Below are 57671 nucleotides of genomic sequence, written 5' to 3'. Positions count from 1 at the left end.
AAAACTTCCAAATAATAATTGAACAGGACTAGATAGCTCGGAATAGTTATAAGAAAAATTATCTCCGTATATTTTTGGCTGAACAGTATGTGTAAATAAATCACTTTGTCCTACAGAAATAAAGGTTAAAGGTTTTGGTTGTAATGCCGCCACTTTTGGATATCTATAACCTACATTCATTGGGTTGTTAGGTAAAAGATTGTTACTCATATTTACCTCTAAACCTTTCTCTAAAGAATCTAATACATGCAACATAACAGCATCTCTTTCTTCTGTTTGAGCAGTAATTTTACTAAAATCCTCTATTCGTTTATTTACTTTTTGTTTTCCGTTATAACCTGCAAAAAGCATTACAATCAGCAAGATTGTAGACAGTAAAAAAAGCCACTTACTACGTAGTAACGATTTTAATTCGTATTTAAAATTATATAGAAACATATTAGTAGTTTTTGTTAGTTAAAAATAATAAGCCACCAGTTACAGAAAACCATAGAAAAAGTATTACAAAATTAGAGGTATTTTCATTTAGTTTTTCTGATAAAGATGCAGGTGTATATTCAAATCTCGGTAGGTCTTTCCAAGTGTCTGCAGAAGCTACATAGCGTTCTCCTATTTTAGAGTTTTTTTCTGTATTACCATTAAGGAAAGCTTGCGTTTTAATTCTATAATCTTCTGCAGCATCAGAAAAATTAATATGAGATTGATAGTCTGTGTTTGCAATAGACATTGACAAAAAACGCGCAGGTAAAAACGGAGAAATCACAGCCAATGTTTTATAAATACTAGACTGTTTTTTAAACTGATTCTTTAGCTTTTTATAATGTTTTGCATAGATTTCTGCTTGATATTCTTCACTTTTTTGCATTCTATATGCACTATAATTAAAAGGTAAGTCGTTAACAGAGTTTACATTATGTTCTTTTAAAACTTTTTCTTCTAGTTCTTTAGATTTTTGATTCCAAGGATTATGTCCATCTAAACCTTCACTTTTTTCTTTAGCAATATTTTCGGAAAATTCTTGTTGCGTTGGATATGGATATTTAGAATCTGCAATATTACTAGCTATTTTAGGAGCAATAAAACAAGCTAAAACCCAAAATGTTAAGCTAGAAACTAATGCAATTCCAGATTTTTTAGAGATTGATGAAATCAATAAAATTACATTGGTAAAAATGAAATAGTAAATTAAATATATAAGATATAAAATACCAAAAGAACTCCAACTAAAAACACCAAAACCTTTAATGTTAGAAAGAATTATACCTGCAATTAAAAATAATAAAGTGGTTATAATTAAAGTTGGTATTAAAGCTGCAATCCATTTTCCGATGACTAGTTTCCAACCATCAACACCTTGACTTTTTATGATGTAAAAAGTTCTTCCTTCTATCTCTTTGGTAAAAGAATTATAACCAACCAAGATGATAATTAACGGAATGATAAAAAACAAAATAAAGTCTGGAGTTAATTCTCCAAAACGAGACAATGCTGTTTGGTCTGTAGCTGTGCTGTATTGTGCTTGGTTTCTGTTATGCGCTTCTAAAAAAATAGAAATTCCGGTATATTTATCTACTCCTTGGTCTAAAAGAGATAAAGGCAATTTAGGTTTAAAAACATAATTACCAAAATGTGCTGCAGAATGCGGGTTTTTTGCTCCTTGAGACTCCCAAACTGTGCGTTCATTTTTTTCTGCACTATCGTATTGTTCATTAATGCTGCTATATTGTTTAGAGGTGATAAAAACAGAAGCAACAAGAAGAAAAAGTACAATAAAAAAAGAAATTTTAAAACGACCATCTCGTAAAATTTCTTGTACTTCTTTTTTTATTATTTGAAAAATCATAATTATACTTCGTTTAAATTCATAGTTTCTAAATACAATTTTTCTAAATCTTGTAAAGATATTTGATCAGTAGCAAAACTGTGTTTTAGTTCACCTTGTTTCATAATACCTATGTGTGTACCAATTTCTTTAGCTCTAAAAATATCATGAGTAGCCATTAATATGGCAACATTATTTTTACGCATTTTTTTTAATAATTCACCAAATTCATTACTAGATTTTGGGTCTAAACCAGAAGTTGGTTCATCTAATAATAGCACTTTTGCATCTTTTGCAATAGCCAAAGCAATTCCTACTTTTTGACGCATACCTTTAGAGAAAAATTGAATTCTTTTATGATGAGCTTCTTTCTGTAAACCTGCCTCTTCTAAAAAAGCTTCTAGTTCTGGTTTGTAAAATTTACCGCCACCAATACCTAAAAAATAATCTAAGTTTTCTACAGCAGAAAGCGTAGGATAGAGCATCAAATTTTCTGGTATGTATGTTAAAAAAGACTTTGTTTTTTTAGCATTTTTTACCACATCTGTATCGTTTATAAATGCTTGTCCAGAAGTTGGTGCAATAAAGTTTAAAAGTAAGTTTATTGTAGTAGATTTTCCGGCTCCGTTTGCTCCAAGAAGACAGAAAATTTCACCTTGTTTTATTTCTAAATTTAAATTTTTTAGCGCAATAAAATCGCCATATTTTTTGGTTAAGTTAGTTGTTTTTATCATTTGTTAGAATATTTTAAAATTATAGGAATGTACTCTTCTAATATCATTATAAATAAAATGAGTTTTTATAACTCTTTGTATTTGATGATATTAAAAGGTTTAGTTTAATGAAATAATGAACAGTAATTAATTACTGTATTTTAAGAAAGATATAAAGGCGGAGCTCTTAATTGTTTACTGCTAAAAACAAAAAAAGAAATAATAAAAGAATATTCTTTAACTATTTTTTCTTTGTTAATTGTAGCGGTACAAAAATCACTTGTTTGAAAAAATAAATGATTAAAAGGTGTAGTTGAAATGGAGCAAATTTCACAAAAATCTACAACATTTTTATCTATGTGTACATTGTTGTCTAAATGCGATGAATAAGGTTTATGATTTTTGTGATGATGTGCTACTTTTATGATAGTAGGAAGCAGTACAAGCAATGCGAAAAACACTACTAAAATACTTTTTACTATAGACTTCTTTTTTATCATAAAAAAACAAAACGTATAGTCCGCTAATCTAAATACTTTATAATTTTTGAAGTTTGTTTTTTTGTTAATATTTTACTAAAAAAACAATAAAAGGTTAATATTTGTTCTTGTAAATCAACTTTTTAAAAATAAAATATTTTTAGTTAATTGTCTGTATTAGGTTTGTAGTCTAAAGGTAAATATGTCGCAATTTTTTCGTAGTAAGACCAATAATTTTCAAACAAAACATCTAGAGGATATATTAATAAACCATTTTTATCAACAATAATTCCTTCTTTTAATGGAATTAAATTTGAAGTTTGTGGCAAAGGTTCTCTCAGTTTTTGAAATGCATTTCTAGTTAAATAACCCATTTCTTCTTTTTCTTTTGTGTAAACAATGCTTAAATTATCATCAAATGTAAGATAAGCTATTCTATTTTTTATAGTGATGATATCTTTTTGAGATAATTTAGATTTGTACAAATAATCGTTAAATTTTTCTAATCGCGATTTTTTTATAGTTACCAAAGCAGAATCAATAGCATTTTTGGGTTCATCTATTTCTTTACTGAAATTGATATTTAAACCACGACTGAGTTTTATAATTTCTCTTGCTTTTTTAATTTCAGAGTCAGAAGGTCTTTCTGGATTTAGAACTCTTTTAAACTGGTTTACAATAAAACCTTCTTCTGTAAATGTGTTGTTTAATAATGATTTAAAAAAGTGAATTGTAGAGCCATTGTAAGCTTTTTCTCTATTCTCGTTCCAATGTTTTTGTTTTCTTTTTCCTCCTTTCAATTGTTCGTATCTAGAATAACCTAAATAACTGACATAATTTTTGTTGCGTTCAAAATTTTCTAGCTCATAAGTAATTAAATACCCTAAGCCTTTGTGTTTTAATCGCAGTGGTTTTCTTGCTAAAGCTGTTAAAATATTTTCTTTGGCATTGTAATTAAAATGCAAAACTTCAGGGTTTAAAAGCTCGCAATCTTTTGCCAATTCTGTAATACCTATAAAATCTCTTTTAAAAGCAGCTAAATTGTATTTCCATTCATCATTGTAAACCGTTTTTTTAATAATAATTTCATCTAAAATATTTTCATCTTCTTGTAACTTAAAGATTAAAGGCTGTAAGTAAGATGAGGTGTTTAAAGAATAATTAATTTTTTTAAACCCTAAATAAGAAACAATTAACTCATATTTACCTTCTTCTACAGATAAAGAAAATTTACCATTAGCATTTGTAGTTGTACCAAGCATTGTGTTGTTTAAATAAATGGCAACATTTTCTATAGGCGTATTGTTTTCATAAACAGTTCCTTCTATCGTTTTTTGAGAGAAAATAGAATATGAAATAAAAAGAACTAAAAGTAAAAATCGGTTTTTCATGTGATAAAAATAATCATTGAAAAACCGATTTAAATATAATTTCTGTTAATTAGTGTTAACTCTAAAGTAAACCTGCTCTTTTTAGCAAAGCGTCTGGTTTTGGTTCTTTGCCTCTAAAACGTTTGTACAATTCCATTGGTTTTTCTGTTCCTCCTTTAGACAATACATTCTCTTTAAATTTTGTAGCAACTTCTTTGTTAAAAATACCTTCTTCTAAGAAATACTCAAAAGCATCTGCATCTAAAACTTCTGCCCATTTGTAAGAATAATATCCAGCAGAATATCCTCCTTGAAAAATATGAGAAAAAGCAGTACTCATAGCATTTTCTGCAACATCAGGATATAATTTTGTTTCTGCAAAAGCATCGTTTTCAAATTCTTTTATTGATGTAATTTTAGATGGATCTTCGCTATGCCATTTCATATCTAAAAGACCAAAACTTAACTGACGTAAAGTTTGCATTCCTTCATGAAAACTAGCCGATTCTTTAATTTTTTCTACATATTTCATTGGTATAACTTCTCCAGTTTCATAATGTTTGGCAAACAACTCTAAAGCTTCTTTTTCGAAACACCAGTTTTCTAAAACCTGACTTGGTAATTCTACAAAATCCCAAGAAACCGAAGTACCAGATAAACTATTGTAAGTTGTGTTTGCTAACATTCCGTGTAAGGCATGTCCAAACTCATGAAACAAGGTCGTAACTTCATTAAAAGTTAATAAAGAAGGTTTTGTAGCCGTAGGTTTTGTAAAATTACAAACAATAGAAACGTGTGGTCTTTCGTTAATGCCGTCTTTTATTTGTTGCGATTTGTATGATGTCATCCAAGCACCATTTCTTTTTCCTTTTCTAGGATGAAAATCTGCATAAAAAACAGCAATAAAGTTACCTTCTGTATCGGTTACGTTGTAGGTTTTTACATCTTCATGATATTTATCGATGTTAAAAACTTCTTCAAATTTTAAATCATATAATCTGTTTGCAATTTCAAAAACCCCATCAATTACGTTTTCTAATTTAAAATAAGGTTTTAAAGCTTCTTGGTCTAAATCGAATAATTCTTTTTTTAATTTTTCTGAATAATAAGCACCATCCCATTTTTGAAGCTTTTCTATTCCGTCTAATTTTTTTGCAAAATTTTCTAAGTTTTCAAATTCTTTTAAAGCAGCAGGTTTGGCTTTTTTTAATAAATTGTTAGAAAATTCGATTACTTTTTCTGGCGTTTCTGCCATTCTTTCTTCTAAAACAAAATGAGCATGTGTTTTGTAACCTAATAAATTGGCTCTTTTTTGACGAAGATTAACAATTTCTAAAACAATTTCCTCATTATTAAATTCGTTATCCTGAAAAGCTTTTTTACCAGCAGCAATAGCCATTTTTTTACGTAATTCTCTGTTGTCTGCGTAGGTTAAAAAAGGAATATAACTAGGGTAATCTAAAGTAAAAATATAACCTTCTTTATTTTTAGATTTTGCTATTTCTTTTGCAGCTTCTTTTGCGCTTTCTGGTAAACCAGCAACATCTTCTTCATTGGTTAAATGCAGTTCAAAAGCATTGGTTTCTGCCAAAACATTTTCGCCAAATTTTAAAGATAATTTAGAGAGTTGTGCATCTATTTCTCTAAGTTTTGTTTTGTCTTCTTCTTTTAAATTAGCTCCATTTCTCGCAAAACCTTTGTATTGTTTGTCTAGCAACATGGCTTGTTCTTTAGTTAAATTTAAAGAATCTTTAGTGTCGTAAACAGTTTTTACTTTTGCAAACAAAGCTTCATTTAAAGTAATATCATTACTAAACTCACTTAACCAAGGAGAAACTTCTTGTGCAATTTTCTGAATTTCATCATTTGTTTCTGCAGAATTTAAGTTGAAAAAAATGCTTGTAATTCTACCTAATTTACTTCCTGTAAAATCTAAAGCAACCGTTGTGTTTTCAAATGTTGGTGTATCTGTATTGTCAACAATTTCTTGAATTTCTGCTTTGGCAATTTCTATTCCTTTTTTAATAGCAGGAATGTAATCATCATTAGAAATTTTAGAAAAAGGAGCAGTATTAAAATCTTGTAAAAGTGGATTCATGTAAAAATGTGTAATTGTTTAATTGTGTCAGGTCGAGTGCAGTCGAGACCTAAAATAAACCTCTTTCTTGACTGAGCTCGGAGAGACATTTTTTATTGTCTAACTCTTGCAGAAGCTTTTTCAACTTTAAGTTTCAATTCTTCTTTATAAGCGATAATTTTATTTAAAACAAGTTCATCTGAAGCACCAATTATTTGCGCTGCTAAAATACCTGCATTTTTTGCGCCATCTAAAGCAACCGTTGCAACAGGTACGCCACCAGGCATTTGTAGGATAGATAAAACAGAATCCCAACCATCTATAGAGTTTCTGCTTTTTACAGGAACACCAATTACAGGTAAAGGACTCATACTTGCTACCATTCCTGGTAAATGTGCAGCACCACCAGCACCCGCAATAATTACTTGTATACCTCTGTTGTGTGCATTTTTAGAATAATCTACTAATTTTTCTGGAGTTCTGTGAGCAGAAACAATGTCTACTTCTATTTTAATATCAAAACTTGTTAAAATATCTATTGCTTCTTGCATTATTGGAAGATCAGAATCGCTTCCCATTATTATTCCTACCATAGTTTTATTTTTAAAAGCCGAATAAAATTCAGCTGAATACCTAATTATTTTGCAATTACTCTAATTGTTTCTTTTACTTTTTGTGCTATTTCTCTCGCTTTATCAATATCAGGATTTACAATAGTAACATGTCCCATTTTTCTAAAAGGACGAGTTTCTTTTTTTCCGTAAATGTGAGGTGTAACCCCATCAATTTTTAAAATGTCTTCTATATTTTCGTAAATAACATTGCCAGAAAAACCTTCTTCACCAACAAGGTTTACCATAATGCCGGCAACTTTACTTTCGGTATTTCCTAACGGAAGGTTTAAAATAGAACGTAAATGTTGTTCAAATTGATTGGTATAACTTGCTTCTATAGAATAATGACCAGAGTTGTGTGGTCTTGGTGCAACTTCATTTACCAAGATTTTATCATCTACTGTTTGAAACATCTCTACAGCTAATAAACCAACAAAATCTAAATTACTAACTACTTGCAAGGCAACTTCTCTTGCTTTTTCTGCAACTTTAAAATTGATTCTTGCAGGACAAATAACATATTCTACTTGGTTAGCTTCTGGATGAAATTCCATTTCTACAACCGGGTATGTTTTTACTTTTCCATCTGCATTTCTAGCAACAATTACAGCTAATTCGTTTTTAAACGGAATTAATTTTTCTGTAATACACTCAACATTTGGTAAGCTTTCTAAATCGGCAATATTTCTAACAATTTTTACACCATTACCATCGTAACCAAAACGAGCAGCTTTCCAAACAAAAGGGAAACTTATAATATCATTTTCTACAGAATGTTTTAATTCTTCTAGATAAGCGTAATGAGAAAAATCTGCAGTAGGTATTTTATGGTCTACATAAAAGTTTTTCTGTCTTGCTTTGCTTTGTATAATGCGTAAATCTTTTGGCTTAGGATAAATTGGTAAACCTTCTGCTTCTAGTTTATCTAAAGCATCTAAGTTTACATTTTCAATTTCTATTGTTAATAAATCTACTGTTTTACCAAAATTGTAAACAGCATCAAAATCTAATAAATTACCAAGTACAAAAGTGTTACAAATTTCTGCACAAGGTGCATTTTTATTACTGTCTAAAATAGAGGTATGTATGTCTAATTTTTGAGTTTCTGCTAAAAGCATTCTACCCAATTGTCCGCCACCAAGAACGCCTAGTTTAAAATCTGAAGAAAAATAGTTTTTCACGTTAAATATTGTTGTGTTTTGGCAAAAATAAGCAACTTATATAAAGTACCCTATTAAAAATTTGTGATTCGAATTGCTGTACCTATTTTGGTAACATTATACTCTATTGCAGGACAAATAAAACCCTCTGTTTGTGGTGCGCCTCCAATTCCTTTTCCAACTCCATATTCACTTCCATCACATTGACATTTTAAAAGGATTCCATTTTCAAATGTCATGGGAGAATCACAATCTCCTGCAGGGCATAATTTATCATAAGCAACAAAATCATTTCCGTTTACGTTAACTAAAAGAATGCCTTTAGAGCCTCCAGAAAGTTCTACATAACCACCAGGAACATTCACATTTATTAATTCTGGATTGTTTAAATCTGTAGCTATATTTAGAGGTAAAGATTGTATGCATCCATCCAAATTATCATTAACAGAACAATTTAAAAAAGTTAAAATAGACAAAAGTATAAGTGTTTTTTTTATCATGATATTTCTTCGTTTCTATTAAAACGATAGCAAGTTACAAATATTTTGTACATTTGTAATACAATCTCATTCCTGTTAGGGTAATGGGATTTTTAAATTTAAGAAACTATTTAAGAAACTATGAGCAAGATATCTTATTATTCAGAAGAAGGATTAAAGAAATTGAAAGATGAATTGGTACAATTAGAACAAGTTGAGAGACCAAGAGTAACACAAGAAATTGCAGATGCAAGAGATAAAGGAGATTTAAGTGAAAATGCAGAATATCATGCAGCAAAAGAAGAACAATCTCATTTAGAAACCAAAATAGCAAAGCTTAAAAACGTTATAGCAAATGCACGTATTTTAGATGAATCTCAATTAGATACTTCTAAGGTTCTTATTCATTCTATCGTAAAAATTAAGAACTCTGCAAATGGCATGGAGTTTTCTTACACATTGGTTGCAGACTCTGAAACTGATGTAAGAAATGGAAAATTATCTGTAAACTCACCAATAGGTAAAGGTTTATTAGGTAAAAAAGTAGGTGATGTGGCAGAAATTAAAGTACCAAATGGTATTATGAAATTTGAAATAGTAGAAATTTCTAGATAATTTTATTATTAGAAGCTATTTCCTGCTTTCCACTATATCTTTTTTTCGTTCCTCAAAAAAGGATGCCGTTTCAATCAGGGCTAGTCTAGTTGGTAAGCTAATTGTAATTAGTTATTAAATAAGAGAATTCTAAAAATATAAATTCGGGTTTTGGCAATGCTAAAACCCGAATTCTTTTTTATATTTACTACTATAAAATAACTTTTAAGATGAGCATTTTTACAAAAATAATAGAAGGAGAAATACCTTGTTATAAAGTAGCAGAAGATGAAAACTATATAGCTTTTTTAGATATAAACCCTAATGCAAAAGGACATACTTTAGTTGTGCCTAAAAAAGAAGAAGACAAACTTTTTGATTTATCTAAAGAAGAGTATTTAAACTTAATGGATTTTTCTTACAAAATAGCAAAAGCATTAGAAAAGGCAGTTTCTTGTAAAAGGGTTTGCATGAGTGTTATTGGATTAGAGGTGCCACATATACATGTGCATTTGGTACCAACAAACCAAATGACAGATATGCAATTTACACAAAAAGTAAAATTAACAAATGAAGAATTTGTAGATTTAGCAAAACAAATTGCAGCAGAAGTATAGAAAAAAACCTACTATTTAAATAGTAGGTTTTTTTTTAATGTTTATTTTAGATAGAGTTACTCTATAACTATTTTTTTAGAAATTCGTCCTTCTTTAGTTTCTATATTAACAATGTAGATTTTTTCAGTAAGGTTTTTAACTTTTAAACGATTTATACTTGTATCCGTGTCAAAATCATTCCATATACTTACTTGTTGCCCTAATATGTTAAATAGCTTTACATTTTTTAAATCTATGTTACTATTATTATTTATTACAAGTTCTTTATTATTTTGATCTACATATATAGAAATATTTTTTTCTGATATAATAGCATCTGAAACATCTAAAGTACTATTTTCTTCTGTACTTATATCTTTAAAACCAAGAACAAACCTTTCTGAATATACACCTTCTACTAAAGTTAAAGATATTTTTGAGTTATTTAATAAGTAAGAAGTTTCAGTCAATTTATCTGTTAAATATACATTTCTATTAATTTCATTCCATTCATCTATACCTATTGAAATAGTTCCTGTTTTTGCTAAAATAACTTCTAGAGGAACTTCTAAATTATCGGTAATATTTTCTACACCTGTAATAGCAAGTTTGTCGTCTGCATTTGGCATTTTCCAATAAATGTCAGTAGACCCTATGTCTAAGATTTCTGCATCATAACCTGTTTCTAATCCAAATGTATTGCCTTCTTTAAAAGATACACCTATTTGCCTATGTAAGTTTACATCATCAGTATTGTAATCCATACCTAGTTTAATTATAGGTAATAAGTTTTTAGTAGTATTATCAGATTTAGATTTTTCACTACTAGTCTTAAAGAAAACAGATTCTGTACCTTCTGTTACAAACTCTCTTTGACTATTATTAAAATTAATATTACCTCCATTAGAGTTTCCAACAATAAAGAATCCTTGTCCGATAGGAATAAATGCCCCAGGAACTTTATAATCTCCATCACCGAGAGATGGAGAAGAATCATCAACACCATCTCCTTTTAAATTAATATAATCTATTTTTAAATTTAAATTAGATGTTTCATCAACATAAATTAATTCAATTTCATCAGATACATTAATGTTGTCTGTAATAGTAATACTTGTATAAGTATTAGCAGATTTATTTAGTAAAGTAGAATTATCTACTCCATTTATTTTGATATTTAGTAATAAAGCTTCATCTGATTGATAATTAATAATTAAAGAGTCTGCATTAACATTACTAGTAAAAATAACCTTTTGATTTAAATTATTTAGTAATACACCACTTGTACTATTGGTAGAAGATGCTTCTGAAGAATTAATATTATTATCTGTATAAACTTGAGCTCCGTTTAATAATGTACCTGTTTCTGCTTCTATAATACTATTTGTTTCAGAGTATCCATTGTTAGTAGAAACTTGATTAGCAGCAAGACCCATAGAACTATTTCTAATTGCATAACCACCAATATAACCAGCGTAATTATGCCCAGAAGTTTCAGTATCTGTGTTTTCTTCTCCATTATGTTCCCAAAAATATAAATTACCAGTTATGGAGTTTTGGTTGTCTTCTATAAACTTTTTGACGCTTATTGCAGACGCATAAGGGTTTCCTACTAAGTAAGTTTCTTCTGCACCAATATTTGTTTCTAAATTGCCGTCTTTAGGCGTACCTACAAATGTGTAATTTTGTGCAACACCAGGTCCTTTAATAATAAAACCGTCAGTTTGATTAATGTTTCCATTTTTATATTTGTGAGACCAATTAGATAAACCGTTAGTTGAAGGTGAGTATGTGTAAATCCAGTAGTCTGCTATAGAAATTGGAGATGTTGCACTACCATCATAGCCCGATACAAAATTTATATCTCTAATAAGTGAAGTAATAGAAGTTGGTGTTGTTCCATCTTTTAAAACGTCTTCTATTGCATATGTATCTGCGCCAATTGTATTTACAGGAGAACTCATGTAATTATATCTGTATATACTTGATATTTCAGAGTTTTGGTCTATTACAATTTTACCAAAACCAGAAACTTGTTTTGTCTGGTTATGAGTTTGTATTAATTGAGCTTTATTGGTATTATCAGAACTAATTAATCTAATTGCATCTGCAGATGTTGTTATAGTAATGTTATTAGTTACTACTAACAAATTATCTATTATACTAAAAACACTTCCGTTTCTAACTTCTAGTTTTCTGGCGCTTAATTTTTCTGAAAAAGAAAAGCTTTCAGAAATTTTTACATTTCTAGATCTATCAGGATATCCGTTAGACCAATTAGAATTAGTTCTATCTGTAAACTCAAGGTTATGTAAGCCTGGTTTTATGTTTGCATTATTGTTAGCAGTCGTAATTTCTGAAATTAAAGGGTCATGTGCATGACGTTCTGTTGTATCATCATTTACTAGATCAGAAAAAGTAATAATATTGTCATCAATAAAAGCAACCCACTCTGTTTCGTCAAAAGTAGTGTTAGGTGATAAAGTTTCGTCTATACGAACATAACTGGTATTATTACTAATAGAGTTTATAACGTCAATTCTTGCTTCCCAAGCACTATTATTAGTTGCTCTTGTTAGGGTTATAACATCATCAGCATCAGTAAAGTCGGTAACTTCTGTATTTACTATTTCTGAAGCAGAAGATAGTTTATTTGTAACGGAACCAGCAGATATTAATATAGATTGACCAGGGTTTATAACATTAGTATTAGATGCATATGCAGTTGGTGTAACACCTGTTTGGTCTCCAGTGGTATTTTTAAATAGAGCAATTATTGTTGCATTTGGTGCAATTATATTGGTGTTGTTTATGTTGGTAACTTCTATCCATCTCTCTGTTTCTGTTTGATATACTTGTGTTATCATTGGAGTTCCACATACATTAATTGTATTGTCTAATGCATATGTGTTGTATGTAGAGGTGTAATTTGTGGTGGCTGTAGAACTATCATCTCCGTTTTCTAAACTAGCTGCCAAACCATTACTACCAACAGGATTGTTTGAGATATTTATTATAGAGTTTGCAATACTTTTAGTTAATATAATATCACTATTATTAGTACTACTGTTGGTTACTTCTGCACTTTCTAATAGTGTTGGTACACGAGCTTCTATAGTATCTGGGCATCCATCTCCATCAGAATCTAAATCTAATAAATTTGGTATACCATCACTATCTGTATCTTCATTTCCTTCTTCAGTATCTAAAATACCATCATTGTCATCGTCAATATCATATTTATCTGCTACTAAATCGCCATCATAGTCTCTAAGTATATCAAAATCTACGGAAGGAGAATCTTCTGTAATATTTGTGTCTACTTGATCTTGACTGTTTATAGCTGTATTTGTTAGTGATGTAACTGCGTCAATTCCGGTCATATCATCTACAATTGTTTCTATAGTAATTGTTTCTGTTTGCCCACTTGTAATTGTACCAATAGACCAATCTGGTGATGACCATGTACCTGTACTTTCTTCTACATTAACAATTGATAAACCTTCTGGAATTATATCTGTAATAACAAGATTTGTTATAGGATCTAAACTTTTACTTTCTACAGTAATATTAAAAGTAATGGTTTCTCCTTCCATAACCTCTGTTTTATCTGCAGTTTTATTTATAATAATATCTGGGTTACAATAATATGCAGAAATAGATTGAGAATCATAAGTACAACCACCTTTAGAAACACGAACAAAATAATCTCCAGATTCTGAAGGAGAATAGTAAGGGGTGTTTGCACCAGGTACTAAAACACCATTGTCATACCATTGGTATGTTTCAAAGTCTTTATTAACAACCTCTAAAGAGCCATCAGGTAAACATCCACCTCCAGTAATTATAATGTCTGTAACAGGTACAGTATCAAAACCAGAAAAATAACCAGCTACACCAATATGTACGCTAAATCCTGTAAAACCAACGGCTATAGGTCCAGAAGACTCTACAGAAACATCGCCAGAAAGATCAGAAATATAAAAAGTTTTCCAATCAGAATTACCAACAACAGTTTCTTCTGCTGGTAAACTTACAGTACCGGAATTGTCGCTTACTATAATATCTGAATTATTTGTAGAACTAGAAGCTATAATAAAAACACCACCAGAAATATTAGCACCAGCAAGATCTTTTATATCATAAATAAAATCCATAGTGTCTGGAAGTAGACAGTTAACAGGGGCAACAAAGTTTAAACTAACTGTTTTTGTATGAGAACTACCAGAAAGAACTTGATAAGCATAAACATCTTTTGTTGTTGTTACATTCATGTTTTTACCTACTGTACCACCTGAATATTTTGAAGCAGGAATTTCTACATATTCTCCATTTCCAATTGTTGCGAACGGACTCGTTTCGTCATTTACATAAACTTCGGTATTTTCTTGTGTACCAATTATAATAATAAATTCATTAGTAGATCCTCCATGACCTCTAACAAAAACATATTCTTTACCTAATTTATTTTCAGGAACAGGTTGGTCTGCTCCAGCATCTCTAGATGCGCTACTTGTACTTACACCAAAATTTAACATTCCGTTACTAATAGCAATATCTTTATTGGAATCAATAGATGCACCAATCCAACCATTAATATTAGCTGTAGTAGCATTTTTTGCAGCTTCTAGTACATAAGATTCTCCTTTATTAAGGGTTATATTAATAGAATTAGATGTAATACCATCTATATCTCCTGCTAATCTAAACTCACAATTAGGATTGTAATCACTTATTGTTACCGTGGTATTATCTTCTGTAGCCATAATACCTAATGTTGCATTTATATTAGCATTATTTGCTTCTATAGGAGCACCACCCCATTTAAATTTTTGACCTAAAGCAGCTCTACCTTTAGAGGTAATTGAGGCTCCTTGGGCACTTGATCTACCCCTATAGTTAACATAAAATTCTTCACCTCCAGAAGATTCGAATCGTAATCCGCTGTTTTGTAGAACTATCCCCGTATTTGCATTGGTAACTAATGTTATATTGTTATCTCCATCTGCTAAATTATAGGTTTTTGGTGTAGATTTAGATAAAGATAGAGAAGCAATAGGAGTTGCATTGTTACCTCTATAAATATTTACGTTAAAGCTAGACGTTTCTGGAGTTGATAAATAAACAGTCTGTTGCCTGATAGATTGATTGTTTGCATATTGTTTTAACGGCGGTAAGTAATGTAAATCACTTAATTGACTATATCCTTTTTCAGCTATAGACAATATGATAAATAAAATAAATATTCGTGTAATTTTTTTTCTCATTTTACTAAGCTTATAATGAATATATGGTTAAAACTTATTTGTTCTACAAGTAGAACAAATTTAAGAATGGCTTAAGTAATAATGAGTTACTTTTATTTGAATGCTTTTTTTCTTTGTATGAAATGAGTCTTTCTATCTATAAATGGTATTTTTTGAGATTAAAATACCGTTCGTCGATACAAAGAAGATTTAGGATAGATTTAGAAAAATATATTGCTATTAGATATGTTAAACTCTATCTAAAAGAATCTCAAAAGTAGTGCCTTTGTTTATTTCTGATTCTTTTACAAAAATTTTACCATTATGGTAGTCTGTTACAATTCTTTTAGAAAGAGATAGGCCTAGTCCCCAACCACGTTTTTTAGTGGTAAAACCAGGTTTAAAAATTTGCTTATAAAGTTTTTTAGGGATTCCTTTACCTGTGTCGGAAATATTGATTTTTACTTTTTTAGATGTACTTTCTATAATTAAATTTAGTTCACCTTTGCCAAGCATAGCATCAATTGCATTTTTAATAAGGTTTTCTATAACCCAACCAAATAATTCTGTATTTAAGTTGGTGTAAATTTCTTGATTATCGGCTGTAAAAGAAAAAGTAATTTGTTCAGAACTTCTAGATTCTAAATAATCAAAAGCTTGTTTTGTAATGGTAACAATATTTTCTTTTTTTAACTCTGGTGTAGAACCAATTTTAGAAAAACGATTTGCTATAGTATTTAACCTATGTACATCTTTTTCAATCTCTTCTACATAGTTGTTGTCAATTTTTTCCATCTTTAAAATAGCAATCCAACCAAGTAAAGAAGATAAAGGTGTGCCAATTTGATGTGCAGTTTCCTTTGCCATACCTGTCCATAATTTATTAGTTTCAGAAGCTTTATTTGAGTTGAAAAACATATAAACAACAGATAAAAATAACACTAAGATTAAAATTAAAGCTAAAGGATAGTAAGTAAGTTTATTTAATAAATCTGAATTGCTGTAATAAATATATTGTTTGTTTTCACCGGAAAAACTTACTTCTATAGGTGAGTTTTCAGATTTCATTTTATCAAGTACTTTTTCTATATATTTTGGATTTAAAGCCTTCTTAGAGTTAAGGTTTTGATAGTTAATAACGGCACCTTTATCGTCTACCAAAATCATAGGAATGTTATTATTGTTTTCTATGATTTTTAGAGGTAAGGTTACACTTGCATCTAAATCTGTGCTTGCTGCAATTTCTTTTTGAGCAGCAGCTAAAATTTCCATTTTAGCTCGTTCTTCTTGTTTAAACTTTTGAAAGAAAATATAAGTATTCCATAAAATTAAAGAAACAATAATTAAAGAAATAATAATTGTAATTCTTCTAAATAAAATACTGTTCGAAAAAATAATCATTAAACAAATATAAAGGTTTCATCAATATAACTCCTTCTAATAAAAGTTAGTATTTTTTAGTGTAAATATTTAAGTTTAATAAAATAAAACTTTATACTTTAATGGTGGTAAAACATCAGTTTCTGTTTTAAATTAGGCGTAGTGTTAATAACTTTGATGTAGAAGATTTTTAATTTATTGAACTAAAACCCTTAAAAAAACATACATTTGCCTAAGATTATTTAAAAAAGAATGAAGTAGATAGTACTTGGTAAAGTACTTTTATTAAATTAGAAATTATGGAAGTTATTGGTAAAATTAAATTAATAGGAGAAGTTCAAACATTTGGTTCTAACGGTTTTAGAAAAAGAGAATTAGTTGTTACTACAGATGAACAATACCCACAAATGATAATGATTGAGTTTGTACAAGACAAAACAGATTTGTTAAATAGCTACAAAGTTGGTCAAGATGTTAAGGTATCTATCAATTTAAGAGGAAGAGAGTGGATTAATCCACAAGGTGAAGCTAAATACTTTAACTCTGTGCAAGGATGGAGAATTGAGAATTTATCATCTCAAGCAAGTGCGCCAAGTAATTTGCCTCCAGTAGACCAATTTGAGCCAACATCTAGTGTTTCTGATGAAGAACCAGATGATTTACCTTTCTAGATTATATAATTAATCAACATAAAAAAAGAGAATTTACATTGTAAATTCTCTTTTTTTATGTTGATTAATTATAATTTTTTAAAATAAATTTATTTTTTTTCTCCTTTTTTAGGCATTGGTCCTCTTAAGTGAATTATCAATCCGTTTAAGAAGTTACGTAAAATTTGATCTCCGCATTCTACATATTTAGGATGATCTTCACTTCTAAATAATGCTCCTAATTCTCCTTTTGTAACTTTAAAATCTACTAAAGCACAAATATCTACAATATCTGTATCTCTTAGTTTATGAGCTACTCGTAATTTTTTTAAAATATCGTTATTTGTTAATCCCATAAAGCAAATATAATTATTTTAAACCGAGTTTAGTGTACTACTTTAAAAATAGCCCAAGCGTAAATTGCAAATCTAGCAAAACGGAATAAACCAAAAAATACTACTTTTTTAAAAGGATATTTTATCATTCCGGCAGCAAGGCAAGCAATAGAAAAAGGTAGTGGTAATAATGCACCAACTAATATTAAAATTCCACCCCATTTACGAGTGTTTTTTAAATTTTCAGCCATTTTTACTTCCAGATAATCTTTAACAGACTTAATTTTTAATGCTGTTTTTCCTATAAAATAAGAAATTAAACCACCCGAATAAGATAAAACGGCAAGCATTATTAAATTTAAAATAGGCTGATCTGTCTTTTTTGTCCAAGCAATAAAAATTTCTGGAGGTATTAATCCTAATAAAGTTTCAGAAATAAAGAAAGTTATTAAAATGGTAATTCTAGAAAACGTTTCTGTAAAATGATGCAAACCATCATTTATGTTATAAACGTATTTGTTAAACAAAAATATACCTATAACAACACCAACAATAGGCCAGAAAGCTTTTTTTAAACTTTCCCAAATAAACATATAAAAACCAGTTCTAGAATAGTAGAAATGTGTCAGTTTTGCTCTATGTGTTTTTGTTTTCTTTCTTTTTTTCTTTGCCATTTTAGATGATGAGCTTGTCTTTTTAAATAGTTTACAAAAATAAGGACTTAATTTTTATAAATAGAACAATAATTTGTTTTCATTTATTTTTTATGATTTAAGTAATTTAGCAATAAATAAGATAATATGATTTGGCTTACAGAAAAAATTGAATTTCCTTCTTATGAATATACAACAGATGATGGCATTATTGCTTTGGGAGGAGATTTGTCTGAAGAAAGGTTAATTTTTGCATATAAAAATGGCATTTTTCCTTGGTTTTCAGAAGGAGAACCAATTGTATGGTATTGCCCTTATAAAAGGATGGTTTTATTGCCAAGTGATATAAAAGTTTCTAAATCGATGCGAAAAATCATCAACAAACAAGAATTTACAATAACAGAAAATAAGGCTTTTAAAGAAGTTATTTTTAATTGTAAAAATATTGAAAGAAACGATGGTTTTGGTACTTGGATTACAGATGATATGAAGCAAGCCTATATTAACTTACATAAAATTGGTGTTGCAAAATCTATAGAAGTGTGGAAAGATGGAGTGTTGGTTGGTGGTTTATATGGAGTAGAGGTTAATAATGTTTTTTGTGGAGAAAGTATGTTTAGCAAAGTATCAAATGCATCTAAACTTGCTTTTATTTATTTAGCAAAAAATAAAAAATACAAATTAATAGATTGTCAAATTTATAACGAACATTTAGCAAGTTTGGGTGCAAAAGAAATAGATAGAAAATGGTTTCTTAAAACTTTAAAAGAGTAGTTTTTTTATCTTTTAATATACATTACAGCAGAGTCTTCTATATATTTATTTGGCTTAAACTGTAGTATAAAATTTTCTTTTACTTGTTTTAAATCTGTACCTAAGTCTTGTGCTTTAGTAACAAATTCTGAAGAAAATTTATTTGGATCTGTATATTTAGAAAATAGTTTTTCATATTTTTCTATATTGTCTAACATTCTACCAGTTAATTGGCCAAATCTAATTCTTATAGATTGTACCTGGTGCATATAGGTTTCTACTTTACCCATCCAATTTTGGTTATTACCATTGTCTAAAAATTGTAATTTTTTCAATACTTTTTCTCTGCTGTAAACTTTAAATTTACTAATATCAGAATCTAAAGTGGCAGATAAAAATAGATTATATTTAGCTTTATCTATATCATAAAAAGTAATTTGTTCATCAACAAGAGTTTTATATTCAGATTGTAATTCTTTTAACTCACCATCTATCGTTTTCCATTCATTATCTAATATTGATTTTTCTGATTCAAATTGCCCAATAGAATTTAATAAAGTTAGTACTTGTGGAGTTTTACTCATTAAGTTTTCATCTCTACTTTTTAAATTTGATAAAATTAATGTAATACCAGAAGTTACTGTTTGAGAGATAGAGCCAAAAAGAGGTATTTCATTAGAAGAATCTGTTATTAAAGCAATAGTTTTATCAATATAATCAAAAGTGGTGTTTTTGCCTTTCTTTTTTTGATACCAACTATCATATTCTTTTTTCCAAGATGTAAATTCAGAATAGTTTTGAAGATTATCAAACTTTCCTAATTTAGTGTAAAAACCATTAGAAGCTAAATATAATTTAGCAGGCTGAATATCTTTTTGGATTTTTATCAATTCAGCAAAAGCAAGTTGACCGTTAGATTTAATTTTTACTTTTGGGCTTTCTTCTAAAATTTTAATTCTATTGTCTAGCTCTCTTTGAATTTGTTCTTGTAATTCTATTTTTTGACCATATTCTTTTTTACTTAATAAAGAGAGTTGTTCTGTTAAATTGGTTATTTTAATTTTATTATTAACTAAATCGTTTTGTAGGCTATTCAATTCAATATCTCTTTCTGTTTTTATTTGTTCTGATATTGTATTGTCTTGTGCATTAGAGATTAAAATAATACTAAAAATCAATAAAAAAGATAAATAAAGTCTCATAATCTATTTAGGATGTTTCTAAAATTATAGTCATAATTATGCGAATATAATATAGTTTTAAGAATTTATATTCTTAATTAACCAAGTTGTTTATTGTGTTTTGTAGGATACAAAAAAAATCCTGAGTAAAAACTCAGGATTTTATTAAATAAACTTTAATAAAAGTTTTATTATTTTTTAGCTAATAAATCTCTAATTTCAGCTAATAAATCTTCTTGACTTGGTCCTGCAGGAGCTGGCTCTGGTGCTGGTTCTTCTTTTTTCTTAGTAGCATTAACACCTTTTACAATCATAAACATTACAAAAGCAACAATTATAAAATCGATTACGTTAGTAATAAAATCACCATATAAAACGGCAACTTCACCAACAACTTTACCTGTTTCATCTGCAACACCATCTTTAACAATCCATTTTAAGTCTTTAAAGTCAGCATTAAATATTAATCCGATTAATGGAGAAACAATTCCTCCTGTAAAAGAAGTAACAACTTGTTTAAAAGCTGCACCCATAACAAAACCTACTGCAATATCAATAAGGTTTCCCTTCATTGCAAAGTCTTTAAATTCTTTAAGCATTCCCATCTTTCTTATTTTTTAATAATTATGTTAGACCACAAAAGTAGTAAAAAAAAGTCTATTTTAACGTTTTTTTAACACGTTGAGAAATTGAAGTCAAAGTTTCATAAGGAATTGTTTCTGCAACATCAGCAATATGTTGTATCATTTCTTGATTGTTAAAGACAATAACTTTATCACCTTCTTTACAATCAATTTTAGTTACATCAACCATAATCATATCCATACAAACATTACCAATTATTGGTGCTTTTTTATTATTGATGATAACATATCCTTTTTTATTACCTAATCTTCTAGATAAACCATCTGCATGACCAACTGGTATTGTTGCAGATTTAATAGAACCCGCAGCTACAAACGCTCTATTATAACCAACTGTTTCTCCTGGGTTTATTAAATGGATTTGAGAAATTATAGATGTTAAATTATGTGTGTTTTTAAGTTGATTTGTTTCTTCTTTATTATTGCCAAAACCATATAAACCAATACCAATTCTAACCATATTATATTGTGCTTTTGCATAATTAATAACACCAGAAGTGTTTAAAATATGTAATATTGGTTTGTAATCTAGATGATTATAGAATTGCTGTGCTATATATGTAAAATTATTTATTTGGTTTATTGTAAACTCTTGCTCCTCTAAATCTTCGCTAGCAGCTAAGTGAGAAAATATAGATTGAACTTTTACGTGTTTGGTTTCTTTTAAACAGCTTAAAATTTTAGGAATATCTGTATGCCAAAACCCTAATCTATTTAAACCTGTATTAAACTTTAAATGAATAGGATAATTCATTAACAAAGTTTTATCTGCCAGTTCTAAAAAAGCTTCAAAAATTTTAAAACTATATAAATTAGGTTCTAGCCTATAATCTATAAGTGTTTGTAAATTTTGTATCTGCGGATGTAAAACTAAAATAGGTGTTTTAATGCCAGCGTCTCTTAAAGCAATACCTTCGGTTGTGTAAGCTACAGCAAAATAATCTACTTTGTTTTCTAAAAACTTAGCAATTAGTACACTATCACTACCGTAAGCAAATGCTTTTACAACAGCTAATATTTTAGTTTCTTGTTTTAGTTTTTGTTTAAAGTAATTAAGATTATGTTCTAGTGCTTTTGTATCAATTTCTAATACAGTTACATGATGATTATTCATCGTTAGAGTTTTCTTTTTTAGAAGTATCTTTCTCTTGTTTGTTTTTAACAGCTTTATAATATGCCGCTCTACTTAAGGGCTCATATTCTTGGGTTTCCCCTAACATAACTAAATCATCATTTTTAGCTTTTCTAAAACTATAATGAGCTAAGTTTCCTGTATGTGTACAAACAGCATGTACTTTTGTAACATATTCTGCAGTAGCCATTAAGGCAGGCATTGGCCCAAAAGGATTTCCTTTAAAATCCATATCTAAACCAGCAACAATAACTCTAATACCTCTGTTTGCTAAATCATTACAGACAGCAACAATTTCATCGTCAAAAAATTGAGCTTCATCAATACCAACAACATCAACATTATTAGCTAATAATCTAATATTAGAAGAAGCAGGTACAGGTGTAGATCTAATTCTAGTATCGTTATGAGAAACAACTTCTTCTTCATCATAACGTATGTCTACCGCAGGTTTAAAAATTTCTACACGTTGTTTTGCAAATTGGGCACGTTTTAAACGTCTAATAAGTTCTTCTGTTTTACCAGAAAACATAGAACCACAAATTACTTCTATCCAACCAAATTGTTCTGTGTGATTTACTGTATTTTCAAGAAACATTTTGTAATTTTAGCGTTAATTGTTTTTGTAAATTGTCACTTTTAAAGCGACTACAAATTTAGCAATATTTACGAGTAAAAAATAACTTCAATAAACAACTTATGCACAAAAAATTAGAAGCAGACTTAATGAGTTTGGCACACAGTATTTTAAAAATGAAAAATAAAGAAGATGTGTTTGCTTTAAAAGAAAAATCTAAAGAGGTTTATGAAAAATTGTCTTTGTTAGCATTTGTAGAAGAGTATGTAAATACAACACCTAATGAGAAAAAAACAAAAGAAGAGTTAGTTTCTGTAATAGAAAATGCTATAGAGATTAAAGAAAACACTACAAGTGTAGAGAATGAAGAGGAAGAAAAAGTTGTTTATCAATTAGAAGAAGAACCACAAGAATTTGTTTGGAAGGTAGAAAAAGAAGAAGAAATAGAACAACCTTTTGATGAATTGATAGACATTATGCATTCTGAAAAAGAAGAGGTTTTAGAAGAAGATTTAATAATAGAAGAGGAGCTAACTGTTGATTCTGTTGAGCCTATAGAAGAAGAATTAGAGGAAGAAATTAATAATGAACCCATAAATAAGATAGTAGAAGAAGAGGTTATAAATGATGTTATTAAAGTTGAAGAAAATAAAATAAAAACTTTAGAAGAAGAATTACAAGATACAATTTCTGTTGATGAGATTGCTACATTATTTGATATACCTGTTTCTACACAAAAATCTTTAAACGATCGTTTTGCAAAAAACATACAAATTGGTTTAAATGATAGAATTGCTTTTGTAAAGAATTTGTTTGAAGGTAGCCAAGAAGACTTTAATAGAGTAGTATCTCAATTAAATACTTACGGATCAGAAACAGAAGCCAAAAGTTTTATAAATAAGATGGTAAAACCAGATTACGATTGGTCTAAACAAGAAGAATTAGAAGCTCGTTTTTTAAGTATTATAGAACGTAAATTTTCTTAAATAATACTTTGTACTTTTTCTATAATTGAGTTTGGTAAAATACTAGAAGCTGCGTTTTCATAACCTTCTGGATATTTATTTCCATAAATAGAAGTTGGCACTAAAGGATATTTTTTAGTGTCAGCTAATAAAGCATAATCTTTTGGTTGATTAAAAGGTGCAAAACCTGCAAAAGGATGCGTAACTCCCCAAATTGTAATTACTTTTTTGCCTAACATTGCTGCTAAATGAGCGTTACCAGAATCCATAGAAAGCATACAATCTAAGTTAGAAATAGTTGCCAATTCTTCTGTAAAATTTAATTTACCAGCAATAAGAAGAATGTTTTGGTTTGTTTGCAATGTTTTTAAAAACTCCACATCACTTTTACCACCAAATAATAAGATTGTATTATTTTTAGAAAGCTGTTTAACAACAATTTTCATTTTATCTAAAGGATACATTTTACTTTTATGAGCCGCAAAAGGTGCAATTCCTATTAATTTATTAGAAGTAGTATTTTTTAATAAATTGGCAACAGAAGCCGGAATTTCTTTTTTATCAGGAAAAACAGGGTTTGATAAATTAATTGTAAAACCCATTTTTCTAAAAACATCTGCATAACGCTCATGAGAAGTTTTTAGCTGAACAAAGTTTTCTTTAGATATCAGTTTCTTTTTTTCTTCTCTTCCTTTATCAATTTGATAAAAGTTTTTACCAAGAAAAAAAAGTTTTAAAACATTGCTACGTAAAACATTATGTATGTCTGCAATAGCAGTAAAGTTTTGTTTTTTTAACTCTTTATAAAGTTTAAATAAACCTAAAAAACCTTTATGTTTTCCTTTAGTATCTACGGGGTAAACAGTAACGTTTTTTAAATGGCTAAAAAAAGGTGTGTAAAATTTTTGTGTTAAAACAGTAATTTTAATATTACTGTTTTGTCTTAAAAGTGCGTCTAAAACCGGTACCATAATAGCTACATCTCCCATTGCAGAAAGACGAATTATTAAGATATTTTGGGTTTGTTTAGACAAAAAAATATTATTTAGAAGCTCTTAAAACAGGATTTAATTCAGCATCATTATACATTTTCATTTGCTTGTAAACTTTCATGTACTTATCACCATTTTCAATATCTAAAATTAAATCGTCAATTGCGGTAGATAAATCTGTACGTTGTTCTAAAAGAATGGCCAATTTTTTAGAACATTTTTCTTTATGTTCTTCTGTAGCATCTTCTCGCACAGTTTCTAAGTGCATATGGTAAATTTTTAATGCCAAAATAGACAAACGATCTATTGCCCAAGCCGGACTTTCAGAATTTATTTTTGCGTCTTTAGAAACAACAATATCTTTATATTTATCTAAAAAATAACTGTCTATAAACTCAACATTATCCGTTCTTACTTGGTTAGAAGCATCAATTTTTCTTTTTAAAACAAGCGCATCTTCTGCATTAATATTAGGATCTCTAATAATATCTTCATAAGCCCATTGTGTAGCATCTACCCAACATTTTTCAAACAATAAAAAATCAATTAAATCTGTATTTTTATCAAAAGGATTTGTGCAAACCTGTTCTACTTCTGGGTTACTTTTATAGGTTTTAATACAATTATCAAAGATTTCGTTTGCTTTTTTAGAAAACATATATTTTTAATTTAGAGCGCAAAATTACAAAATAAAACTTAGGTTATTGGTGTTACTATTTCTTAAAATTAAGCGAAATGTCTATCAATAAAAAAAATCATTTGTAACAAAGTTATAATAAGGTCGTCTTCATTTTAAAACCAAGTATTATGAAAACATTTACAACCTTTTTTTTCGCACTTTTTATTACAACAATTTCGGCACAAGATGCTGCATTTAAAAAATTCTATAATGTAAATAAAGACAAATCTACTTTTTCAATTAATTTATCTGCGTCTTTAGCAGGTTCTTTTTTAGATGAAGATACAGATGATGATTTATTAAATGTAATTAGAAAATCTAGCGATTTTAAGTTGATGATTTTTAACAACGATGACAATGTTGTTTCTAAAGATTTTAGAAAATTTAGTAGAAAAAATAATTTAAAAACTTTAGTAAGAATAAAAGAAGATAATAGTAATGCAGAGTTGTTTTTTATAGAAAAAGGCAATTACATTAGAGAAATTATTATTAGAGCCAATGGTGATTCTGATAAACTAGTGTTATTTGGTGTAAAAACAAAAATTACGCAAGATGAGTTGGCAGCAATGCTTTCTTCATCAAATTTAAAAGTAGCTTCTAATTAAAATTTTTTAAAAAAAGAGAAGATTATTAACCAATCTTCTCTTTTAAACTTTCAATTACTTTTTTACTGTTTCCAATAAAAATTTCTTCATCAACAATAAAAACAGGGCGCTTTAAAAAAGTGTATTCATCTAACAAAAATTGTCTATAATCACTCTCAGACAACGTTTGGTTTTTTAAATCCATAGATTTATACAACTTAGCACGTTTGTTAAAAAGCGCTTCGTAACTACCAGAAAGAGCATACATTTCGTCTAATTGCTCAATAGTAATATTATTTGCTTTTATTTCTTGTTTTTCAAAACCATCAATATTTACTTCTTTTAAAATTCTACGGCAAGTATCACAAGTTTGTAAAAAATATACTTTCTTCATTTTATTAAATTATATTTACATTATCAAAATTACACATAAAAATGAACATACAATTTGATGTATTTAAAAAATATCGCCAACTTATTTTAAAAGAAATAGAAGGTTTAACATTAGAGCAATTACACGTAATTCCAGACGGATTTAACAACAATATTGCTTGGAATGTGGCACATTTAGTAGTTACACAACAACTTTTAAATTACAAATTATCTGGTTTAAACTGTTTATGCCCAGACGATTTAATAGAAAATTTTAAAAAGGGAACTGTGCCAACAGTAACTTTTACAGAAGAAGAGTTTGAAGAAGTATTAGAATTGTTTACAGGTTTGCCAGACACTTTTATAGAAGATTACAGTGCCGGAATTTTCGAAAACTTTACAACATATAGTACAAGTGCCGGTTTAGATTTAAATTCTATAGAAGACGCAATTACCTTCAATAATTTTCACGAAGGCTTGCATTATGCAACAATAAAATGTCTTAAAAAGTCTTTATAGAAGCTATTTCCAGCTTTCACTACTCGCTTTTTTTCGTAAACTCAAAAAGAGCTCAAACACGCGTTCAATCTGGGCTAAACTCGTTTGCCAACTTATAGAATAAAAAGAAAATGAAATTTAATACCAAAACAATTCACGGAGGACAAAAACCAGAAGAAACCACAGGAGCCGTAATGCCACCAGTTTTTTTAACATCAACATTTGCAAAAACCAGTCCAACAGAACACAAAGGTTTTGAGTATTCTAGAGGCGCAAACCCAACAAGAACAGCGTTAGAAAAAAGTGTAGCATCTTTAGAAAACGGTACACATGGTTTTGCATTTGCATCTGGTTTAGCTGCAGTAGATTGCGTTTTACGCTTATTAAAACCAGGAGACGAAATTATTGCAGGAGACGATTTGTATGGCGGAAGTTATAGAATGTTTACCAAATTATTTCAAAAATATGGTTTAGAGTTTTCTTTTGTAAACATGGATGATGTTGCAAACATTACCAATGCAATAACAGAAAACACAAAACTAGTTTGGATAGAAACACCTACAAACCCGTTAATGAAAATTGCAGACATTAAAGCAATTACAACAGCAGTAAAAGCAATTAATTCAGAAATTTTAATAGGAGTAGACAACACATTTGCCACACCATATTTACAACAACCGTTAGATTTAGGAACCGATATTGTAATGCATTCTGCAACAAAATATTTAGGCGGTCATAGCGATTTAATAATGGGTGTTTTAGTTGTAAAAGAAGAATCTTTAGCAAAAGAGATTCATTTTATACAATATGCAGCAGGTGCAATTTCTGGTCCTATGGATTCTTTTTTAGCATTAAGAGGTATAAAAACATTACATCTTAGAATGCAACGTCATTGCGAAAACGGAATAAAAGTAGCTCAATTTTTAGAAAATCATTCAAAAGTTAGTCAAGTTTATTATCCGGGTTTAGAAAATCACCCAAATTATCAATTGGCAAAAAAACAAATGAAAGGTTTTGGTGGAATGGTTTCTTTTCGATTAAAAGACGAATCTAAAGAAGCAGCGTACGCTTTTTTACAAAGTACTAAAATATTTACGTTGGCAGAATCTTTGGGCGGAGTAGAGAGTTTGTCTAATCATCCTATAAGTATGTCTCACGGTTCAATCCCAGCAGAAGAAAAACAAAAAATGGGTATTACAAACTCTTTAATACGTTTAAGTGTTGGTGTAGAAGATATAGAAGATATTTTAGCAGATTTAGAACAAGCTTTAAAATAAAAAAAGGATGATGTCTTAGACATCCTTTTTTTATTTGGTTTTAAAAGTATTTTAATTATAAAGCTTAATTAAAGTTAAGATGATATATTAAACCTAATTGAAAGTTTAACATTATTTCGTTGCTTTGATTTTCTTCAACTTGGGCGTCTAAACCATCAATTTTATCAGAAAAGAAATATTGAGAACTAATCTGTAAGGCTAAATCGGTTTTATTTGTTAACTTATATCTTGCTCCTCCATAAAAATTAACAGCAAAACCGCTACCAGAACCAACTGCTAATGCATCTCCTGAAAATTTTTCTGGTAAAACAGAAAAATCATTTCTCCAATCACCAAGGGTAGAAGTTAAATCATTATTATAAAAGAAATAATTTACACCAACTCCCACAAAAGGATTAAAAGAAACATCTGCATATGGGTTAAAAAAGTTGGTTAAAGACTTAAGATGATATTCTGCATTAATACCTGTATTTAAAATATTTACAGTAGATTCCATTCCTCTTAATTTTGCTCCGTTTTCAGAGTTACTATTAGAGTAAATATCATTATGTGTAAATGTGTTATTTATATATTGTAACTCTGTTTTAATCATTAAATGATCATGAATTCCGTATTTACGGTTCCATCTTTGAGTTAAATTAAAAAAATGTGTATAATGTGCAATTGAAAGAGATTGTCCATTTTTTTTAAAATAGCTAGAAAACTCATCAGGTTGTCCGTAGTCTGTTTGCATATTATTAAAGCCTACAAAACCACCAACTTCGTAAGTATTATTTTGGGCAGTTGATTTTAGGCTATAAAAAGTTATAAAAATAATTGTTACGAATGTTTTCAAAACTTTGGGGTATCAAGTTATACTCAAATCTAGTTTAAATTTAGCATAAAAGCAAAATTTTGCTAATTATTCTTTTTTAATGGTAAAAATATTACCGTCATAATAAGAATTTGCTCGTACTTTTAATTCTTGAGGAAAATAGATGATTTTTTCTGGTTGTCTTTTTAAAAGATAATTACCAGTATCCCATTTATTATTCTTATTAACATCAACAATTGCTCTAATATAGTAGGTTTTAGGTTCTAAAAGATCGTAAACAATTTGTTCTGAATTTGTAACAAATTTTCTATTAATAAGGTTGTTTTTGTCTTTACCTTCTAGTAGTTCTATAATTAAGTTTTCTCCCATTTTGTTGTTTATGTCAATTGTAATTCTACCATAATCTTCAATTTCTGATGTTGAAAATTTAAAGTTTAAAGTATCATTTTTATAATTATAAATATCAGAAATACTTTCTGGTAATATTTTTAAATGATATTTGTTTTTTTGCTTTTTATCAAAAATAAAACCTATTTTATTTTCTTTTTTAGAAAGAAAGCTAGAAAAAGGAACTGCTAGTGTATCTTTATCTATTAATGAAATTTTAGAAGTATCAATTTTTACAATAGGGTTACTTGCATTGATGAAAAAAGTGTCTCTAAAATGTAAAGTGCTAGATATTGTTGGTTTTAGAATTAATGTATCTATTTTTTTCTTACGTAATTTTACAGTTATTGTATCTATAAATTCTTTGTTGGTTACTATAAAGTTTAAAGAATCTGCTTCAAAAGGTGTATACCAATAATTAAGGGAATCTTTATCAATTTCAAATTTAGAAATGCTTTTAAAATCTTTAGGTGTATTAGAAGTTATTTCAACTTTTAAGTCTTTAGGTTGTTCTCCTTCATAACCAAAGGCAATTTTTCCTTTAGAAATTTCGTAAGCACGTTTAAATTTATAAGGTGTTGTTTCTTTAAAGATAGTAATGGGGTTTTTTATAATACTATCTTTTGGTAATGAAATTGTATCTGGATAAAAACCTATTTTATCTTCTTTTGGATTAAAAAGATAATCGCTATTTGTTTCTTTTAAGGCAATCATCAAATATTTACCTTGCTTTAAATTAGTTAAGTTAAAAATAGTGGTGTCTAATGTGTTTGTTACGTAATTAGGTTTGTTTTTGAAAACGATAGAATCATTAAAAGAACTGTCTATTTTATATAATAATACACTAGTATTTTTAGGTTTTTCATCTAAATAAGCATCTTTAACACTACCAGTAGACTTTAAAGAATCTATATAGCTACCAGTAGAAAAAACATATTTAAAGCTTTCTAATTTATTTCCTTCATTGTTGTCTTCTATAGCATTACCAAAATTTATAATATAGGTAGTGTTTTCTTGTAAAGTATCTAAAATACTTAGTTTTAAAAATTTACTAGCAGTACTTTGTGGTGTTACTACTAAAGGTGTTTTTAAAGGAGGAGAAACAATAAGTTGCTTTGTTAAATCTTTAAGTTTTATGTATTCATCAAAGTTTAATCTTATTTCTTTTTCGTCAAAATTGGTGTTTTCATAAGGCGGATCTGCTGTTACAAATATAGGTGCATCTTCGTCTTTTGGGCCTCCTTCTGGGTTTCCTGTTTTTGCACAGTTAAATAAAAGTAAAATGGATGTACTTAAAAAAATAAATCTAAAAATAAGTTTCACAAGTGTAAATTTTATACAAATTAACAATATATTTTTCATTTAAAAATCATAAAATTTATTCTGTGTATGCCATTGTTAAAATGCTTATTTTAATATTCTTAGTTTTTAGTAATTCTTTAGCACAAGATTCTAAAGTTGCACCAGTAGTTATTACATCATCAATTAATAAAATGTGTTTATTAGTAAAGGTTGATGTATTTTTTAACTGAAATTTAGAGTCGATATTATTAAAACGATCAAAACGAGCTTTAAAAGTTTGTGTTTTTGCAGTAGATGTTCTTTGTAGAATATTTTCTACAAACGGTATTTTTAAATGAAAACTTAAACTTTCTCCAAATTTTGTTACCTGATTATAACCTCTTTGTTTTAGTTTTTTAGGATGTAAAGGAACGGGTATAATATAATCTATAGTAGAAAATTGGTTGTTTTCTTTTAAAATTTCACCTAACCAATTACCAAAAAAAGCACCAATATCTTCATTCCCTTTATATTTTAGTTCGTGAATCAGTTTTTTAGTAATTCCTGTTTTTCTATAAAATAATAAAGCATATGCTTTTTCAATATCTATTCTTCCGTAAAAAGTCTTAACTATTTTGTTTTCTGTATAATTTGTAAATGCAGTTAAAGGCAAATCGTGTCTGCAAAAAGTACAAATAACATTTTCGTTTTTAATTAAGTGATTATCACAATTGGCACATAAATCTGGATAAAATATATTAAGTAAATCTTTTAAAATTTTCATAGGCATCAAAGCAATTCATTTTAAAGATAGTTAAAAATATCAATATTAAATAGTTGAATCTCAAACAAAAAAAGTTGAAAGATTTTTTATTGAAAAAATTTTGTAAACGTGTATATTTGCGCTCATTATGGCAAAACAAGAAGATCAATTTAAAAAAGTTTTATCGCACGCAAAAGAATATGGTTATGTTTTTCAGTCTTCTGAAATTTATGATGGATTAAGTGCGGTTTACGATTATGCTCAAAATGGAGTTGAGCTAAAGAAAAATATTAGAGATTATTGGTGGAAAGCAATGGTGCAAATGCACGAAAACATTGTGGGTATAGATGCTGCAATTTTAATGCATCCAACAACTTGGAAAGCGTCTGGCCACGTAGATGCTTTTAATGATCCTTTAATTGATAATAAAGATTCTAAAAAACGTTACAGAGCAGACGTTTTAATAGAAGATTATTGTGCAAAAATAGAAGGCAAAATAAATAAAGAAGTTGTTAAAGCAGAAAAACGTTTTGGTGATGCTTTTAATAAAGAAGAGTTTTTAGCAACCAACGGACGTGTTATTGGTTATCAAGAAAAAATAACTTCAATTTTAACAAGAATGGGTAAATCTTTAGAAAATGAAGATTTAGCAGACGTTAAGTTATTAATTGAAGAATTAGGGATTGCAGATCCATTAACAGGTTCTAAAAACTGGACAGATGTTAAGCAGTTTAACTTAATGTTTGGTACAAAATTAGGTGCTTCTGCAGAAACTGCAATGGATTTATATTTAAGACCAGAAACTGCACAAGGTATTTTTGTAAACTTTTTAAACGTACAAAAAACAGGTAGAATGAAAATTCCTTTCGGAATTGCACAAACCGGTAAAGCGTTTAGAAATGAAATTGTTGCAAGACAGTTTATTTTTAGAATGCGTGAGTTTGAACAAATGGAAATGCAATTTTTTGTAAAGCCAGGAACTCAAAAAGAATGGTATGAGCAATGGAAAGAAACGCGTTTAAAATGGCATTTATCTTTAGGGATGGGAGCAGAGAACTACCGTTTTCATGACCACGATAAATTAGCGCATTATGCAGATGCAGCAGCAGATATTGAATTTAATTTTCCTTTTGGGTTTAAAGAATTAGAAGGAATCCATTCTAGAACAGATTTTGATTTAAAAGCACACGAAGAGTATTCTGGTAAAAAATTACAATATTTTGATCATGAAGAAAATAAAAGTTACGTGCCTTATGTTGTAGAAACTTCTATTGGTTTAGATAGAATGTTTTTAGCTGTTTTTTCTAATTCTTTACAAGAAGAAGCTTTAGAAAACGGAACAACAAGAACTGTTTTAAAATTACCAGCAGTTTTAGCACCTTTTAAAGCGGCAGTTTTACCATTAGTTAAAAAAGATGGTTTACCAGAAGTAGCGCGTAAAATTATGGACGATTTAAAATGGGATTTCAACGTTTTTTATGATGAAAAAGACGCGGTTGGTAAACGTTATAGAAGACAAGATGCAGCCGGAACGCCATTTTGTATTACTGTAGATCATGATACTTTAGAAGATAATTGTGTTACCATTAGACATAGAGATACTATGGATCAAAAACGTGTTGCTATTGCAGAATTAAAAGATATAATTAAGGCAGAAGTAGATGTAAAAACTTGGTTACAAAAAATGTAATTAAATTATATAAGCATAAAAAAACCTCATCAAATTTGATGAGGTTTTTTTTTATTGTAAACTTTTTTTAAAATCGGTAACCAATGTTTAAACCAAGTCTTGGTACGATTGTAGGAGAATCTGTACCAAACAAATTTCTACCAATACCACCGTATAAATCTAAAGTTAAACCACCAGAAGCAATGTACTTTGTACCAACAGCAACACCTAAAGCTCCGTCTGTATATTTTAAGTCAAAATCTCCAGAATCTTCAACAGATTCTTTTTTCCCAGAATTTATACCAAGAAAACCTTCACCAAAAAAATTCCATTGTTGATTTGTTGTAAAATAATGACGATAATATGGTGTTATCATTGTGTTTTCATTATACCTAAAGTTAGAATCTTGTTTAGCTAAGTTAAAAAATATAGAAACACCAGCAGAAGATTCTTCAGAAATATAACTTTCATAAGAAAATTCTAAACTTTTCATTACTACAGCATCTGCAAAGTCTAATTTAATTTCTTGTTGAGAATAGGTTAAAGAACTTATTAACAAGCCTAAAACTAAAATTATTTTTTTCATTTTATTTGTAATTTTTATTAGCTACAAATTTACAAAATTTTATAGTCTTTAGAATCTATAACCTAAAGATATTCCGCCTCTACCAACAGCTTCTATAGAATTGTCATCTCCACCTAAATTTCTTCCCAATCCTAAATAGATTTCTGTTGTAAATCCGCTTTTAGAAATAAATTTACCTCCAATAGAAAAACCTAAAGCAAATTCTGTTTTGGTTACACTGTTATAATTTTCATAATAATTACCAAAATCATCAAAATAGTAATCATAATTATTGTTATCATAACTATGCAACATACCAAAACCTTCTATAAAAAAACCTCTTGCAAATTTGTTAGAAAAATACCTTCTGTAGAAAGGTGTTATAGAAAATTTCCTATACTCATCTAGGTCAGAATTTTTATCAAAACCAGCTAAAATACCTATACCAAAAGAAGATTCTTCGTTTATTAATTGTTCATAAGAAACATCTACCCACTCAAAAGCCAAAAGACCTAGCGCATTTATTTTTACTTCGTGTTTTTTATTGATGTCTTGCGGGTAATTTTCTTGAGCTACTAAAAATGTAGTTGCAAATAAAAATGCAATTAGTATAATTTTTTTCATGGTTGATTTTGATTGTCTTAAGATTGTAAAAATATAGAAAAGATAATTAAAAAATAGCTTTTAGTTGTATGCTTCCGGTATGTATTGTTTTAGAGTTCTCACTTTTTCTACCCAAATAACTTAAATTAAGATTTAAGAAATTATTTAATTTTTGATTGAATAAAAGATTCCATGTGTAGTTTTTTCCAGATTGTAAACCTTCTAACATTTGGTAAGCCACAGGTGTATTAGTATCGCCAGTAAAATTGTTTAAAAATATATTTACATCTGCAGAAATTTGATTTTTTTTACTGTTGATGTATAAATACTCTAAACCAATTTTTTGTTGTTTAAGTTGCTCAAAATCCTCTAAAATGTTTTCTTTTTTCTTAAAGTGATAAAATGCAGTAAATCTATTATTTACATTGTATAAGAAACTTATTTTTGGCTGAATTTCATTTGCTTTTACAATGTAGTTTCTATTATTAAAATTTTCTGTTTGTAATTGATTTTCTGTGTTTTTGCCCATCAACTCAAACAACCAAAAAGTTTTAAATTTATGAGCAAAATCTAATTGATGTATTTTTATATTATTTTCTTGATTACCAATAATATATTGTTGTTTGCTTTTGTTTTTACCAAACGTATAAGTAACGCTGTGTTTTTGTAGGTTTTTATTATAATAAATGCTATTTCTTACACTGTAATTTAAACCTACTAATTTGTTTTCATCAAAATTAAAAGGATTAAAATTGAACGAATTGCCAATTCTTTCTTGCTCGTTTTCTACACTTAAAAAACTTTGATTATAAAATTTAGAAAGTGTTTTTTTAAATCCAGATTTAAAAGACCAAACACGCGGATTTAAAATAAGAGATTGTGTAAAGTTAGCACTTTGGGTTGCTGTATATTGTAAGTTGGCTTTTGTTAAACGTAAATATTCTGCTTGGTCTTGAAATTCTGCAACTTCAAATTCATCAAAATCTTTAATACCATCAGAGTTGTAATCAATCCAAGTGTAATAACCTAAACCGGGTTCTGTTTTTATATAATAGTATTCTTGTCTGGCAACATTACCAGAAAAGGTTTCGTAATTTGTGCTTAGATTAATAAAGTCTTTAAATAATTTTTGACTAAAAACAACTTTAGAATTTAATGATTTTTCATCTTCCGAAAAGTTGTTTTCGGTAAATCTATAATTAGCAAAAATGCTTAAATTAGTTTGCTTGTTTTGTATTAATTTACTGTTTGCATAAAATGTTTTTCTATTATTAATCTGGGTAAATTTATTAAGTTTTATACTGTCATTATCTCTATAATTAAAACCCACTTTAGCAAAAACAGTTGCAGTATCTCCAATACCAAAATAGGTTTCTAATTCTTTAAATTGATGACTTGTATTAATATACTCTTGTGTAGAAATATCTTTTCTGCTGTTAGTTTCTAAATTGATAAATACACCTAACCATTTTTTATTTAAATCTTTTTCTACTTTTGCTTTTGCTGTAAAAAAGTAATTGTCTTCTGTTGTAGAGGTGTTTTCTAAAAAACTTCCGTTTGTGTAAAATACGGTGTTTTTTAACTTTACTTTGGCTTGTAGTTCATGTTTATTACCAGAAAAGATATCTTTATAGGTTAGGTTATTAAATCGATATAAAACAAAATCGTTTTTTTTATTATTAAGTTTAAATTCTGATTGAAATAAGCTTTTTGTGCCGTTATTGGTTAAGATATTCCAATCTCTGTTAAATTCAACAGTTTCCCATCTAAACTCGGTATCAAAGTTTTTCTGAACAAATTCGTGACTAATATTACTTTTTAACTGCCATTTTTTATCAATTAAAGTTTGTTGCCAATCTAGTTTAGAAGCAAAACCTTTATTAAGAGAATTATCTATTGTAGAAAACAAGTTTGCATCATTATTACTTAAAGCAATTTCTGCATTAATTAAAGTTTTTTTAGAAGGATTGTAGTTAGATTGTAATATAAAAACTTGTGATTTTGTAGGTGGAATTAATAGTGTTATAGGGTTATAATCACCTAAATTTTTACCAACATATAAGTAAATATTACCTGTTGCTGTACTTTGGTCTAAAATATAATCACCTAAATTAGTACCAACATTTGTAAAGGTTACGTTGTACAATTCATCTGCAGAAGTACTAGAGTACTCAAAGATTTCTTCACTTCCGGTGATTACTTTTTTGTAGAGGATCTTGTTTTCATCAAAAGTGTCTAAATATGCACTTTCAGAAACCATTAAGTCTACATTGTTACCTGCGTTTGCTAAAATCTGTTTTTGGCTGTCTGTTAGATTTTGTTGTATAGGTTGATTTTTAGCATCATTTTCTGAATAAAAATAACCAGCAATACTAAATTTTTCACTTTCATAAGAAGCTTCATCATAGGTTATAAATCTGGTATAATTTCTTTCGGAATATTGATAATCTACCCAAATTCTCATGTCATTTGTAATTGGGTAAGTGGTATTAAAAGTAATTTCGCCTAAATTATAATCTATTGTATAATCCTTCTCTTTGCCACGTTCAATTTTACTTCCATTAATATAAACTTGTTCGCTACCTTCTATAATTATAATTGAGTTTTCGTTATTTATGCCCAATATTTTATAAGGCCCTTGGTTGCCTTCTATTGCAGTTATATTAAAAGTATTAAACCTACCTCTAACAATTGCACCAGAAGCTGCTACTTTAAAATTGTTGGTAATATTAGCTTCTACTAACAACCCGGAAACTTGTTTTGTAAAAGGTAAAAAGTAACTTTTTGTGTTTTTTAAAGAAATATCTCCGGCACTAATTTGCCAATTGTCTGTAAACATTTCTATAAAAATACGATCAAAATCTGTGATGTTTTGTGAATATCCACTTTCTTGAATGGGTATATTTGTGTCAAAAATATTTGCTCTTAAAGTTACATTTTTAGATAGTTTACCCGAAATTTTTAAGTCTAAAGCAGAGTTTGTAACAGCGTTTTGATTGTTACCAGAAGTAACGCCTCTTGTTATAAAACCTTCGGTTTGTAAGCCATCAAAAAGTGTTGTGTTAGATTTTTTTTTATTAGTAGTTAAGCTATATAATACACCGTTATTTGTGCTTTTAGAAATTATTAAATTATCATCAAACGGAGTGTATGTTTTTGTGATAAAATCTGGAAGCCTAAAATACTCAACATTAATTTCTGAATGTTTTTTAGAGTTGATGATTAATATGGCTTTATTAAAATCTATTTTATATTCTGATGTGTCTAAGGCTTTTAAGGAGTGGTTTAAGACTTTAAATTCTTGAGGATTTAAAGCAACAGAATCTAATTGAATAGTGTCTTTTTTAACCAATATTTTTCTAGCTCTAAAATCTGTTGAAAAGGATTGGCTTTGGACGGAAAACCCAATAAAAAGCAACAATAAAATTAGAATTTTTTGAATCATAAAAAACGATACAATTGAAACGTAAAAATATGTTTTTTAATATTCTAAAAGTAAAAATTTAAAATAATGATTGTTGTTTTAAAGGATTTTCGTGTGCTAATAACCATTTTTTACGCCAAATGCCGCCAGCATAACCTGTTAAAGAACCATCAGAACCAATAACTCTATGGCAAGGAATAATAATCCAAATGGGGTTTTTACCATTTGCAGAAGCAACTGCTCTTATGGCTTTTACGTCTCCTAAAGCTTTACTTTGTTCTAAATAGGTTCTAGTTTTATTATATGGAATATTTAATAACTCTGTCCATACTTTTTTCTGAAATTCAGTTCCTTGCGGATTTAGTTTTAAATCGAAATTGATTCTTTTACCAGAAAAATATTCGTCTAGCTGAGTAACACAATCTTGCAAACATTTAGGAGTGTCAGAATTTGTCACTTCGAGTGCAGTAGAGAAGTCTTCATCTAAAACTGAAACAGACTGAATTCCGTTTTCGTCACCTACAATTTTCGCAGTTCCTAATGGCGTTTTATAATATGTAGTTTGTATACTCAATGGATGTTGTATTTTTCTCTTAACTCTTTAGCCTCTTTATCAGAAGAATAATTCATCATTAATAACCCTTCTACAGCTTTTATTTTTCTATTTTTAATCTGCTTTGCAATGTAATTTCTAGCTTCTTCAGTTTTTTTAAATTGATCACTAAAAATAGTAATTAATTGTTTTGGTTTTACTTTTATAAATTTGTTTTTTACAATTTGAGCAGCTATAAAATCAGAAATTAAATGAGTTTCTCTTAGATTACACACCTGAATTTGTTTTTCTATTTTCTTATCAACTGTATAAATCATCACAAAATTTTCTACACCTTTACTATACATTGGTTCTGTGTTAGAGTGTGTGTTTTTTAACCTGCCTTTATAATCATCAACAGATAATTTAATAGAAATAATATCTGTAAAACTTATTTTTTCTTTATCGATAATAAATTCATCTTCAGTTATTTTTAGTTTTCCTGTATAAGTTATATCAATATCTTCTTTAGAAAACATTGTGATAAACTGAGATATAGAGAAAACAATAAAAGAAACAATAGCTATTGGAAAAAAAACAGTTTCTAAAAAGTCAAATCCTAAATATTCTTTATTAATTAAAATAATCAAAAAAGAAAACATTGCAATACCTATACTCAAATAGGTGTAAGTTTTTGGGTGTTCAAAATTAAAGAATCTTTCTTCCGTTGTAACTGTATCAAATACCATTAAATACCAAAAACATCTTTAGAATTTTGAGTCGTAATTTCTGCAATTTCTTGATAAGAAATTCCGTAAATATCTACTAATTTATCAACTACATTGGTTAAATAAGCACTTTCGTTTCTTTTGCCTCTATAAGGAGTTGGTGCTAAATAAGGAGCATCGGTTTCTAAAACAATGTGTTTTAAATCAATTTCATTTAAAAATTTATCAATTTTACCATTTTTAAAAGTTGCAACACCACCAATTCCTAATTTCATGTTATAAGAAATAGCTTGCTTTGCTTGGTCTAAAGTTCCTGTAAAACAATGAAAAATTCCTCTTAAATCATCACTTTTTTCAGATTCTAAAACTTCAAAAACTTCATTAAAAGCATCTCTACAATGTATATTTATAGGCATTTTCTTTTCTTTTGCCCATTGTATTTGTGTTTTAAAAGCTTCTTGTTGTTGTGTTAAAAAAGATTTATCCCAATATAAATCCATGCCAATTTCTCCGATGGCATAAAATTTTCTTTGGTCGATTAAGGCTTTCACTTTTGCCAATTCTTCTAAATAATTTTCTTTAACAGAAGTAGGGTGTAAGCCCATCATTAAAAACACATCATTAGGAAACTCTTTTTCTAATGCAAACATTTTTTCTGTGTAAGTAGAATCTATAGCAGGAATAAAAAATCTTGAAATACCAGCATCTTTTGCTCTTTGAACCATTGCTGTTCTATCTTCATTAAATTGCTCTGAATATAAATGTGTGTGTGTGTCTGTAATCATTATTTTTAATAAATTTCGAGTGTAAAATTACTAAATAATCCACACGTAAACAGTTGTTGTAACTCATTTTATAAAACGTACCTTTGCAGAAAATTAAAAGAGATGACTTTTAAAGAATTAGACTTATCAAATCAACTACAATATGCTATTGACGACTTAGGATTCGAGAATCCAACGCCAATTCAAGAACAAGCATTTTCGGTAGTTAGATCTGGTAAAGATGTTGTTGGAATTGCACAAACAGGAACCGGAAAAACATTTGCTTACATGTTGCCTATTTTACGAGATTTAAAATTCTCTAAGCAACAGCATCCAAGAATTTTGGTTTTAGTACCAACGCGTGAGTTGGTTTTACAAGTAGTAGAAGAGATAGAAAAACTATCAAAATATATTAATACACGTGTTTTAGGTGTGTATGGTGGTACAAACATCAACACACAAAAACAAGCTATTTTACAAGGGCAAGATATTATTGTTGCCACACCAGGACGTTTGTACGATTTGGCATTAAGTAATGCTTTAAAGTTAAAATCGATTCAGAAATTGGTGATTGATGAGGTAGATGTAATGTTAGATTTAGGTTTCCGTTTTCAGTTGATGAATATTTTTGATGTGATTCCAGAAAAAAGACAAAACGTTTTGTTTTCTGCAACAATGACAGAAGATGTAGATGCTTTAATTTATGACTTTTTTAAAAATCCGACAAAGATTTCTGTTGCAGTAAGTGGAACTCCGTTAGATAATATTGAACAAGTTTCTTACAACATACCTAACTTTTTTACAAAAGTTAATTTGCTAAATAGTCTTTTAAAAGATAAAGAAACCTTTAATAAAGTATTAATTTTTGTTGGTTTTAAAAGAACGGCAGATTTGTTATTTAAACATTTAGAAGAAGTGTTTAATGATGAAATGTGTGTAATACACTCTAATAAAACACAGAATTATAGAATACGTTCTATCCGTCAGTTTGATGAAGGGAAAAATAGAATTTTGTTAGCCACAGATGTAATGGCGCGTGGTTTAGATTTTGATAATGTGTCTCATGTTATCAATTTTGATACTCCAGAATTTCCAGAAAATTACATGCACAGAATTGGTAGAACAGGACGTGCAGAAAAAGCAGGGAAAACAATTTTATTTTCTACAGAAAAAGAGCAAGAAGCAAAAACAGCTATAGAAACTTTAATGGATTATAAGATTCCTGTTTTAGAATTGCCGGAAGAAATAGAGATATCTAAACTATTAACCGAAGATGAACGTCCGAGAGAAGATCAAGGAATTTCTAAAAACAGAACAGGTTTAGAGTATGTTCCAGGGCCTGCTTTTCATGAAAAAAGCGAGAAAAATAGTAAAGTAAATTTAGGAGGTTCTTATAGAAGAGAAATTGCTAAAAAATATAAGAAACCTAAAACAAGAGGAGATAAAAATTACAATAAACGTAATAAGAAAAAATAAGAATGGAGATTTTAACCGAACAAGAGTTGCATAATTTAGCAATGAATATTGTAGGTGAAAAGCTTACAAAAATGGGCTATGAATTTCAGGCAATTAATAGTCAATTAAAAAGACATCCACAGTTTGTTTTATATAAAAAAGGAGAGCCTACTATTTTTGTATTGGTAAAAGCAACTAATAACATTCAAAATCCAAATGAATATGATGTACTTTGGATGGAAACTTTTAAAAATCATGCTAAAAAGCAAAATGCTAAAGTGTGGTTTGCTGGAGTAGGAATTGCAAATGCAGAAAGTGTAGAAAGTCCTGTTTTTAAAAATCAACCTTATTATGAGGCTTTTGATGACTTTGTTAAAATTTTAGAGTAATAATTGATTCAATAAAATAAAAAAGGGATTTATGTATTACATAAATCCCTTTTTATTTTTTCTATTTTAAAACTATACAGCTTTTACAGGGCAACCTATTGCCTTTGTAAAATTAGGGCTTGGTTTTTCACCTTTTTCTAAAGCCTTAATTGCATTTTCTAGATATTTAACTTTTACATCTTTAGCAGATCTTGCATTATCATCAATAGTACCAATATATTGTACTTTTTTATCTGCATCTAATAGAAACACATGCGGTGTTCTTACAGCTCCGTATTGTGGAAATATTTTTTGACCATCGTCTGCTAAATAAACAAAAGGGAATTCTTTTTCTTTAGCTCTCTCTTGCATTGCTATAAAACCTTCTTTACCTTCTTCTCCACTATAGTTAGGGTTAATTGCAATAACAGAATATCCTTTAGCAGCATATTCATTATGTATTGCTATTAAACGGTCTTCGTACATTTTAGCAAAAGGACATTCGTTACAAGTAAATACAACTATATAACCTTTGGCATTTTTTATATTTGATAAAGAAAATTGTGTTCCATCTACATTTTTAAGATTAAAATCTGTAGCAACATCACCAATTTTATAACCTCCAATTTCTTCTAATGTTTTTGTTTGCTCTGGACTATGAGCACCACCCGGAGGAGGTCCTTTTCTGTCACCATGTTCTCCTGGAGGAGGTCCTGCAGGTCTTCCGTTGTGATCTCCGTTAGGTGGACCTTGGTGTTTTTCTATATTTTCAGTTTTTTGATCTTTAGTATTATCTTTTTTACAAGATATAAAAATACTTGTTGTTAAAAAGATTACGGCAATTAATAGACTTGTTTTTTTCATTTATTGTTGTTTAAAATTTTTATAAATTTCATTTTCTAAATCAGCTAAACTCTCAAAAGAACGTTCGTAAAATAAACGTTTATCTTCATTAAAAATTATAGTAAAAGGGATTGCTCCAGACCAGTTTGGATCTATTTTGTCTATCCAAGTATTTGCATCAGGATCATCTAATAAAATTACATCTGCAGATATGTTTTTCTTTTTTAAAAAAGGTTTTAATTTTGTTTCTATATCTTTAGGGAAATCCATGCTAATAAACTTTAATTCTACATCTGTGTTTTTATTAGCAAATTCTTGTAAATAAGGCATTTCTTTAACACAAGGAGCGCACCACATTGCCCAAAAATTAATAATAACAATTTTGTTACTTTGTTTATATAAAATAGGCTCTAGTTGATTGAAATTATAAACAGGTATATTGGTAGTAATTTCTTCTTTTACTTCTTTGTTAGATTTTTTATTTATCTTTTTGTTGTTACAACTAGTACTAACTAAAAGTATTGTTATAAATATAGAAAGATATTTTATTGATTTTCTCATGAATAATTAGGATGATATTAATTAGACAGTATTAATATGAAAAAGTTTAATTGCTTAAAAAATTTTATAAATAAAAAAACCATCTGAAATTCAGATGGTTTTTAAAACTATATTTCAACTAATTATTAGTTAGCATCTTGCTCTAATAAATCAAAAAATTGATCTAATTTAGGCATAATGATGATTTTTGTTCTTCTGTTAATAGCTTTGTTTAAAGCATTATCATTTGGTGCTAAAGGAATGTATTGACTTCTACCAGCAGCAATTAATCTTTCTGGTTGTACACCGTATTTATATTGTAATATTCTAGTTACAGATGTTGCTCTTAAAGCAGATAAATCCCAGTTGTCTTGAATAATGTTTCTTTTAATAGGAGTAGTATCTGTATGACCTTCAATCATTACTTCCATTTCTGGTTGGTCGTTAATTACTTTAGCTATTTTTTCTAAAACACTGTAAGCTTTGTCAGTTACATTATAGCTACCACTTTTAAATAATAATTTATCAGAAATAGAAATAAATACAACAGTTTTTTCAACATTTACTTGAATGTCTTCATCTTGTATTCCTTCAGATAAGTTTTTAGTTAAGTGATATTTTACAGCAAGATTTATTGAATCTTTTTGAGTCATTGCTGTTCTAATACCGTTTATAAATTTATCTTTTTCACTCAATTGAGTAATAACGTTTTTAATATTATCAGAAGAAGATTGAGTTAAAACAGTTAAGTTTTCTACTTGTTTTATTGCTGTTTTTTTGTCTTCTTTTAATGAGTTTACTTGTTCTGTTAGTGAAGCAACTTTAGATGTTCCTTTTTCGTTTTCTAGTAAACTTTTTTGCAATTCTGCTTTAACATCTACTAGTTCTGATTGTAATTCTGTATAAACTTTTTTAGATACACAAGAAGTTGCAATTACAGTAATTAATAGTAGTATCGATATTTTTTTCATCTTTATTCTCTTTAATTAAAATTCACTCACAAATTTAACAAAATCAATTAACAATAATTGGATTTTTACAGATTTTATGAAAATTTTATATGTTATTTTTGTTACAAAATCTATAAACTAATGAAACTTATAAAAATAGCTGTATTATTTACAATTTTTACATTTTTATTTGCTTGTAATAAAGAAAATATTAAAAAAGATCACATTTTAAAAGGTCATGTCTTTGGTACAACATATAGTATTACATATTTAAATAGTAAACATAATTTTCAAGAATCTTTAGATAGTTTATTTTTTTTAATAAATAAATCTACATCAACATACATTCCAACATCAGATATTTCTAAAATTAATAAAGGCGATTCTACAGTAGTTGTAGATGCAATTTTTAAAGAAGTTTTTAGTAAATCTAAAAGGATTTATAAAGAAACAGAAGGGTATTTTGACCCTACGGTAGGTAATCTTGTGAATGCTTATGGTTTTGGGCCGAATAAAGAAAAAATTAACTTAACAGATGAGCAGATTAAAAACTACATGCAATATGTGGGTTTAGATAAAATTAATATAAAAAATGAAGTTGTTGTAAAAGAAGACCCAAAAATATATTTAGATTTTAATTCAATAGCAAAAGGTTTTGCGATTGATGTTGTTGCTCGTTTTTTTGATAGTAAAAAAATAGAAAATTATCTTATTGAAATAGGAGGAGAGATTCGTGCAAAAGGATTAAAAAAGAATAAACAGCCTTGGTTAATAAAATTAGTTAATCCATTAAAATCTGAAGACAATTCTGGTTTTATAAATATCAATCTTTCAGATAAATCTATGGCAACTTCTGGTAATTATAGAAAATTTAGAATAGATGAAAACGGAAAAAAATATGTACATACAATAAATCCTAAAACAGGTTATGCAACAGAAAGTAATTTATTAAGTGCATCTGTTATTGCTGGCATAGATTGTGCAGATGTAGATGCTTACGCAACAGCATTTATGGCAATGGGATTAGAAAAAACAAAACTGTTTTTAAAAGAGAATAATAAAATTAAAGTAATTCTTTTGTATTCTGATGAAAATGGTGAAATAGAGGAATATAGAACTTACAGCTACGAGTAAGAATTTATAATTTGCTGTCTAAATGATATTTATATTATATTGCAAAAAAAATAAAAATTATTATTTAAATGATGAAAAAGACAATTCTACAACTATTATGCTTGTTTTTTTTTACAGTATCTATGGCGCAATCTAATAAAGATATAGCTAATGTTTACATAAAAAGAGCTTGGGAAAAATTTAATAATCAAGAAACAAAAAAAGAATCTTTAATAGATTTTAACAAAGCAATTAGTTATTTAGATACTATAGAAGATTTAGATGTAGCAAAATTAGGAGCTTATATACATTTTGAAGTAGGAGATTTTAATGAATCTAAAAAATATGCAGAACAATATTTTTTAATTAATGGAGAAAACAAAACAGAAGAATATGTAGAGTTTGTAGAGTTGTTTGTAAATATAAATGAAGAATTAGAGGCAATAGAAGCTGCAAGAATTGCAGAAGAAAAAAGGCTTGAAGAAGAACGTTTACGAAAAGAAGAAGAGATAAGAAGAATAGAATATTTAACAAAAACATGGAATGATAAGTCTAACGCATTATCATTAAAATTAGATAGTATTTATAGCTTTAATAGAAACAAAGTTGCAGTTTATTCTAAAGATGGAAATTTTGGTATTTTAAATGATAAAGGAGTTATAATTGTAAAAGCAGACAGCTATAAAGACTTTATTAGCTATGATGGTTACATTATACTAAAAGATAAAGTTAAAGAACCAACTAAAGTATATTGTTTTAATTCTAAAAATAAGAAAGGATTTTTACTGCCAAACATATCAGATTTTAACAGATTATCTACAAATTATGGTAAAATAATGTTGCCGAGAGGTAACGGTATGCTTGTAGCTTATCCTAATAATTCTTCTAAACCGTTGGTTTACGATTTAAAATCTAAAGAATTTAAAAATTTAACTAATGATTTAGAGTTTTTAAAAGAATTAAAAAAGAGTGATATTTTAGATAAATTTAACAAAGACGGCGAGGTTAAAATAAATAAAGAATGGTATAGTTTAGGATCTTTTTTAGGAGGTGGTGTTTTTACTTTAAGTTTTGATAAAAATTTAAAAGTACATTCTTATTTATGTACTGTTGATGGTAAAGTGTTGTCTGCAAATGATTATCAATTTATTGGTCCTTATTATAAGGATAAATTTCAAGCGATTAAAGATGGTGAAATTTCTTGGATAGATTTATACGGAGTTGAAGTTGATGCTCCTAAAAATGAATTTTTAAACTACGAAGGAATTTCTAAAGTAGTAAAATTATCAGACGGAGTTTATCAGATTATGCAAAATGGAATAATAATTCTAGGAGAAGAAAAGTTAGAAAAACTACCAGATTATTTAGAGAAATTTAATGATTAATTATTTATAACATACAGGAAGAATTTCATTCTTCATCAAACAAAATCGTTCTAGTTTTTCTGGAGCGATTTTTTTTGTGTAATCTATTTCTTCAACCTTAAAACCAATAGATCTAAGTTTGTTAAAGTAATCTCTACCATAAACTCTAACATGATCATATTGTCCAAAAATCTTAGCACGTTCTTTTTTGTCAGTAATAGAATTGTCTTCAAACGTAGTTTCTCTAGATAAATCTTGTGGTATTTGAAAAATACCAAAACCACCTTTTTTCATTACTCTAAACAATTCTTGCATCGCTTTTGTATCATTTGTAATATGTTCTAATACATGATTACAAAAAATTACATCAAAAGTATTGTCATCAAAAGGTAAATTACAAATATCTGCTTTTACATCAGCAATAGGAGATTCTAAATCAGAAGTAATATAATCTAGGTTTTTTTGTTTTCTAAACAAATCTAAAAAACATTGTTCAGGTGCAATATGTAGTGTTTTAAGTTTTTTTGTTGATGTAAAAAAGTTGGTTTCATCTTTTAGAAATAGCCACATTAATCTGTGTCTTTCTAGAGATAAGGTAGATGGAGAAAGTGCATTTTCTCTTTGTTTTCCATATCCGTATGGTAAAAATTTTCGAAAACTTTTACCATCAATCGGATCTGTAAATTTATTACCTTTTAAAGTTAATGCAATAATAGGTCTAACTAAATAGCTAACTTTTATTAACCAAGGTCTTGGTACTGTATTAAGTATAGATTTAAATATAGACACAATTAGCTTGCTCTAAATTCATCTTCTTCATTAGTTTCTATACCTAACGCTTCATGAACGTATTTAAAAGTAGAAAGTAACTCTGGTTTACCATTTACAATTGCTACATCGTGTTCAAAATGTGCAGATGGTTTGTTGTCTAAAGTAGTAATAGTCCAACCATCAGAATGTTGTCTTATTTGGTGAGTTCCCATATTTGTCATAGGTTCAATGGCAACAACCATTCCTTCAACAAATTTCTTTCCTCTACCTCTTTTTCCGTAGTTAGGCATATTTGGGTCTTCATGCATTTTTCTACCTAAACCATGTCCTACCAATTCTCTTACAACTCCATAACCATGATCTTCTGTAAATTTTTGAATTGCATAACCAACATCACCAACTCTATTGCCAGCTTTAAATTCTTTAATACCAACGTATAAGCTTTTTCTAGTAATGTCTAAAAGTTTTTTAGTTTCTTCTGCAATTTCACCTACGGCAAAAGTATATGCATGATCACCATAAAAACCATTTTTTAGAGCGCCACAATCTATAGATATAATATCGCCTTCTACTAACGGGTTTTTATTAGGAATACCGTGTACAACTTGGTCATTAGGACTCATGCATAATGTGTTCGGAAAATCATACAAACCTAAAAAACCAGGTATTGCACCTTCGGCTCTAATAAAATCTTCAGCAAGTTTGTCTAAATATAAAGTAGAAACACCAGGTTTTATTTCTTTGGCAAGCATCCCTAATGTCTTAGAAACTATTAATGCACTTTCGCGCATAATTTCTATTTCTTCTCTTGTTTTTACTTTAATCATGTTAAAAAAATTGAACCGCAAAGTTACTACATTTTAGATTATTAAAAAGTATGTTTTCTTATTTGAAAAATGAGAAAAATCCTTTTTTCTTCTTTACTGGCGGCTCGTAATTAAAAATAGCTTTATGTATTGCTGTCCAACCTAAAAAACCACCAACATTTCTGTCGTCTATAAATAAATCTGCATGAATTTTGCGACTATATTTTTCATCGTATTCTTCTTCTGGAAAGTTTTTATTTATAGCGTAAAATTCTATGCCATTTTCTTTACAAAAATCTACGGCTTCTTGTAGTTTTTTTCCACTTCTGTATGTCCAAAGAATTAATCTATGTCCTTGTGATTGTAACCTTTTTAGGGTATCAAAAGCAAAAATCATTTCGTTACCAATTTTTGGATAGGCATCTTCTACAATTGTACCATCAAAATCTACAGCAATAATAAGTGGGTTTTTGGGAAGCATTAATTATCGTAAGAGTGTTTATATGTTTCTCCTGAAACAATTTTTAATATATCTTTTTCTAAAGATTCTCTAGCATATTCTACATATCTACCAATTTCTTTATCATTTTTATAAAAAATAAAAGTTGGTACTCTTATAATATTAAAACCTTCTTGTAAATTATCTGGTGTTTTTTTACTTCTATTTACGGTTACTAATTCTAGATTATTTAAATTATAGTCCGTTTGGTCTAAAATTTTGTAAAAATGTGGTACTTCTCTTTTACTATCTCCGCACCAAGTACCCATAAAAGCTTTAATTTTTATCCCTTTTAATTCTTTTTTAAGAGCATCAATTGTGGCTTTATCTGGGTTGTATTCGTTAAACTTTGGATTAAACCAAGAGTTATAAGGTGCCTGATTAAAAGATTCTTTATTAGCTAAACCAACTAAGTTGCCTTTTTTATTTTTAATTGCAGTTATCTCTTTAGCCTTAACTGTTTTTTGTTGTGCAGAACAAGAGGCTAAGATGATTATACAGCTTAATAAAAAAAGTTTTTTCATTTTTGTAAAATTATTATAATAGAGAATTTTGAGTCATTTCTTCTGGTTGCTCTACACCAATTAATTCTAAAATTGTTGGAGCAATATCTCCTAAAATTCCACTTTTTATAGATGTAATTTTATCGTCTATTAGAATAAAAGGAACAGGGTTTGTTGTGTGTGCTGTATGAGGAGATCCATCAGGATTCATCATCGTTTCACAATTTCCATGATCTGCAATTAAAAGAGTAGAGTACCCGTTAGCTAAACCAGTTTCTATTACTTCTTTGGCGCAAGCATCTACAGCTTCACAAGCTTTAATTGCAGCTTCCATTACACCTGTATGGCCAACCATATCTCCATTTGCAAAATTTAAACAAACAAAATCAGCTTCTCCTTTCTTTAAATCTTCACAAAGAGCGTCTTTTAATTCATAAGCAGACATTTCTGGTTTTAAATCGTAAGTTGCAACTTTTGGCGAATTTCTTAGTATTCTAGATTCGCCTTCAAAAGGCTCTTCTTGTCCACCAGAAAAGAAAAATGTAACATGAGGGTATTTTTCTGTTTCTGCAATTCTAATTTGTTTTTTACCCGCTTTAGATAAAACTTCTCCTAGAGTATTTTTAATATTATCGTTATTATAAATTACATTTATTCCTTTAAAAGAAGAATCATACATTGTAATTGTAGTATAATATAAATCTAATTTTTTCATTCCAAATTCTGGAAAATCATTTTGAGATAAAACATTAGTTAACTCTCTACCTCTGTCTGTTCTGTAATTAAAAAATATTACAGCATCTCCTTCTTTTATTTTTGCAATAGGTGTTCCGTCTTCTTTAGTTGCAATAATAGGTTTATGAAACTCATCTGTAATGCCATCTTCATAATTCTGGTTCATTGTGGCTATTATATCTGTAGTTTTAATACCTATACTGTTTACAACACCATCATAAGCTTCTTTTACACGTTCCCATCTATTATCTCTATCCATTGCGTAATAACGACCGGTAATAGTTGCTACTTCACCACCGTTTTTATTCATGTATTCTTGAATATCATTAATAAAATAGGTTCCAGATTTTGGGTCGCAATCTCTACCGTCTGTAAAAGCATGTAAATAAACGTTGTTAACTTCATTTTCTTTAGCAACATCAATTAACCCTTTTAAATGATCTATATGTGCATGGATACCTCCATTAGAAACTAAGCCTAAAAGGTGTACGTCTTTGTTGTTTTCTTTGGCATATTTAAAAGTGTCTAATAAAACTTTTTCTTTGCCTAAAGTTTTTTCTTTTACAGCTTTATTAATTCTAGCTAAATTTTGATACACAATTCTACCAGCACCTAAATTCATATGACCAACTTCAGAATTACCCATTTGTCCTTCTGGTAAGCCAACATGTTCTCCATCAGTTCTTAATTCTGCATTAGGATATTTATCGTATAAAGAGTTAATAAAAGGTGTTTTTGCGTTGTAAATGGCTGATACTTTTGGGTCTTGTGTAATTCCCCAACCATCTAAAATCATAAGTATAACTTTCTTGTTCATTGTCTTAGAATTGAGTAGTAAAATTAAGAAATATTTTACCGTTTTTATTCATTTTATAGAATTTTTACGAAACCGATAACGTAAAAGAATAAGTAAAAAATAAAAGCAGATTTATTCTAAGTGTAAAATTTAATTTAACTGGTTTAATTAATATTTAACAAAATACATATAAGTTGTATTTTAACAATGTATAAATACATTTTTATTATTTAAATGTTTAATTTTGATAGAATAATTCAATAATTATTTTTGATGAGTTTACATTTTGAACTGAACGAAGTAACAAAAAAACTACCTAAACATTTACATAAATTTATTGTTAAACAGCCTTACGATGAATATACAGCACAAAACCAAGCTGTTTGGCGATTTGTAATGAGAATAAACGTAGATTATTTAAGTAAAGTTGCTCATAAGTCATATTTATCAGGATTGGAAAAAACAGGAATTTCTCTTGAAAGGATTCCAAGAATGGAAGGGATGAATAGGATTTTAAAAGAAATTGGTTGGGCTGCTGTTTCTGTAGATGGTTTTATTCCGCCAAATGCTTTTATGGAATTTCAAGCATATAATGTTTTGGTAATTGCTTCAGATATGAGAACCATAGATCATATAGAATATACACCTGCACCAGATATTATTCATGAAGCTGCTGGCCATGCACCTATTATTGCAAATCCAGAATATGCAGAATACTTAAGAAGATTTGGTGAAATTGGTAGTAAAGCTATTTCGTCTGCAAAAGATTATGAAATGTATGAGGCAATTAGACTTTTATCGATACTAAAAGAAGACCCAAACTCATCAGAAAAAGAAATTGAAAAAGCACAAGAAAAAGTAGAGTATCTTCAAGATAATATGGGGGAACTTTCTGAAATGGCTCAAATAAGAAACTTACATTGGTGGACAGTAGAATATGGGTTAATTGGCACTTTAGATAATCCTAAAATATACGGAGCAGGTTTGTTGTCTTCTATTGGAGAAAGTGCTTGGTGTATGAAAGATGAAGTAAAAAAAGAGGTATATTCTATAAAGGCCGCAACTCAAAATTTTGATATTACAAAGCCACAACCTCAATTATTTGTAACTCCAGATTTTGCTTATTTAAGTTTGGTTTTAGATGAGTTTGCAAATACTATGGCTTTAAGAACTGGTGGTTTAAAAGGGATTAAAAAATTGATAGATTCTAAAAATTTAGGAACTATAGAATTAACAACTGGCATTCAAATTTCAGGAGTTTTTACAAAAGTTATAAAGTGTAACAATGATAAAGTTGCCTATTTTCAAACAACTGGTCCTACAGCTTTATCAAATAGAGATAAAGAATTAATAGGTCACGGAATTAAGACTCATGCAAGTGGTTTTGGTTCTCCAATAGGTAAGTTAAAAGGAATTAATTTACCAATAGAAGATATGAGCCCTAGAGACTTAAAGGCTTACGGAATTTATGAAGGAGAATTTATGACTTTAGAGTTTGAAAGCGGTATAATTGTAAAAGGAAAAGCAATTACGGGTACTAGAGATTTAAGGGGTAAAATTTTAATTATTTCTTTAAGCGATTGTACAGTAACTTATAAAGACCAAATTTTATTTAAACCAGAATGGGGAATTTATGATATGGCAATTGGTAAAGAAGTAATTTCTGCCTATGCTGGTGCTGCAGATGTAGATTCTTTTACAGATACTAGTAAAGTTTCTGAGGTTAAAACACATAAAATTACTTATTCTAATATAGAGAAAGAATTGTACGCTTTATACAACCAGGTTAGAGAAATGCGTGAAAACAATTTAGTGACGGAGCAAAAAATAACAGAAATATTTAATCGGTTAAATACTAAATTTTCTAATGATTGGTTATTGCTTTTAGAAATCTATGAACTAGCTTTGCAAAATAACTATACTATAAAGTCTAAAATTTTAAAAAGATTAGAAGAGCTAAAGTGTAACAAAAGCTACACAAAATTAATTGAAAACGGATTATTTTTGTGCAAAAAATAATAAGATAGTATGGGATTGTTTAACTTTTTTAAAAGAAAAAATATGAGTGTAGAAATTAAAGAATATTTAGAAAAAGGAGCCGTTGTTTTAGATGTTAGAACACAAGAAGAATGGAATGAAGGACATTCTGAAGGAGCAAAACATATTGTTTTACAAACAATTCCTGATCATGTGGATGAAATAAAATCTTGGGATAAACCAGTAATTGCTGTTTGTAGAAGTGGAGCAAGAAGTGGACAGGCTACTCAGTTTTTAACAAATAATGGAGTAGATGTAATTAATGGAGGTCCTTGGGGAAATGTTGATCAATATTTATAAAAGATCGTTTATTAATACATTAAAAAATAAAAAAAGAGTTGTAACTATATAGTTGCAACTCTTTTTTATATACAAAATAGTGAGGTTAATTATTAAAACCTTTTTCTTGATAAATATGTAATTTATTATATGCTTTTACAGAATGCTTAATTTTTTTAATAATTGTAAATACACCACCTAAAATAGCACCTACAAAAGCACCCATATTTAAAGGGTCGTAATGATGACCAGTAATAAAATATTTTAGATAAAATACCGCAATTCCGATGAGAATTGAAACTATAAAAGTTTGTAGTTTAGAATTGTTTAAATGAGCATAAATACCGCAAAAAACACCAGTAATTATAGAGGTAGCAGTAATTTTTGTTAAAAATAATTCAATTAAAACAGTATCTTTAGGAACAAACATTGTTGTAATAGACATTCCTGTTATAATTCCTAAAATTATACCAATTAATATTTTTGAAATCATATTTTAAGGGGGTTATGATTTTATAAAGGTACAAATAAATAAATATGCTTCTCAATAATTTATAATGTTTTAGCTTTTTTTTATAATTTATATATTAAAAAAATAGCATCATAATTATTAGTACTTACTAATTATAATGCTATTGGTTGTTTTTTTACTTTTTCATAAAATTTCCCCCTAATTTTTTGGAGCACTAAATACACCTTCTGTAATAACTTTAGAAGCATAATCATCGTTGATTCCTGTAAAATAAAATGTACCAGAAACTGTAGATGAGGTTTCTTCTGTAATTTCTATTGTTCCAGAACCAGATGTAAATGTAGAAATCCATGCAACAATTGGGTTTACAGTTCCGTATTGTATTGTATTAACGTTTGTAATAGCATCACCAGTTTTGTAAACACCAGGACCACTATAATTTAAAATACTAAACCTAATGTAATCTCCATTAGAATTAGAACCTTGTACGTTTACAACATTGTTAGATACAACAGCAACAACAGCTACTTTTAATGAAGAAAAATCTTCTCCATCAACTTTTGCAGTAAGAATTCCTTCTCCTGTAGTTCCTAAATCCTCATCAGAAGCATCGCTACAAGCTAATAAAGTAGCAACAAAAATAAGTAGTGTAATAATTTTTAAATTTTTCATAATTTATTTTATTTTTTATTTACACAAATATTGTTGCTTTTTTTAAATTTTAAAATAGGGTGTTTACCGTATTTTTGTATGATTTTTAAGTGGGTAGGTGTTTTAACTGCTTCTTTTAAAAAGTGTTATAGTAGTTTTTAAGTTTTTCTTGATTGTGGTAAGTAAGAAAATAAGTGTTGAAAATAAAGGTAATATTATCTTCTAATAGAAGAACATCTTTTATAATGAGGTAAACCTTTTTGGTTTAATAATAGGAGGTTTTATTAAACTGAATTTTAAATTAAGTTGAGGATTTTTTAAAATTCAATAAAAGGAAATTGTTGTATAATTTTCTCCTTTTTTGTTTCTAAATTTTTTAAAAATTGTTGATGTTGTGCAGATTGTTCATTAAAAGGTCTGTGTAAAGTTCCTTTTTGTATTACATCAATTTCCTTCATAGTTAGAGCGGTTTCGTTAGAAAACCAAGTGTCTACAAAGCGTTGCCAAATATAGTTAATAGCTGTTTTGTTTGGGTGAATCATATCTTCTGCATAAAAACGATAATCACGTAATTCATCCATCATAATTTCATAAGAAGGAAAATAATAAATTCTTTTTCTAGCATCAACAATATTATGAATTGAAGCAATTAAATGACTTTTACTTTGTGTGTTTTCTATAAATCCGTCTTTTAAATGACGAACAGGAGATACTGTAAAAAGTATGTTTACATTTGGGTTTTCTGATTGTAAAAGAGCAATTATAGCTTGTAAAGAAGCGGTAATTTCATCAACAGATAACAGTTCTTTTAAGAATTTTTTTTGTGGAATTTTATGGCAATTTGCTACAATTTTGTCTTCTTCTATAAAACGATAAACCCAAGAAGTACCTAGGGTAATTATTACATGAGAAGCTTCTTTTATCTTCTTTTTTGTAGTTGATATAGCTTTATTTAAGTTGTTTAAAATGATGTTTCTATCAAGAGAACTTAAGCTAGAATGCGCATCAAAAGAATGCCAAATTTCATTTTGATAAATAAGATCAGCATCAGAATATTCTTTTAGATTAATTGCATTTGTAATTAAGTTTTCTATTGCCTGCGGATGAAAAAGAATTCCGAAAGGATTTTGTGTAGATTGAAATTTAAAATAACTTAATTTTTCTCCAATATTTTCAGAAAAGCAAGAACCTAACATCAAAATTTTAGATTGATAATCTATACAATTTTTAGTTTCTTGCTTTATCGTAATTTTAGTTTGAAGTTTCATTTTGTTGTAACATTTTTAATTACAGGCGTCTAATCTTTTAAATAAGATATTAAATCATGAAAAAAGAGAACACAAAACCTCAATCATTAAAAAGTAAATTAGTAAAGTTTTATAAATGCGAATTAAAAAATTTCAATAAACTTTTAGGTATTAAATAGTTTTATTTTAAATAATCTTTTGCTTTTTCTAAAACTTTAGGAATTCCTCCTGGATTTTTTCCTCCGGCAGTTGCAAAGAAATTTTGTCCACCACCACCACCGTGTATTAGTTTTCCTAATTCTCTTACAACAGTTCCTGCATTGTAACTACGTTCGTTGGCTAATTCTTTAGAAATATAACAAGTTAACATTGCTTTGTCTTTAGAAGGTGCAGTAGCAAATAATAAAAATAAATTTTGATATTCTTTACCTAAGGCAAAAGCAAGATTTTTAATTCCGTTTGCATCTAAATCAACTTTAGTTGCTAAAAACTGAACACCATTAATTTCTTGCAATTGATTTTTAATCTCTGCAGATAAGTTTTTTGCTTTATCTTTTAATAATTGTTCTATCTGTTTCTGTAAAGCAGCATTTTCATCTTGTAATTTTTGTACTGCTTTTACAGGGTCTTTAGTGTTGTTTAATAAATCTTTTACTTCAAACAAAGTTCTGTTATTATCAAAATAAAAATCTTTAACAGCATCATTAGTTATAGCCTCTATTCTACGAATTCCTGCAGCAACAGCACTTTCAGATTTAATTTTAAAATGCCAAATATCACTAGTGTTTTTTACGTGTGTCCCTCCGCAAAGTTCTACAGATTTACCAAACTTAATAGCTCTAACGGTATCGCCATATTTTTCACCAAATAAAGCCATTGCACCTTCGTCAATTGCTTGTTGCATTGGTATGTTTCTTTTTTCTTCTAAAGGTAGTTTTCCTTCAATTCTTCTATTTACAAAATTTTCTACTTCACGTAATTCATCAACAGTTAATTTAGAAAAGTGAGAAAAATCGAAACGCAAATATTTAGAGTGTACGGCAGAACCTTTTTGTTCTACATGTGTGCCTAAAACTTCTCTTAAAGCTTGATGTAAAAGGTGAGTAGCTGTATGGTTACATTCTGTTCTATAACGTTGTTTAGTGTCTACAGAAGCCTTAAAAGTATCATTTAAGTTATTAGGTAAGTTTTTAGTAAAATGAATAATTACATTGTTTTCTTTTTTTGTATCAACAATATAAATAATATCTCCTTGAGGTGATTCTAAATATCCTTTGTCACCAACTTGTCCACCACCTTCTGGATAAAAAGGAGTTAAGTTAAAAACAATTTGATACATTTCTCCATCCTTTTTAGAAGTTACTTTTCTGTATCGTGTAATTTTTACATTAGATTCTAAAGTGTCATAACCTATAAATTCTTCAACAGCATCTTCTTTTAAAATTGTCCAATCATCGGTAGACATTTCACTTGCAGCTCTAGATCTATTTTTTTGTTTTTGTAGTTCAGCTTCAAAACCTTTTTCATCTAAAGTATATCCTTTTTCTGATAAGATTAGTGCAGTTAAATCTATTGGAAAACCAAAAGTGTCATATAACTCAAAAATTTTATCACCAGAAATTTCTTTGCTTTTAGATGATGCAATAATACCGTCTAATAAAATTAAACCTTGGTCTAAGGTTCTTAAAAAAGAAGTTTCTTCTTCTTTAATTACGTTTTCTATTAATTGTTTTTGTGCTTTTAATTCTGGGAAAGCTTCTCCCATTTTATTGCTTAACACATCTACCAATCTGTAAATAAAAGGTTCTTTTTTATCTAGAAAAGTAAAACCATATCTTACAGCTCTTCTAAGAATTCTTCTAATTACGTAACCTGCACCTGTATTACTTGGTAATTGACCATCGGCAATAGAAAAAGCAACTGCTCTAACATGGTCTGAAATTACACGGGTAGCAATATCTTGTTTTTCATTAGAACCATACTTTGTGTTTGTAATGGTTTCTATTTCTCTAATAATTGGTGTAAAAACATCTGTATCGTAATTAGATTGTACGTTTTGTAAAACCATACACAAACGTTCAAAACCCATTCCGGTATCAATGTGTTTGTTTGGTAAGTTTTCTAAAGATCCATCTGCTTTTCTATTGTATTGCATAAAAACTAGGTTCCAAATTTCTACAACTTGCGGATGATCTTCATTAATTAAAGTTTTACCATCAATTTTAGCTTTTTCTTCTGCAGATCTAATATCAACATGAATTTCAGAACAAGGTCCACAAGGTCCTTGATCTCCCATTTCCCAAAAATTATCTTTTTTATTACCTTTTAAAATACGGTCTTCATCAATATATTGTTTCCAAATATCATAAGCTTCTGTATCCATTTTTAAATTATCAGTATCGTCAGAACCTTCAAAAACAGTAACGTATAAAATGTCTTTATCAATTTTATAAACTTCGGTTAACAACTCCCAAGCCCAAGCAATTGCTTCTTTTTTAAAATAATCCCCAAAAGACCAGTTACCTAACATTTCGAATAAAGTATGATGATACGTGTCGTAACCAACCTCTTCTAAATCGTTATGTTTACCAGAAACACGTAAGCATTTTTGCGAATCTGCAATTCTATTCTTTTTTGGTTTTCCGTTACCTAAAAAATATTCTTTAAAAGGTGCCATTCCAGAATTTACAAACATTAAAGTTGGGTCATCTTTAGTAACCATAGGAGCAGAAGGGACAATTAAATGCGATTTTTCTTGGTAAAATTTTAAAAACGTAGAGCGAATATCTTGTGATTTCATAAAAAAGAAGTTTCCAAATACTTTGGATTATGTTAATATATTTTAAAAAATGTTGCTTAAAAAAAGCAATTGTAAAACATTTTGTAAATT

The 57671-nt window shown here is 28.4% G+C and carries 56 protein-coding genes (1 of these 56 only partly in view); 15 read left to right on the top strand and 41 right to left on the bottom strand.

Annotation, left to right across the window (positions count from 1 at the left end; translation table 11 throughout):
* From KI686_RS14330 to KI686_RS14290, 9 genes are all read right to left on the bottom strand, one after another.
* Positions 1-438, bottom strand: partial view of a DUF3526 domain-containing protein gene (locus KI686_RS14330; protein WP_237590014.1) — the 5' portion only. It extends 993 nt beyond the left edge of the window; only the first 438 of its 1431 coding nucleotides appear in the window; the start codon lies at positions 436-438; its stop codon lies off the left edge, out of view.
* Position 439: 1 nt separating this feature from the next.
* Positions 440-1843 (bottom strand): DUF3526 domain-containing protein, encoded by a 1404-nt coding sequence (locus tag KI686_RS14325; RefSeq protein ID WP_237590013.1) that lies wholly within the window; start codon positions 1841-1843, stop codon positions 440-442.
* Positions 1844-1845: 2 nt separating this feature from the next.
* The gene (locus tag KI686_RS14320; protein ID WP_237590012.1) at positions 1846-2556 is read right to left on the bottom strand and encodes an ABC transporter ATP-binding protein; all 711 of its coding nucleotides are present in this window, start codon (positions 2554-2556) and stop codon (positions 1846-1848) included.
* A gap of 140 nt (positions 2557-2696) precedes the next feature.
* Positions 2697-3035 (bottom strand): hypothetical protein, encoded by a 339-nt coding sequence (locus tag KI686_RS14315; protein WP_237590011.1) that lies wholly within the window; start codon positions 3033-3035, stop codon positions 2697-2699.
* A 143-nt stretch (positions 3036-3178) separates the two neighbouring features.
* Positions 3179-4405 carry a carboxypeptidase-like regulatory domain-containing protein gene (locus tag KI686_RS14310; protein ID WP_237590010.1) on the bottom strand — a complete coding sequence of 409 codons (1227 nt, stop codon included), beginning with the start codon at positions 4403-4405 and terminating at the stop codon, positions 3179-3181.
* Positions 4406-4466: 61 nt separating this feature from the next.
* On the bottom strand, positions 4467-6482 hold the full coding sequence (locus KI686_RS14305; protein ID WP_237590009.1) for a M3 family metallopeptidase: 2016 nt from the start codon (positions 6480-6482) through the stop codon (positions 4467-4469).
* A 92-nt stretch (positions 6483-6574) separates the two neighbouring features.
* Positions 6575-7054, bottom strand: coding sequence for a 5-(carboxyamino)imidazole ribonucleotide mutase (gene purE / locus KI686_RS14300; RefSeq protein WP_237590008.1), 480 nt, complete (start codon positions 7052-7054; stop codon positions 6575-6577).
* Positions 7055-7098: 44 nt separating this feature from the next.
* Positions 7099-8256: a 5-(carboxyamino)imidazole ribonucleotide synthase gene (locus tag KI686_RS14295; protein ID WP_237590007.1), complete on the bottom strand. Its 1158-nt coding sequence runs from the start codon at positions 8254-8256 to the stop codon at positions 7099-7101.
* Positions 8257-8309: 53 nt separating this feature from the next.
* Positions 8310-8735 (bottom strand): Rieske (2Fe-2S) protein, encoded by a 426-nt coding sequence (locus KI686_RS14290; RefSeq protein ID WP_237590006.1) that lies wholly within the window; start codon positions 8733-8735, stop codon positions 8310-8312.
* Between the two features lie 120 nt (positions 8736-8855).
* On the opposite strand from KI686_RS14290, the gene greA reads away from it, so the two are divergent.
* Complete coding sequence (greA, locus tag KI686_RS14285) at positions 8856-9329, top strand: transcription elongation factor GreA (protein ID WP_237590005.1); 474 nt, start codon at positions 8856-8858, stop codon at positions 9327-9329.
* A gap of 209 nt (positions 9330-9538) precedes the next feature.
* Positions 9539-9925 carry an HIT family protein gene (locus KI686_RS14280; protein ID WP_237590004.1) on the top strand — a complete coding sequence of 129 codons (387 nt, stop codon included), beginning with the start codon at positions 9539-9541 and terminating at the stop codon, positions 9923-9925.
* Positions 9926-9981: 56 nt separating this feature from the next.
* On the opposite strand, the gene KI686_RS14275 is transcribed toward KI686_RS14280, so the two are convergent.
* Together KI686_RS14275 and KI686_RS14270 are read right to left on the bottom strand one after the other, a co-directional pair.
* A complete protein-coding gene (locus tag KI686_RS14275) occupies positions 9982-15171 on the bottom strand; it encodes a DUF8693 domain-containing protein (RefSeq protein ID WP_237590003.1) in 5190 nt (1729 codons plus the stop codon).
* Between the two features lie 228 nt (positions 15172-15399).
* Positions 15400-16551 (bottom strand): sensor histidine kinase, encoded by a 1152-nt coding sequence (locus tag KI686_RS14270; protein WP_237590002.1) that lies wholly within the window; start codon positions 16549-16551, stop codon positions 15400-15402.
* A 278-nt stretch (positions 16552-16829) separates the two neighbouring features.
* Here KI686_RS14270 and KI686_RS14265 point away from each other — a divergent pair, with 278 nt between their 5' ends.
* On the top strand, positions 16830-17201 hold the full coding sequence (locus tag KI686_RS14265) for a DUF3127 domain-containing protein (protein WP_237590001.1): 372 nt from the start codon (positions 16830-16832) through the stop codon (positions 17199-17201).
* Positions 17202-17290: 89 nt separating this feature from the next.
* Here the strand turns inward: KI686_RS14265 and KI686_RS14260 are convergent, their stop codons facing one another.
* Positions 17291-17536, bottom strand: a complete 246-nt coding sequence (locus tag KI686_RS14260; protein WP_237590000.1) for a DUF1456 family protein — start codon at positions 17534-17536, stop codon at positions 17291-17293.
* Between the two features lie 29 nt (positions 17537-17565).
* Positions 17566-18189, bottom strand: coding sequence for a YqaA family protein (locus KI686_RS14255; protein ID WP_237589999.1), 624 nt, complete (start codon positions 18187-18189; stop codon positions 17566-17568).
* 126 nt (positions 18190-18315) lie between these two features.
* On the opposite strand from KI686_RS14255, the gene aat reads away from it, so the two are divergent.
* Positions 18316-18942, top strand: a complete 627-nt coding sequence (aat, locus tag KI686_RS14250; RefSeq protein WP_237589998.1) for a leucyl/phenylalanyl-tRNA--protein transferase — start codon at positions 18316-18318, stop codon at positions 18940-18942.
* Positions 18943-18947: 5 nt separating this feature from the next.
* Here aat and KI686_RS14245 read toward each other — a convergent pair whose 3' ends face one another.
* The 4 genes from KI686_RS14245 to KI686_RS14230 all read right to left on the bottom strand — a co-directional run bounded on the left by KI686_RS14245 (position 18948) and on the right by KI686_RS14230 (position 22476).
* The gene (locus KI686_RS14245) at positions 18948-20123 is read right to left on the bottom strand and encodes a hypothetical protein (RefSeq protein WP_237589997.1); all 1176 of its coding nucleotides are present in this window, start codon (positions 20121-20123) and stop codon (positions 18948-18950) included.
* Between the two features lie 170 nt (positions 20124-20293).
* Positions 20294-20701 carry a large-conductance mechanosensitive channel protein MscL gene (mscL, locus tag KI686_RS14240; RefSeq protein WP_237590018.1) on the bottom strand — a complete coding sequence of 136 codons (408 nt, stop codon included), beginning with the start codon at positions 20699-20701 and terminating at the stop codon, positions 20294-20296.
* 58 nt (positions 20702-20759) lie between these two features.
* Positions 20760-21860 carry an alanine racemase gene (alr, locus tag KI686_RS14235; RefSeq protein WP_237589996.1) on the bottom strand — a complete coding sequence of 367 codons (1101 nt, stop codon included), beginning with the start codon at positions 21858-21860 and terminating at the stop codon, positions 20760-20762.
* Positions 21853-22476 (bottom strand): thymidine kinase, encoded by a 624-nt coding sequence (locus tag KI686_RS14230; protein ID WP_237589995.1) that lies wholly within the window; start codon positions 22474-22476, stop codon positions 21853-21855. Before KI686_RS14230 ends, alr begins: the two co-directional genes overlap by 8 nt.
* 101 nt (positions 22477-22577) lie before the next feature.
* Here KI686_RS14230 and KI686_RS14225 point away from each other — a divergent pair, with 101 nt between their 5' ends.
* Entirely contained in the window at positions 22578-23441 is an 864-nt protein-coding gene (locus KI686_RS14225; protein ID WP_237589994.1) for a DUF8457 domain-containing protein, read from the top strand.
* On the opposite strand, the gene KI686_RS14220 is transcribed toward KI686_RS14225, so the two are convergent.
* Both KI686_RS14220 and KI686_RS14215 read right to left on the bottom strand, forming a co-directional pair.
* Positions 23438-24409, bottom strand: coding sequence for a glycosyltransferase family 9 protein (locus tag KI686_RS14220; RefSeq protein WP_237590017.1), 972 nt, complete (start codon positions 24407-24409; stop codon positions 23438-23440). The genes KI686_RS14225 and KI686_RS14220 overlap by 4 nt on opposite strands.
* A 52-nt stretch (positions 24410-24461) precedes the next feature.
* Positions 24462-25070, bottom strand: a complete 609-nt coding sequence (locus KI686_RS14215) for a DUF4254 domain-containing protein (protein ID WP_237589993.1) — start codon at positions 25068-25070, stop codon at positions 24462-24464.
* Between the two features lie 149 nt (positions 25071-25219).
* On the opposite strand from KI686_RS14215, the gene KI686_RS14210 reads away from it, so the two are divergent.
* On the top strand, positions 25220-25696 hold the full coding sequence (locus KI686_RS14210) for a DUF4252 domain-containing protein (RefSeq protein WP_237589992.1): 477 nt from the start codon (positions 25220-25222) through the stop codon (positions 25694-25696).
* 25 nt (positions 25697-25721) lie between these two features.
* Here KI686_RS14210 and KI686_RS14205 read toward each other — a convergent pair whose 3' ends face one another.
* Positions 25722-26069 carry an arsenate reductase family protein gene (locus tag KI686_RS14205; RefSeq protein ID WP_237589991.1) on the bottom strand — a complete coding sequence of 116 codons (348 nt, stop codon included), beginning with the start codon at positions 26067-26069 and terminating at the stop codon, positions 25722-25724.
* Positions 26070-26110: 41 nt separating this feature from the next.
* Here KI686_RS14205 and KI686_RS14200 point away from each other — a divergent pair, with 41 nt between their 5' ends.
* The gene (locus KI686_RS14200; protein ID WP_237589990.1) at positions 26111-26566 is read left to right on the top strand and encodes a DinB family protein; all 456 of its coding nucleotides are present in this window, start codon (positions 26111-26113) and stop codon (positions 26564-26566) included.
* 110 nt (positions 26567-26676) lie between these two features.
* Positions 26677-27822, top strand: a complete 1146-nt coding sequence (locus KI686_RS14195; protein WP_237589989.1) for a cystathionine gamma-synthase — start codon at positions 26677-26679, stop codon at positions 27820-27822.
* Positions 27823-27886: 64 nt separating this feature from the next.
* Here the strand turns inward: KI686_RS14195 and KI686_RS14190 are convergent, their stop codons facing one another.
* From KI686_RS14190 to KI686_RS14180, 3 genes are all read right to left on the bottom strand, one after another.
* Positions 27887-28657, bottom strand: a complete 771-nt coding sequence (locus KI686_RS14190; RefSeq protein ID WP_237589988.1) for a THC0290_0291 family protein — start codon at positions 28655-28657, stop codon at positions 27887-27889.
* Between the two features lie 66 nt (positions 28658-28723).
* Positions 28724-30346, bottom strand: a complete 1623-nt coding sequence (locus tag KI686_RS14185) for an Ig-like domain-containing domain (RefSeq protein WP_237589987.1) — start codon at positions 30344-30346, stop codon at positions 28724-28726.
* A 55-nt stretch (positions 30347-30401) separates the two neighbouring features.
* Positions 30402-31088: a ComF family protein gene (locus KI686_RS14180; protein WP_237589986.1), complete on the bottom strand. Its 687-nt coding sequence runs from the start codon at positions 31086-31088 to the stop codon at positions 30402-30404.
* 127 nt (positions 31089-31215) lie between these two features.
* Between KI686_RS14180 and KI686_RS14175 the strand changes: the two genes are divergently transcribed.
* Positions 31216-32757, top strand: a complete 1542-nt coding sequence (locus tag KI686_RS14175; RefSeq protein WP_237589985.1) for a glycine--tRNA ligase — start codon at positions 31216-31218, stop codon at positions 32755-32757.
* A gap of 67 nt (positions 32758-32824) precedes the next feature.
* On the opposite strand, the gene KI686_RS14170 is transcribed toward KI686_RS14175, so the two are convergent.
* From KI686_RS14170 to KI686_RS14145, 6 genes are all read right to left on the bottom strand, one after another.
* Positions 32825-33322 carry a DUF3575 domain-containing protein gene (locus KI686_RS14170; RefSeq protein ID WP_237589984.1) on the bottom strand — a complete coding sequence of 166 codons (498 nt, stop codon included), beginning with the start codon at positions 33320-33322 and terminating at the stop codon, positions 32825-32827.
* 48 nt (positions 33323-33370) lie between these two features.
* Positions 33371-33925 carry a DUF3575 domain-containing protein gene (locus KI686_RS14165; RefSeq protein ID WP_237589983.1) on the bottom strand — a complete coding sequence of 185 codons (555 nt, stop codon included), beginning with the start codon at positions 33923-33925 and terminating at the stop codon, positions 33371-33373.
* Between the two features lie 46 nt (positions 33926-33971).
* The gene (locus KI686_RS14160; protein WP_237589982.1) at positions 33972-37349 is read right to left on the bottom strand and encodes a DUF8818 domain-containing protein; all 3378 of its coding nucleotides are present in this window, start codon (positions 37347-37349) and stop codon (positions 33972-33974) included.
* 58 nt (positions 37350-37407) lie between these two features.
* Positions 37408-37896, bottom strand: a complete 489-nt coding sequence (locus KI686_RS14155) for a methylated-DNA--[protein]-cysteine S-methyltransferase (RefSeq protein ID WP_237590016.1) — start codon at positions 37894-37896, stop codon at positions 37408-37410.
* A 2-nt stretch (positions 37897-37898) separates the two neighbouring features.
* On the bottom strand, positions 37899-38540 hold the full coding sequence (locus tag KI686_RS14150; RefSeq protein ID WP_237589981.1) for a hypothetical protein: 642 nt from the start codon (positions 38538-38540) through the stop codon (positions 37899-37901).
* A gap of 68 nt (positions 38541-38608) precedes the next feature.
* A complete protein-coding gene (locus KI686_RS14145; protein ID WP_237589980.1) occupies positions 38609-39373 on the bottom strand; it encodes a TatD family hydrolase in 765 nt (254 codons plus the stop codon).
* A 102-nt stretch (positions 39374-39475) separates the two neighbouring features.
* Between KI686_RS14145 and KI686_RS14140 the strand changes: the two genes are divergently transcribed.
* Both KI686_RS14140 and KI686_RS14135 read left to right on the top strand, forming a co-directional pair.
* On the top strand, positions 39476-40828 hold the full coding sequence (locus tag KI686_RS14140; RefSeq protein ID WP_237589979.1) for a DEAD/DEAH box helicase: 1353 nt from the start codon (positions 39476-39478) through the stop codon (positions 40826-40828).
* 2 nt (positions 40829-40830) lie between these two features.
* On the top strand, positions 40831-41196 hold the full coding sequence (locus KI686_RS14135) for a DUF8840 domain-containing protein (RefSeq protein WP_237589978.1): 366 nt from the start codon (positions 40831-40833) through the stop codon (positions 41194-41196).
* Positions 41197-41268: 72 nt separating this feature from the next.
* On the opposite strand, the gene KI686_RS14130 is transcribed toward KI686_RS14135, so the two are convergent.
* The 3 genes from KI686_RS14130 to KI686_RS14120 form a co-directional block, all read right to left on the bottom strand.
* Positions 41269-42039, bottom strand: coding sequence for a thioredoxin family protein (locus KI686_RS14130; protein WP_237589977.1), 771 nt, complete (start codon positions 42037-42039; stop codon positions 41269-41271).
* A complete protein-coding gene (locus KI686_RS14125) occupies positions 42040-42579 on the bottom strand; it encodes a TlpA disulfide reductase family protein (RefSeq protein WP_237589976.1) in 540 nt (179 codons plus the stop codon). It abuts the gene before it with no gap.
* A gap of 125 nt (positions 42580-42704) precedes the next feature.
* The gene (locus KI686_RS14120; RefSeq protein ID WP_237589975.1) at positions 42705-43529 is read right to left on the bottom strand and encodes an OmpA/MotB family protein; all 825 of its coding nucleotides are present in this window, start codon (positions 43527-43529) and stop codon (positions 42705-42707) included.
* A gap of 120 nt (positions 43530-43649) precedes the next feature.
* Here KI686_RS14120 and KI686_RS14115 point away from each other — a divergent pair, with 120 nt between their 5' ends.
* Positions 43650-44642: an FAD:protein FMN transferase gene (locus tag KI686_RS14115; RefSeq protein WP_237589974.1), complete on the top strand. Its 993-nt coding sequence runs from the start codon at positions 43650-43652 to the stop codon at positions 44640-44642.
* Positions 44643-44710: 68 nt separating this feature from the next.
* Positions 44711-46006: a hypothetical protein gene (locus KI686_RS14110; protein WP_237589973.1), complete on the top strand. Its 1296-nt coding sequence runs from the start codon at positions 44711-44713 to the stop codon at positions 46004-46006.
* Here the strand turns inward: KI686_RS14110 and KI686_RS14105 are convergent, their stop codons facing one another.
* Genes KI686_RS14105 through gpmI form a run of 5 tightly spaced genes read right to left on the bottom strand, consistent with a single transcriptional unit; the run spans position 46007 to position 50116 of the window.
* Positions 46007-46774, bottom strand: a complete 768-nt coding sequence (locus KI686_RS14105; RefSeq protein WP_438617009.1) for a class I SAM-dependent methyltransferase — start codon at positions 46772-46774, stop codon at positions 46007-46009.
* A gap of 2 nt (positions 46775-46776) precedes the next feature.
* A complete protein-coding gene (gene map, locus KI686_RS14100) occupies positions 46777-47583 on the bottom strand; it encodes a type I methionyl aminopeptidase (protein ID WP_237589972.1) in 807 nt (268 codons plus the stop codon).
* A 58-nt stretch (positions 47584-47641) separates the two neighbouring features.
* Complete coding sequence (locus KI686_RS14095; protein ID WP_237589971.1) at positions 47642-48043, bottom strand: BT0820 family HAD-type phosphatase; 402 nt, start codon at positions 48041-48043, stop codon at positions 47642-47644.
* Positions 48043-48585, bottom strand: coding sequence for a thioredoxin family protein (locus tag KI686_RS14090; protein ID WP_237589970.1), 543 nt, complete (start codon positions 48583-48585; stop codon positions 48043-48045). The genes KI686_RS14095 and KI686_RS14090 overlap by 1 nt, the downstream gene beginning before the upstream one ends.
* A gap of 13 nt (positions 48586-48598) precedes the next feature.
* Positions 48599-50116 carry a 2,3-bisphosphoglycerate-independent phosphoglycerate mutase gene (gene gpmI / locus KI686_RS14085; protein WP_237589968.1) on the bottom strand — a complete coding sequence of 506 codons (1518 nt, stop codon included), beginning with the start codon at positions 50114-50116 and terminating at the stop codon, positions 48599-48601.
* Positions 50117-50368: 252 nt separating this feature from the next.
* Here gpmI and KI686_RS14080 point away from each other — a divergent pair, with 252 nt between their 5' ends.
* On the top strand, positions 50369-52114 hold the full coding sequence (locus tag KI686_RS14080; RefSeq protein WP_237589966.1) for an aromatic amino acid hydroxylase: 1746 nt from the start codon (positions 50369-50371) through the stop codon (positions 52112-52114).
* A gap of 42 nt (positions 52115-52156) precedes the next feature.
* Positions 52157-52432 carry a rhodanese-like domain-containing protein gene (locus KI686_RS14075; protein WP_237589964.1) on the top strand — a complete coding sequence of 92 codons (276 nt, stop codon included), beginning with the start codon at positions 52157-52159 and terminating at the stop codon, positions 52430-52432.
* A gap of 85 nt (positions 52433-52517) precedes the next feature.
* On the opposite strand, the gene KI686_RS14070 is transcribed toward KI686_RS14075, so the two are convergent.
* The 4 genes from KI686_RS14070 to alaS all read right to left on the bottom strand — a co-directional run bounded on the left by KI686_RS14070 (position 52518) and on the right by alaS (position 57581).
* Positions 52518-52904, bottom strand: a complete 387-nt coding sequence (locus KI686_RS14070) for a hypothetical protein (protein ID WP_237589963.1) — start codon at positions 52902-52904, stop codon at positions 52518-52520.
* 177 nt (positions 52905-53081) lie between these two features.
* Entirely contained in the window at positions 53082-53555 is a 474-nt protein-coding gene (locus KI686_RS14065; RefSeq protein ID WP_237589962.1) for a DUF6252 domain-containing protein, read from the bottom strand.
* Between the two features lie 296 nt (positions 53556-53851).
* Positions 53852-54802, bottom strand: a complete 951-nt coding sequence (locus KI686_RS14060) for a GSCFA domain-containing protein (RefSeq protein ID WP_237589961.1) — start codon at positions 54800-54802, stop codon at positions 53852-53854.
* A gap of 160 nt (positions 54803-54962) precedes the next feature.
* A complete protein-coding gene (alaS, locus tag KI686_RS14055; RefSeq protein WP_237589960.1) occupies positions 54963-57581 on the bottom strand; it encodes an alanine--tRNA ligase in 2619 nt (872 codons plus the stop codon).
* Between the last annotated feature and the right edge of the window lie 90 nt (positions 57582-57671).

This window comes from Polaribacter sargassicola, from assembly GCF_021991835.1.
In the GTDB taxonomy this organism is placed as follows: domain Bacteria; phylum Bacteroidota; class Bacteroidia; order Flavobacteriales; family Flavobacteriaceae; genus Polaribacter; species Polaribacter sargassicola.
Note: the sequence above shows the minus strand (reverse complement) of the source record. Positions and strands in the feature narration are given on the sequence as shown.

Coding starts and splice junctions, on each gene's coding strand:
- KI686_RS14325 (WP_237590013.1), bottom strand. CDS start 1,843: ATGATTTTTCAAATAATAAAAAAAGAAGTACAAGAAATTTTACGAGAT.
- KI686_RS14320 (WP_237590012.1), bottom strand. CDS start 2,556: ATGATAAAAACAACTAACTTAACCAAAAAATATGGCGATTTTATTGCG.
- KI686_RS14315 (WP_237590011.1), bottom strand. CDS start 3,035: ATGATAAAAAAGAAGTCTATAGTAAAAAGTATTTTAGTAGTGTTTTTC.
- KI686_RS14310 (WP_237590010.1), bottom strand. CDS start 4,405: ATGAAAAACCGATTTTTACTTTTAGTTCTTTTTATTTCATATTCTATT.
- KI686_RS14305 (WP_237590009.1), bottom strand. CDS start 6,482: ATGAATCCACTTTTACAAGATTTTAATACTGCTCCTTTTTCTAAAATT.
- purE (WP_237590008.1), bottom strand. CDS start 7,054: ATGGTAGGAATAATAATGGGAAGCGATTCTGATCTTCCAATAATGCAA.
- KI686_RS14290 (WP_237590006.1), bottom strand. CDS start 8,735: ATGATAAAAAAAACACTTATACTTTTGTCTATTTTAACTTTTTTAAAT.
- greA (WP_237590005.1), top strand. CDS start 8,856: ATGAGCAAGATATCTTATTATTCAGAAGAAGGATTAAAGAAATTGAAA.
- KI686_RS14280 (WP_237590004.1), top strand. CDS start 9,539: ATGAGCATTTTTACAAAAATAATAGAAGGAGAAATACCTTGTTATAAA.
- KI686_RS14275 (WP_237590003.1), bottom strand. CDS start 15,171: ATGAGAAAAAAAATTACACGAATATTTATTTTATTTATCATATTGTCT.
- KI686_RS14270 (WP_237590002.1), bottom strand. CDS start 16,551: ATGATTATTTTTTCGAACAGTATTTTATTTAGAAGAATTACAATTATT.
- KI686_RS14265 (WP_237590001.1), top strand. CDS start 16,830: ATGGAAGTTATTGGTAAAATTAAATTAATAGGAGAAGTTCAAACATTT.
- KI686_RS14260 (WP_237590000.1), bottom strand. CDS start 17,536: ATGGGATTAACAAATAACGATATTTTAAAAAAATTACGAGTAGCTCAT.
- KI686_RS14255 (WP_237589999.1), bottom strand. CDS start 18,189: ATGGCAAAGAAAAAAAGAAAGAAAACAAAAACACATAGAGCAAAACTG.
- aat (WP_237589998.1), top strand. CDS start 18,316: ATGATTTGGCTTACAGAAAAAATTGAATTTCCTTCTTATGAATATACA.
- KI686_RS14245 (WP_237589997.1), bottom strand. CDS start 20,123: ATGAGACTTTATTTATCTTTTTTATTGATTTTTAGTATTATTTTAATC.
- mscL (WP_237590018.1), bottom strand. CDS start 20,701: ATGCTTAAAGAATTTAAAGACTTTGCAATGAAGGGAAACCTTATTGAT.
- alr (WP_237589996.1), bottom strand. CDS start 21,860: ATGAATAATCATCATGTAACTGTATTAGAAATTGATACAAAAGCACTA.
- KI686_RS14230 (WP_237589995.1), bottom strand. CDS start 22,476: ATGTTTCTTGAAAATACAGTAAATCACACAGAACAATTTGGTTGGATA.
- KI686_RS14225 (WP_237589994.1), top strand. CDS start 22,578: ATGCACAAAAAATTAGAAGCAGACTTAATGAGTTTGGCACACAGTATT.
- KI686_RS14220 (WP_237590017.1), bottom strand. CDS start 24,409: ATGGGAGATGTAGCTATTATGGTACCGGTTTTAGACGCACTTTTAAGA.
- KI686_RS14215 (WP_237589993.1), bottom strand. CDS start 25,070: ATGTTTTCTAAAAAAGCAAACGAAATCTTTGATAATTGTATTAAAACC.
- KI686_RS14210 (WP_237589992.1), top strand. CDS start 25,220: ATGAAAACATTTACAACCTTTTTTTTCGCACTTTTTATTACAACAATT.
- KI686_RS14205 (WP_237589991.1), bottom strand. CDS start 26,069: ATGAAGAAAGTATATTTTTTACAAACTTGTGATACTTGCCGTAGAATT.
- KI686_RS14200 (WP_237589990.1), top strand. CDS start 26,111: ATGAACATACAATTTGATGTATTTAAAAAATATCGCCAACTTATTTTA.
- KI686_RS14195 (WP_237589989.1), top strand. CDS start 26,677: ATGAAATTTAATACCAAAACAATTCACGGAGGACAAAAACCAGAAGAA.
- KI686_RS14180 (WP_237589986.1), bottom strand. CDS start 31,088: ATGAAAATTTTAAAAGATTTACTTAATATATTTTATCCAGATTTATGT.
- KI686_RS14175 (WP_237589985.1), top strand. CDS start 31,216: ATGGCAAAACAAGAAGATCAATTTAAAAAAGTTTTATCGCACGCAAAA.
- KI686_RS14170 (WP_237589984.1), bottom strand. CDS start 33,322: ATGAAAAAAATAATTTTAGTTTTAGGCTTGTTAATAAGTTCTTTAACC.
- KI686_RS14165 (WP_237589983.1), bottom strand. CDS start 33,925: ATGAAAAAAATTATACTAATTGCATTTTTATTTGCAACTACATTTTTA.
- KI686_RS14160 (WP_237589982.1), bottom strand. CDS start 37,349: ATGATTCAAAAAATTCTAATTTTATTGTTGCTTTTTATTGGGTTTTCC.
- KI686_RS14145 (WP_237589980.1), bottom strand. CDS start 39,373: ATGATTACAGACACACACACACATTTATATTCAGAGCAATTTAATGAA.
- KI686_RS14140 (WP_237589979.1), top strand. CDS start 39,476: ATGACTTTTAAAGAATTAGACTTATCAAATCAACTACAATATGCTATT.
- KI686_RS14135 (WP_237589978.1), top strand. CDS start 40,831: ATGGAGATTTTAACCGAACAAGAGTTGCATAATTTAGCAATGAATATT.
- KI686_RS14130 (WP_237589977.1), bottom strand. CDS start 42,039: ATGAAAAAAACAAGTCTATTAATTGCCGTAATCTTTTTAACAACAAGT.
- KI686_RS14125 (WP_237589976.1), bottom strand. CDS start 42,579: ATGAGAAAATCAATAAAATATCTTTCTATATTTATAACAATACTTTTA.
- KI686_RS14120 (WP_237589975.1), bottom strand. CDS start 43,529: ATGAAAAAAATATCGATACTACTATTAATTACTGTAATTGCAACTTCT.
- KI686_RS14115 (WP_237589974.1), top strand. CDS start 43,650: ATGAAACTTATAAAAATAGCTGTATTATTTACAATTTTTACATTTTTA.
- KI686_RS14110 (WP_237589973.1), top strand. CDS start 44,711: ATGATGAAAAAGACAATTCTACAACTATTATGCTTGTTTTTTTTTACA.
- map (WP_237589972.1), bottom strand. CDS start 47,583: ATGATTAAAGTAAAAACAAGAGAAGAAATAGAAATTATGCGCGAAAGT.
- KI686_RS14095 (WP_237589971.1), bottom strand. CDS start 48,043: ATGCTTCCCAAAAACCCACTTATTATTGCTGTAGATTTTGATGGTACA.
- KI686_RS14090 (WP_237589970.1), bottom strand. CDS start 48,585: ATGAAAAAACTTTTTTTATTAAGCTGTATAATCATCTTAGCCTCTTGT.
- gpmI (WP_237589968.1), bottom strand. CDS start 50,116: ATGAACAAGAAAGTTATACTTATGATTTTAGATGGTTGGGGAATTACA.
- KI686_RS14080 (WP_237589966.1), top strand. CDS start 50,369: ATGAGTTTACATTTTGAACTGAACGAAGTAACAAAAAAACTACCTAAA.
- KI686_RS14075 (WP_237589964.1), top strand. CDS start 52,157: ATGAGTGTAGAAATTAAAGAATATTTAGAAAAAGGAGCCGTTGTTTTA.
- KI686_RS14070 (WP_237589963.1), bottom strand. CDS start 52,904: ATGATTTCAAAAATATTAATTGGTATAATTTTAGGAATTATAACAGGA.
- KI686_RS14065 (WP_237589962.1), bottom strand. CDS start 53,555: ATGAAAAATTTAAAAATTATTACACTACTTATTTTTGTTGCTACTTTA.
- KI686_RS14060 (WP_237589961.1), bottom strand. CDS start 54,802: ATGAAACTTCAAACTAAAATTACGATAAAGCAAGAAACTAAAAATTGT.
- alaS (WP_237589960.1), bottom strand. CDS start 57,581: ATGAAATCACAAGATATTCGCTCTACGTTTTTAAAATTTTACCAAGAA.